Annotated in this window: 58 protein-coding genes and 2 pseudogenes (1 of these 60 running past the window's edge); 30 read left to right on the top strand and 30 right to left on the bottom strand. The window is 61.2% G+C overall.

All coding sequences use genetic code 11. From position 1 onward, the window contains the following. On the bottom strand, positions 1-1,282 hold the 5' portion of the coding sequence (locus QM600_RS02845) for an MFS transporter (protein ID WP_283259968.1). It extends 743 nt beyond the left edge of the window; 1,282 of the gene's 2,025 nt are visible here — the first part of the coding sequence; it begins with the start codon at positions 1,280-1,282; its stop codon lies beyond the left edge, outside the window. 175 nt (positions 1,283-1,457) lie between these two features. On the opposite strand from QM600_RS02845, the gene QM600_RS02840 reads away from it, so the two are divergent. The 3 genes from QM600_RS02840 to QM600_RS02830 all read left to right on the top strand — a co-directional run bounded on the left by QM600_RS02840 (position 1,458) and on the right by QM600_RS02830 (position 2,752). Further along, the gene (locus QM600_RS02840) at positions 1,458-1,646 is read left to right on the top strand and encodes a DUF1918 domain-containing protein (RefSeq protein ID WP_094273627.1); all 189 of its coding nucleotides are present in this window, start codon (positions 1,458-1,460) and stop codon (positions 1,644-1,646) included. 94 nt (positions 1,647-1,740) lie between these two features. Continuing rightward, positions 1,741-2,340 carry a TetR/AcrR family transcriptional regulator gene (locus QM600_RS02835; protein ID WP_502942850.1) on the top strand — a complete coding sequence of 200 codons (600 nt, stop codon included), beginning with the start codon at positions 1,741-1,743 and terminating at the stop codon, positions 2,338-2,340. A gap of 55 nt (positions 2,341-2,395) precedes the next feature. Then, positions 2,396-2,752: a PLD nuclease N-terminal domain-containing protein gene (locus tag QM600_RS02830; protein ID WP_283259966.1), complete on the top strand. Its 357-nt coding sequence runs from the start codon at positions 2,396-2,398 to the stop codon at positions 2,750-2,752. A 1-nt stretch (position 2,753) separates the two neighbouring features. Here the strand turns inward: QM600_RS02830 and QM600_RS02825 are convergent. Beyond that, a pseudogene (locus QM600_RS02825) lies at positions 2,754-3,160 on the bottom strand (LysR substrate-binding domain-containing protein); the annotation flags it as partial. Between QM600_RS02825 and QM600_RS02820 the strand changes: the two are divergent. Continuing rightward, positions 3,156-3,437, top strand: a pseudogene (locus QM600_RS02820) (EamA family transporter); the annotation flags it as partial. The pseudogenes QM600_RS02825 and QM600_RS02820 sit on opposite strands and share 5 nt — an antisense overlap. A gap of 45 nt (positions 3,438-3,482) precedes the next feature. On the opposite strand, the gene QM600_RS02815 reads toward QM600_RS02820, so the two are convergent. From QM600_RS02815 to QM600_RS02790, 6 genes are all read right to left on the bottom strand, one after another. Then, entirely contained in the window at positions 3,483-4,742 is a 1,260-nt protein-coding gene (locus tag QM600_RS02815; RefSeq protein ID WP_283259965.1) for an RCC1 domain-containing protein, read from the bottom strand. A gap of 207 nt (positions 4,743-4,949) precedes the next feature. Beyond that, positions 4,950-5,873: an NADP-dependent oxidoreductase gene (locus QM600_RS02810; RefSeq protein ID WP_283259964.1), complete on the bottom strand. Its 924-nt coding sequence runs from the start codon at positions 5,871-5,873 to the stop codon at positions 4,950-4,952. A 105-nt stretch (positions 5,874-5,978) separates the two neighbouring features. Beyond that, the gene (locus QM600_RS02805; protein WP_502942849.1) at positions 5,979-6,842 is read right to left on the bottom strand and encodes a DUF1206 domain-containing protein; all 864 of its coding nucleotides are present in this window, start codon (positions 6,840-6,842) and stop codon (positions 5,979-5,981) included. Continuing rightward, a complete protein-coding gene (locus QM600_RS02800) occupies positions 6,835-8,088 on the bottom strand; it encodes a fatty acid desaturase family protein (RefSeq protein WP_283259963.1) in 1,254 nt (417 codons plus the stop codon). The genes QM600_RS02805 and QM600_RS02800 overlap by 8 nt, the downstream gene beginning before the upstream one ends. Positions 8,089-8,154: 66 nt before the next feature. Beyond that, positions 8,155-8,310 carry a DUF6131 family protein gene (locus QM600_RS02795; protein ID WP_283259962.1) on the bottom strand — a complete coding sequence of 52 codons (156 nt, stop codon included), beginning with the start codon at positions 8,308-8,310 and terminating at the stop codon, positions 8,155-8,157. Positions 8,311-8,384: 74 nt separating this feature from the next. Further along, positions 8,385-8,558, bottom strand: coding sequence for a CsbD family protein (locus QM600_RS02790; RefSeq protein ID WP_283259961.1), 174 nt, complete (start codon positions 8,556-8,558; stop codon positions 8,385-8,387). A 271-nt stretch (positions 8,559-8,829) separates the two neighbouring features. On the opposite strand from QM600_RS02790, the gene QM600_RS02785 reads away from it, so the two are divergent. Together QM600_RS02785 and QM600_RS02780 are read left to right on the top strand one after the other, a co-directional pair. After that, positions 8,830-9,576 carry a TetR/AcrR family transcriptional regulator C-terminal domain-containing protein gene (locus tag QM600_RS02785; protein ID WP_283259960.1) on the top strand — a complete coding sequence of 249 codons (747 nt, stop codon included), beginning with the start codon at positions 8,830-8,832 and terminating at the stop codon, positions 9,574-9,576. A 620-nt stretch (positions 9,577-10,196) separates the two neighbouring features. After that, a complete protein-coding gene (locus QM600_RS02780) occupies positions 10,197-10,826 on the top strand; it encodes a hypothetical protein (RefSeq protein ID WP_283259959.1) in 630 nt (209 codons plus the stop codon). Positions 10,827-11,247: 421 nt separating this feature from the next. Here the strand turns inward: QM600_RS02780 and QM600_RS02775 are convergent, their stop codons facing one another. The 4 genes from QM600_RS02775 to QM600_RS02760 form a co-directional block, all read right to left on the bottom strand. Beyond that, positions 11,248-12,060: a mycofactocin-coupled SDR family oxidoreductase gene (locus tag QM600_RS02775; RefSeq protein ID WP_283259958.1), complete on the bottom strand. Its 813-nt coding sequence runs from the start codon at positions 12,058-12,060 to the stop codon at positions 11,248-11,250. 97 nt (positions 12,061-12,157) lie between these two features. Then, entirely contained in the window at positions 12,158-14,506 is a 2,349-nt protein-coding gene (treY, locus tag QM600_RS02770) for a malto-oligosyltrehalose synthase (protein WP_283259957.1), read from the bottom strand. 10 nt (positions 14,507-14,516) lie between these two features. Next, positions 14,517-16,772, bottom strand: a complete 2,256-nt coding sequence (gene glgX / locus QM600_RS02765; RefSeq protein ID WP_283259956.1) for a glycogen debranching protein GlgX — start codon at positions 16,770-16,772, stop codon at positions 14,517-14,519. A gap of 9 nt (positions 16,773-16,781) precedes the next feature. Beyond that, positions 16,782-18,089: an adenosylmethionine--8-amino-7-oxononanoate transaminase gene (locus tag QM600_RS02760; RefSeq protein WP_283259955.1), complete on the bottom strand. Its 1,308-nt coding sequence runs from the start codon at positions 18,087-18,089 to the stop codon at positions 16,782-16,784. 38 nt (positions 18,090-18,127) lie between these two features. Here QM600_RS02760 and QM600_RS02755 point away from each other — a divergent pair, with 38 nt between their 5' ends. Further along, positions 18,128-19,273 (top strand): 8-amino-7-oxononanoate synthase, encoded by a 1,146-nt coding sequence (locus QM600_RS02755; RefSeq protein WP_283259954.1) that lies wholly within the window; start codon positions 18,128-18,130, stop codon positions 19,271-19,273. After that, positions 19,270-19,971: a dethiobiotin synthase gene (gene bioD / locus QM600_RS02750; protein ID WP_283259953.1), complete on the top strand. Its 702-nt coding sequence runs from the start codon at positions 19,270-19,272 to the stop codon at positions 19,969-19,971. Before QM600_RS02755 ends, bioD begins: the two co-directional genes overlap by 4 nt. A gap of 24 nt (positions 19,972-19,995) precedes the next feature. Here bioD and QM600_RS02745 read toward each other — a convergent pair whose 3' ends face one another. The 7 genes from QM600_RS02745 to QM600_RS02715 all read right to left on the bottom strand — a co-directional run bounded on the left by QM600_RS02745 (position 19,996) and on the right by QM600_RS02715 (position 26,810). Then, entirely contained in the window at positions 19,996-21,378 is a 1,383-nt protein-coding gene (locus tag QM600_RS02745) for a tripartite tricarboxylate transporter permease (protein ID WP_283259952.1), read from the bottom strand. Then, positions 21,375-21,857 (bottom strand): hypothetical protein, encoded by a 483-nt coding sequence (locus tag QM600_RS02740; RefSeq protein ID WP_283259951.1) that lies wholly within the window; start codon positions 21,855-21,857, stop codon positions 21,375-21,377. The genes QM600_RS02745 and QM600_RS02740 overlap by 4 nt, the downstream gene beginning before the upstream one ends. A gap of 43 nt (positions 21,858-21,900) precedes the next feature. Then, a complete protein-coding gene (locus tag QM600_RS02735) occupies positions 21,901-22,872 on the bottom strand; it encodes a hydroxymethylglutaryl-CoA lyase (RefSeq protein WP_283259950.1) in 972 nt (323 codons plus the stop codon). A 6-nt stretch (positions 22,873-22,878) separates the two neighbouring features. Further along, positions 22,879-24,162 (bottom strand): hydroxymethylglutaryl-CoA reductase, degradative, encoded by a 1,284-nt coding sequence (locus QM600_RS02730; RefSeq protein WP_283259949.1) that lies wholly within the window; start codon positions 24,160-24,162, stop codon positions 22,879-22,881. A 105-nt stretch (positions 24,163-24,267) separates the two neighbouring features. Beyond that, complete coding sequence (locus QM600_RS02725) at positions 24,268-26,199, bottom strand: helix-turn-helix domain-containing protein (protein WP_283259948.1); 1,932 nt, start codon at positions 26,197-26,199, stop codon at positions 24,268-24,270. A gap of 10 nt (positions 26,200-26,209) precedes the next feature. Continuing rightward, a complete protein-coding gene (locus QM600_RS02720) occupies positions 26,210-26,578 on the bottom strand; it encodes a tail fiber domain-containing protein (RefSeq protein WP_283259947.1) in 369 nt (122 codons plus the stop codon). A 103-nt stretch (positions 26,579-26,681) separates the two neighbouring features. Further along, positions 26,682-26,810, bottom strand: a complete 129-nt coding sequence (locus tag QM600_RS02715; protein WP_283259946.1) for a hypothetical protein — start codon at positions 26,808-26,810, stop codon at positions 26,682-26,684. 269 nt (positions 26,811-27,079) lie between these two features. Between QM600_RS02715 and QM600_RS02710 the strand changes: the two genes are divergently transcribed. Further along, the gene (locus QM600_RS02710; protein WP_283259945.1) at positions 27,080-27,238 is read left to right on the top strand and encodes a hypothetical protein; all 159 of its coding nucleotides are present in this window, start codon (positions 27,080-27,082) and stop codon (positions 27,236-27,238) included. 6 nt (positions 27,239-27,244) lie between these two features. Here the strand turns inward: QM600_RS02710 and QM600_RS02705 are convergent, their stop codons facing one another. The 3 genes from QM600_RS02705 to QM600_RS02695 form a co-directional block, all read right to left on the bottom strand. Then, positions 27,245-27,619 carry a VOC family protein gene (locus QM600_RS02705; protein WP_283260086.1) on the bottom strand — a complete coding sequence of 125 codons (375 nt, stop codon included), beginning with the start codon at positions 27,617-27,619 and terminating at the stop codon, positions 27,245-27,247. Further along, positions 27,619-28,029, bottom strand: a complete 411-nt coding sequence (locus QM600_RS02700; protein WP_283259944.1) for a VOC family protein — start codon at positions 28,027-28,029, stop codon at positions 27,619-27,621. The genes QM600_RS02705 and QM600_RS02700 overlap by 1 nt, the downstream gene beginning before the upstream one ends. Before the next feature lie 193 nt (positions 28,030-28,222). Beyond that, the gene (locus QM600_RS02695; protein ID WP_283259943.1) at positions 28,223-28,861 is read right to left on the bottom strand and encodes a TetR/AcrR family transcriptional regulator C-terminal domain-containing protein; all 639 of its coding nucleotides are present in this window, start codon (positions 28,859-28,861) and stop codon (positions 28,223-28,225) included. Positions 28,862-28,986: 125 nt separating this feature from the next. Between QM600_RS02695 and bioB the strand changes: the two genes are divergently transcribed. Continuing rightward, the gene (gene bioB / locus QM600_RS02690; RefSeq protein ID WP_283259942.1) at positions 28,987-30,000 is read left to right on the top strand and encodes a biotin synthase BioB; all 1,014 of its coding nucleotides are present in this window, start codon (positions 28,987-28,989) and stop codon (positions 29,998-30,000) included. Next, positions 29,997-30,221 (top strand): biotin synthase auxiliary protein BsaP, encoded by a 225-nt coding sequence (gene bsaP / locus QM600_RS02685; protein WP_094273603.1) that lies wholly within the window; start codon positions 29,997-29,999, stop codon positions 30,219-30,221. The genes bioB and bsaP overlap by 4 nt, the downstream gene beginning before the upstream one ends. A 27-nt stretch (positions 30,222-30,248) precedes the next feature. Here the strand turns inward: bsaP and QM600_RS02680 are convergent, their stop codons facing one another. After that, a complete protein-coding gene (locus QM600_RS02680; RefSeq protein WP_283259941.1) occupies positions 30,249-31,409 on the bottom strand; it encodes a TDT family transporter in 1,161 nt (386 codons plus the stop codon). Positions 31,410-31,529: 120 nt separating this feature from the next. On the opposite strand from QM600_RS02680, the gene QM600_RS02675 reads away from it, so the two are divergent. From QM600_RS02675 to QM600_RS02665, 3 genes are all read left to right on the top strand, one after another. Next, positions 31,530-32,099, top strand: coding sequence for a DUF2567 domain-containing protein (locus QM600_RS02675; protein ID WP_283259940.1), 570 nt, complete (start codon positions 31,530-31,532; stop codon positions 32,097-32,099). 61 nt (positions 32,100-32,160) lie between these two features. After that, positions 32,161-33,534, top strand: coding sequence for a DUF2252 domain-containing protein (locus QM600_RS02670; RefSeq protein ID WP_502942847.1), 1,374 nt, complete (start codon positions 32,161-32,163; stop codon positions 33,532-33,534). A 107-nt stretch (positions 33,535-33,641) separates the two neighbouring features. After that, positions 33,642-33,974, top strand: a complete 333-nt coding sequence (locus QM600_RS02665) for an SDR family NAD(P)-dependent oxidoreductase (protein ID WP_283259939.1) — start codon at positions 33,642-33,644, stop codon at positions 33,972-33,974. A 9-nt stretch (positions 33,975-33,983) separates the two neighbouring features. On the opposite strand, the gene QM600_RS02660 is transcribed toward QM600_RS02665, so the two are convergent. Next, positions 33,984-34,712: an NUDIX hydrolase gene (locus tag QM600_RS02660; protein ID WP_283259938.1), complete on the bottom strand. Its 729-nt coding sequence runs from the start codon at positions 34,710-34,712 to the stop codon at positions 33,984-33,986. Positions 34,713-34,814: 102 nt separating this feature from the next. Here QM600_RS02660 and nadA point away from each other — a divergent pair, with 102 nt between their 5' ends. The 3 genes from nadA to nadC are packed head-to-tail and all read left to right on the top strand — an operon-like array spanning position 34,815 to position 38,292. Further along, complete coding sequence (gene nadA, locus QM600_RS02655) at positions 34,815-35,852, top strand: quinolinate synthase NadA (protein ID WP_094275083.1); 1,038 nt, start codon at positions 34,815-34,817, stop codon at positions 35,850-35,852. Continuing rightward, positions 35,849-37,423 carry an L-aspartate oxidase gene (locus tag QM600_RS02650; RefSeq protein ID WP_283259937.1) on the top strand — a complete coding sequence of 525 codons (1,575 nt, stop codon included), beginning with the start codon at positions 35,849-35,851 and terminating at the stop codon, positions 37,421-37,423. Before nadA ends, QM600_RS02650 begins: the two co-directional genes overlap by 4 nt. Then, positions 37,420-38,292 carry a carboxylating nicotinate-nucleotide diphosphorylase gene (gene nadC / locus QM600_RS02645; protein ID WP_283259935.1) on the top strand — a complete coding sequence of 291 codons (873 nt, stop codon included), beginning with the start codon at positions 37,420-37,422 and terminating at the stop codon, positions 38,290-38,292. Before QM600_RS02650 ends, nadC begins: the two co-directional genes overlap by 4 nt. A gap of 9 nt (positions 38,293-38,301) precedes the next feature. Here nadC and QM600_RS02640 read toward each other — a convergent pair whose 3' ends face one another. Next, complete coding sequence (locus tag QM600_RS02640) at positions 38,302-39,198, bottom strand: LysR family transcriptional regulator (RefSeq protein ID WP_283259934.1); 897 nt, start codon at positions 39,196-39,198, stop codon at positions 38,302-38,304. Positions 39,199-39,269: 71 nt separating this feature from the next. Here QM600_RS02640 and QM600_RS02635 point away from each other — a divergent pair, with 71 nt between their 5' ends. Together QM600_RS02635 and QM600_RS02630 are read left to right on the top strand one after the other, a co-directional pair. Further along, positions 39,270-40,178, top strand: coding sequence for a dihydrodipicolinate synthase family protein (locus QM600_RS02635; protein ID WP_283259933.1), 909 nt, complete (start codon positions 39,270-39,272; stop codon positions 40,176-40,178). A gap of 205 nt (positions 40,179-40,383) precedes the next feature. Continuing rightward, entirely contained in the window at positions 40,384-40,926 is a 543-nt protein-coding gene (locus QM600_RS02630) for a hypothetical protein (RefSeq protein WP_283259932.1), read from the top strand. A gap of 388 nt (positions 40,927-41,314) precedes the next feature. Here the strand turns inward: QM600_RS02630 and QM600_RS02625 are convergent, their stop codons facing one another. After that, complete coding sequence (locus QM600_RS02625) at positions 41,315-41,953, bottom strand: PAS and ANTAR domain-containing protein (protein ID WP_283259931.1); 639 nt, start codon at positions 41,951-41,953, stop codon at positions 41,315-41,317. Positions 41,954-42,559: 606 nt separating this feature from the next. Between QM600_RS02625 and QM600_RS02620 the strand changes: the two genes are divergently transcribed. Next, positions 42,560-43,672, top strand: coding sequence for an alpha/beta fold hydrolase (locus QM600_RS02620; protein WP_283259930.1), 1,113 nt, complete (start codon positions 42,560-42,562; stop codon positions 43,670-43,672). A 62-nt stretch (positions 43,673-43,734) separates the two neighbouring features. Here QM600_RS02620 and QM600_RS02615 read toward each other — a convergent pair whose 3' ends face one another. Continuing rightward, entirely contained in the window at positions 43,735-44,391 is a 657-nt protein-coding gene (locus QM600_RS02615) for a GNAT family N-acetyltransferase (protein WP_283259929.1), read from the bottom strand. Positions 44,392-44,538: 147 nt separating this feature from the next. On the opposite strand from QM600_RS02615, the gene QM600_RS02610 reads away from it, so the two are divergent. The 5 genes from QM600_RS02610 (at position 44,539) to QM600_RS02590 (ending at position 50,798) form a co-directional block, all read left to right on the top strand. Further along, positions 44,539-45,912 (top strand): MFS transporter, encoded by a 1,374-nt coding sequence (locus tag QM600_RS02610; protein WP_283259928.1) that lies wholly within the window; start codon positions 44,539-44,541, stop codon positions 45,910-45,912. Then, the gene (locus tag QM600_RS02605) at positions 45,899-47,395 is read left to right on the top strand and encodes a pyridoxal phosphate-dependent decarboxylase family protein (RefSeq protein WP_283259927.1); all 1,497 of its coding nucleotides are present in this window, start codon (positions 45,899-45,901) and stop codon (positions 47,393-47,395) included. The genes QM600_RS02610 and QM600_RS02605 overlap by 14 nt, the downstream gene beginning before the upstream one ends. Before the next feature lie 96 nt (positions 47,396-47,491). Further along, positions 47,492-48,781 (top strand): class I SAM-dependent methyltransferase, encoded by a 1,290-nt coding sequence (locus tag QM600_RS02600; protein WP_283259926.1) that lies wholly within the window; start codon positions 47,492-47,494, stop codon positions 48,779-48,781. 64 nt (positions 48,782-48,845) lie between these two features. After that, positions 48,846-50,075, top strand: a complete 1,230-nt coding sequence (locus tag QM600_RS02595; protein ID WP_502942856.1) for a lipase family protein — start codon at positions 48,846-48,848, stop codon at positions 50,073-50,075. Between the two features lie 51 nt (positions 50,076-50,126). Continuing rightward, positions 50,127-50,798 (top strand): DUF1345 domain-containing protein, encoded by a 672-nt coding sequence (locus QM600_RS02590; RefSeq protein ID WP_283259924.1) that lies wholly within the window; start codon positions 50,127-50,129, stop codon positions 50,796-50,798. A 7-nt stretch (positions 50,799-50,805) separates the two neighbouring features. On the opposite strand, the gene QM600_RS02585 is transcribed toward QM600_RS02590, so the two are convergent. Continuing rightward, positions 50,806-51,435 carry a LysE family transporter gene (locus QM600_RS02585; RefSeq protein ID WP_283259923.1) on the bottom strand — a complete coding sequence of 210 codons (630 nt, stop codon included), beginning with the start codon at positions 51,433-51,435 and terminating at the stop codon, positions 50,806-50,808. Positions 51,436-51,541: 106 nt separating this feature from the next. Here QM600_RS02585 and QM600_RS02580 point away from each other — a divergent pair, with 106 nt between their 5' ends. Then, on the top strand, positions 51,542-52,198 hold the full coding sequence (locus tag QM600_RS02580; protein WP_283259922.1) for a nitroreductase family protein: 657 nt from the start codon (positions 51,542-51,544) through the stop codon (positions 52,196-52,198). Continuing rightward, on the top strand, positions 52,192-52,746 hold the full coding sequence (locus QM600_RS02575) for a dihydrofolate reductase family protein (protein ID WP_283259921.1): 555 nt from the start codon (positions 52,192-52,194) through the stop codon (positions 52,744-52,746). Before QM600_RS02580 ends, QM600_RS02575 begins: the two co-directional genes overlap by 7 nt. Positions 52,747-52,761: 15 nt before the next feature. On the opposite strand, the gene QM600_RS02570 is transcribed toward QM600_RS02575, so the two are convergent. Continuing rightward, positions 52,762-54,168 carry a WS/DGAT/MGAT family O-acyltransferase gene (locus tag QM600_RS02570; RefSeq protein ID WP_283259920.1) on the bottom strand — a complete coding sequence of 469 codons (1,407 nt, stop codon included), beginning with the start codon at positions 54,166-54,168 and terminating at the stop codon, positions 52,762-52,764. A 253-nt stretch (positions 54,169-54,421) separates the two neighbouring features. After that, positions 54,422-54,649, bottom strand: a complete 228-nt coding sequence (locus QM600_RS02565) for a hypothetical protein (RefSeq protein ID WP_283259919.1) — start codon at positions 54,647-54,649, stop codon at positions 54,422-54,424. A 204-nt stretch (positions 54,650-54,853) separates the two neighbouring features. Here QM600_RS02565 and QM600_RS02560 point away from each other — a divergent pair, with 204 nt between their 5' ends. The 3 genes from QM600_RS02560 to QM600_RS02550 all read left to right on the top strand — a co-directional run. Beyond that, the gene (locus tag QM600_RS02560) at positions 54,854-55,255 is read left to right on the top strand and encodes an ArsR/SmtB family transcription factor (RefSeq protein WP_283259918.1); all 402 of its coding nucleotides are present in this window, start codon (positions 54,854-54,856) and stop codon (positions 55,253-55,255) included. Beyond that, a complete protein-coding gene (gene arsB / locus QM600_RS02555) occupies positions 55,252-56,346 on the top strand; it encodes an ACR3 family arsenite efflux transporter (protein ID WP_283259917.1) in 1,095 nt (364 codons plus the stop codon). Before QM600_RS02560 ends, arsB begins: the two co-directional genes overlap by 4 nt. Before the next feature lie 91 nt (positions 56,347-56,437). Continuing rightward, the coding region (locus tag QM600_RS02550) for an arsenate-mycothiol transferase ArsC (RefSeq protein WP_283259916.1) at positions 56,438-56,837 on the top strand (400 nt) is incomplete at its 3' end.

The following is a 56,837-nucleotide window of genomic DNA, read 5'->3' as shown; positions in this document are numbered from 1 at the left end:
CCACGGCGCTGGACATGGAAGTGCCGACCGAGCGCAGCAGTGAGTTGAGTCCGTTGGCGGACGCGGTTTCGGTGATCGGCACAGACCGCATGATCAGCATCGGCATTGCCGAATATGCGATGGCGGTACCGATACTCACGACGGCAGCACTGATCACGATCAACGGAATCGAACCAGTGAGGAAAACGCGGGCGACATATGCGAGGGCGAGGACTGCGCCGCCGACCATCAGCGTGATCTTCGTGCCGAACCCTTTGGTGATCTTGGCGGAGACGGGTGCAAAGAAGACCATCGCGAGGCCCGCGGGGATCATGCACAGACCGGCTGCCATGACGCCGAGTTCGAACCCGTAGCCGGAGATCTTGGGCATCTGCAACTGCTGCGTCGTCGAAAGGTTGTTGGCGTACATCGAGAATCCGACCAGAGCGGAGGCAAGGTTGGTCAGGAGGACCGGCCGTTTTGCCGATGTTCGTAGATCGACCATGGGTTGGGTCACGCGAAGTTCGTACGGGAACCACACTGCCAGTACCGCGAATCCGAGGCCGAACATCAGGATTGTCGGCTCACTGGTCCAACCCCAGCGCGCACCTTTGGAGATCGCCAGAAGGAGGGCGGTCAGGGCAATGGAGAGCAGGATGGCACCCAGGAAATCGAATTTCCCGCGGGTTCGGACACTCGATTCCGGGATGACGAGGGCGACTGCGACTATCAGAAGTGCACCGACCGCGGCCGAGAGCCAGAAGATCGCTTCCCAGCCGAACTGTTCGAAGATGAAGCCGGACAGTGGTAGTCCCAGGGCGCTACCGATTCCGAGGGTCGCACTCATCAAGGCGGTTGCCGACGCGACCTTTTCCTTGGGCAGTTCGTCGCGCATGATGCTGATGCCGACCGGGATCATCGAGATCGCGAACCCTTGTAATCCGCGTCCGATCAGGAGCGTGACAAACGTGCCGCCGACGGCGGCGATCAGTGATCCGATGATGATCATCGTCATTGAGATCAACATCATTCGGCGTTTGCCGAACATGTCCGCGAGTCGCGACACGATCGGTGTTGCCACGGCGCTGGTCAACAGCGTCACGGTTACGAGCCACGACGCATTGTCCGAACTGACTCCGAGAATTTTCGGAAAGTCGGGGAGCAGCGGAATCACCATCGTCTGCTGCAGCGCAACGACTGTTCCGGACAGGCAGAGAATGGCGGTAATCAGTCGACTGGAACGGCGGGTGGCCGGGGCGAGCGGAGCGACAGGGGGTGTCGACGGTGCCGAGTGCAGAGCCAAGGGGCGTGCCTTCCCTCCAGTGCGGTGAATGATTGTTCACCATCAAGTGAACCACTGTTCACCACTTGGGCGCCACATCTGGGTGGTGTGGATTCAGTCACCGCGAGGTCTGCGGGTTATGAGGCGCCTCGGTGGGGAACACGCAAGGAGAGTGTTCGCTCGAGGGAGGAAATTCATGCATGCCCAGGTAGGTGATCGTCTACATGTGCAAGGTCGGGTTGTCGGTCAGGCCGAGACGTCGGCCGAAGTGATCGAAGTGCACGGGGAGAACGGTGCTCCGCCGTATCTTGTGCGTTACGACGACGGCCATGAAGTATTGGTGTTTCCGGGCAGTGACGGTTGGATAGATCATCCGAAGAAATAGCTGCTGAACTGCAAGTTTCTTTCTTTGCGTTAAGACTGTATTGAATACAGATAGAGTGCTCCGCGTGAGCGAGAAACGGCACTACAGTTCGCAAGTGAGGATCGATGCGGCCCGTCGAACGCGTGAGTTGATCCGTGACGCCGGTGCTGCACTCTTTGTCGAGAAGGGCTATGTCGGGGCGACAGCCAAAGACATTGCCTCGGTCGCGGGAGTTGCACCGCGAACGGTGTTCACCGCGTATCCGGGTGGCAAGCTCGAGATTTTCGAAGCGGCGTTGGCGCATGCGCTCGACGCGGACTTGGATACATCGGATTCGGGTGTGCGTGCGATCGCGTCGGATCCCGATGACGTTCGCAGGCTGGTTTCGCAGATCGTCGAACAAGGCATCGGACTGCTCGAGCGTGCAGGCACATTGATGATGGTGGCGGTGGAATCGTCGGGGGCCGATGCAGAAATGCGTCGACTAGCTCTCGAGACATCCGAGCAGTCGTCGGTCAATGCGATGTCGATTGCCGAAGGGCTTGCGGAACACGGGTTGATCCGTCGTGACATCTCGGTGGAGAAGGCGGCCGGAGTGCTCGCGGCACTGGTCTCGCCGCAACTGCATCAGCAACTTCGCAGCACCAGTGGGTGGGGTATCGACGACTATCGAAGTTGGCTCGAGTTCAATATTCGCGCCAATCTTATGTACTAATTGGTTTGTTCTCGTTAGCATGACGAGAGTTTTCGAACCCAGGAGGAAAAGAAGCGTGCCTTACGCATTATTCGGATTGATCACGATGTTGCTGTGGATCTTCTGCATCGTGGACGCCATCACTCGCGATGATGCGCACATCCAGCACTTGCCCAAAGTTGTATGGATTCTGGTGATTATCTTCCTCCCCACATTGGGTTCGGTTCTGTGGCTGATCGTCGGGCGCGGCCACAACGCGCCGGCTGGATACGTCGGGCCAACCGGATACAGCGAATACGAGCGTCCCGGACGGGCATTGGCACAGGATCGGGCTGCCGACGAAGAGTTTTTGCGCCAGTGCCGTGAGAGAGCTGAATCTCAGCGTCGGATCGGCAAGCAGCAGCGCCTCGACGGCGAAGCCGGCGGCGCCTGATTCAGCGGTACTTCATCAGTCCATCGAGCACGAGCCGAAGCGGTGGCCACGACGATCGTCCGCGTCGCGTCACGGCATAAGCCGTGAGGATGACTGGAGGGTCAGCGAGAGGCATGATCCGTACGCCCGGGCGGGTTTTGCGTTCGGCGGGCATGAGTCCAACGCCGTATCGGTCGAGGATCAGTAGCTCGACCAGATCGAGACTGTCGATCTGATGAGTGATCCGGGGTGTGAACCACGCAAGTGATGCAAGAGTGCGGACGGCTCGCTCGTCGGCCGTGTTTCGTGAGTTCACTATCCACGGCCTCTCGGCATACGAGCCGAGGTTGACGTGTGGCACCGTCGCATTATCTGGAATTCCCAGACCCAGGGCGTCGACCACAGGGGGATCGCCTCCAGCAGCGGACTCGCGATCCTGTTACCCGTCGTTCCCTTTGCCTTGGAAATGGTTTCGCTGCGAAGGCTCTCGGCAGCTGCGTTCGGGACCCTGATGAGTCTGGAACCCGCTTTCGTACAGTTGATCGGTTTTGTCCTGCTGCACCAGGTGCCGAGCCTCTTGGCGGTGGCCGGAATTGGGTGCGTAGTCGTGGCCGGTGTCGGCGCGGTGCGTGGGGGTGGACGGAAGGAGGCTGTTATCCGTATCGAACCGCCCGCGCCAGAGCGAACGTACCTCTCGTCGCCTTAGATAGAACGAAAGGCGCGTTCGCTCAGCGGCGACTCGCGCTCGCTGTCAGGATCCGAAAATCGGGCCGAGGAAATCGAGAGACCCGGTCGACGGCGGGGCGGCTTCGGTAACCTCCATCGTCACCGGTAAGGGATCGGAATCGCCCACGCTGTTGGAGGCGATCACGGTGAAGGTGAATGTTCCTGTCTTGGTCGGGGTTCCGGACAATACTCCGGCTTCGGTGAGTATCAGTCCGTCAGGCAATGTCCCGGTGGAGGTGACAGTGAAGGCGGGGTATCCGGTCACGGTGAAGGCGTAGTTGTAAGGCTGGTCGATCGCACCGGCCGGCGGTGTCCCGGCGAGGGTGGGAGCTGACAGCGGATTCAGTGCGAGAGAATGCCCGCCGCCAGCGGAGATGGCGGTGTAGCCAACACCGGCCGCTGCCTGCCCGATGTTGTTGAGTCCCCAGGTGGTGATCTGGCCGTCGGAGCTCAGGGCGGCGGAATACCAGGTACCGGCAGAGATAGCGGTGTAGCCGCCGTCAGTGGGTGCGCCCATACGCTGCCCCATGCTCGCATCTCCCCAGATGGTGATGTGGCCGTCGGCGGTTAGTGCGAGGGAATGGTTGCCGCCGGCGGAGATGGCGGTGTATCCGCCGTCGGCTGGCATTCCATCGGCCTGCCTGTAATCGTTGTTGCCCCAGGTTTTGATGTGGCCGTCGGCGGTGAGTGCGAGGGAATGGTTGCCGCCGGCGGAGATGGCGGTGTATCCGTCGTCGGTGGGTGCGCCGGTGGTCTGCGCGCCCAGGTTGCCCCAGGTTTTGATGTGGCCGTCGGCGGTCAGCGCGAGAGAATGGTCTTGACCGGCGGAGATGGCGGTGTATCCGCTGTCGGTCGGGATGCCGTCGGCCTGCCCCCAGCTGGTGGCTCCCCAGGTCTTGATGTGGCCGTCGTTAGTCAGCGCGAGTGAATGGCTGCTGCCGGCGGAGATGGCGGTGTATCCGCCGTCGGTCGGGGTGTTGTTGGCCTGCCCGCGGGTGGTGTCTCCCCAGGTCTTGATGTGGCCGTCGTTAGTCAGCGCGAGTGAATGTTTGCCGCCCGCGGAGACTGCGGTGAAATCGCCGGAGGGTCCGGTGGCTTGCCCGGAGTCGTTATATCCCCAACCTGTGACGTGCCCGGCGGGTGATACCGGCACCCCGTCCGCCGCCGCGGCGGCAGTACCGATCGCACCACCTAGAGTCATCGTGAGTGCGAGCGCAGCGGTGCCGAATGTCGCAGCGGTGCGGGACCGTCGCTGGTGTGGGCGTAGCCGATCGAGAACAGTCACAGGTGTGTAGCCTTCCGGTTCTTCGCGCCCCGTTCTGGGGTGCATAGCGATCGCGTGAGGCAACCACCGAAGTGGAATATATCGGACATTTAGGCTGTGTGGAGTAGTTCGGCGTGGCCGTTTATGGCCATTATTTGATGTTAATCATGATGGCCACAAGTGCCCCCCTTTGTAACGAGGGGCCTCGTCGTGCGCTAGCGCGAGTACCTACGGAATTAGGATGAATTTTCCGGCTGGGTGCGAATTCTGTAATTCGGTATGTGCCTCCGCGGCATCGCAAAGAGGAAAAGTCTTGGCTATCTTCACATTCAACCGTCCGGATCCGGCAAGCTGGGCCAGTTCGGCCCGCGCATTCAGGCGCGCCTGCGCGCTCTCCGGAGTTCCTCCGCCGACGGAGAGGAAGCCATCTTCCTGTGCGCGTCCGAATGCCACGATCGTGACGATACGAGATTTGTCCGCCACCAGCGCCAGGGAGGCGTCGACGGCTTCGTCCGTGCCCGCGGTATCGAAAGCTGCATCGATAGAACCCAATTCGCGAACTCGCCCTTCGAGTCCGTCGCCGTAGAGGACCGGCGTCGCGCCCAGAGAGCGGACGTACTCCTGATTGGCGGGTCCGGCTGTTCCGATCACGGTGGCACCGCGGGCTACCGCAAGTTGAACCGCTAGTGCTCCGACACCACCGGATGCGCCATGGATCAGGACGGTGTCGCCGGAGCTGACCCGGATCGTGTCGAGTGCGTCGACGGCGGTGCCGCCCACCAGGAGGAGGCCAGCGGCCTGTTCCCAGCTGATCGAGGCCGGTTTCGGTGTGAGTGATGTGGCCGGGACAACTACCTGTTCGGAGTACAGGCCATTCCCGGGGCTGACGATTACCTCGTCGCCGACGAAAACAGTGGTGACGTCAGCACCGATCGCCGAGACGATTCCAGCGGCCTCACCGCCGAGGTGGATGGGCAACTTACTCGGGTCGGTGCCGAATGCGCCGCTGTAAAGCTTGTAGTCGAAAGGATTGACGCCGATTGCTTTGACGTCGACCAGTACTTCCCCTTGCCCGGGCGACGGAACCTCCACGTCGATCAGCTTCAGAATTTCGGGCGTTCCGTATGTCTGCGCTACAACAGTTTTGGTCATGTGTCGTACAACCGGCTCGGAGGGAACCGATATTCCCTTCAATCGATCATCTGCCGGTAGGAACGAGCAAGCTCGGCTGGTTGTGGGTTGCCCGATAGTGTCCAGCTACATCTTGGTGTATAGGGCCATCGCGAAACTGTAGAGGCCGTAGGTGATGATGCCGAGGCCGGCAACGGCGAGGAGCGCGACCCCGTAAGGCTGCGCGCCAAGGGTTTTGAATGCGCCGTCGAGTCCAGTCGCCTTGTTCGGTTCCGATTGACTGACGGCCAGGATTAGCAGCACCCCGACAGCCGCGATGGCCAGTCCCTTCGCGATGTATCCGACGGTGCCCAGCCACTGCACGAGACGGCCGGTGGTGCCCTCTAGGTCTTCGAGGAAATTCTGGCTGACACCCTTGTAGACGTGGTAACCGCCGATCGCGACGATGATCAGCGCGCCGGCAACTAGTGCGGCCGTGCCGACGCCGGATTGCATCAGACGCGTGGTGATCCCTGCGCTCTGTCCGCCACTGGACTTTCCGCTGCCGCGCGCGAATCCGAATGTTGAGAAGGCGAACGCGAAGTAGACCACAGCCAGGGCGAAGGCTTTGACCCGATCGATTACTTCGGCGGTCGTGCTGTCGGCGTCGGGAGTCGAGGAGCTGCCGAGCGCAGCTTCAGCGAGCCGCCAAAGCCCCATGATCGTGAACGCGACCGTACCCACCCACAGCGCAATGGCACCGCCCGGCTTGCCGGCCAATTCCGCCAGGGCACCGGATTGGTCGGCGGTGCTGCCCCCTCCGCCGAGGGCGAGGCGGATGGCGATATAGCCGATGATCAGGTGGACGATTCCGCTCACGACGAAGCCTGCGCGTGCGAAGTGTTCGAAGACGCTGTTCTGAGCCACCCGTCCCGCGGTGGACGACGAGTTGTCGTACGAGTCCGATGAAGAATTCGCAGTGGACGGGCGGGGTGGGTCGGTGTCAGGCACGGCGATCGGACCGTTCGAGGGATGAATTCGTCCGCCTGCGGGCGCGACGGTCGATGGACATCCGTTGCAGCGCGGTTCGGAGCCCAACCCGAGGGTCCGGAATTGCTCTTGTCGACGTTGGGAAGGCGGTCCGAAATTTCAGTTCGGAAGCAGTCTCCGGAGCATCGTCCGAAGTCGAACTGAGAAACCTGTCAGGCAGTGACAGTTTGTGAATGGTACGAAGTACCAGAAGATATTGCCGTGTAAGGGAACCGGTGGTGTAGGGCAGATCGTATTTTTCGCACAATGCGCGCACCTGGATGGAGATCTCCGCGTAGCGGTTGCTGGGGAGATCTGGAAAAAGGTGATGTTCGATCTGGTAGCAGAGGTTGCCGCTCAGGAATGCCATCACTCTTCCGGCACGGAAGTTGGCTGTGCCGAGCATTTGTCGCAAGTACCATTCCGCCCGAGTCTCGTTCTCGAGTTCTGCGAGGGTGAACTTCTCGGCGCCGTCGGGGAAATGCCCGCAGAAGATCACCACATAAGCCCAGACGTTCCGAAGCACATTCGCGGTCAGATTCGCGGCCAGAGTTCGCCGCCAGCGACGTCCACTGAGAGCGGGAAAGAAAAGGTAATCCTTACCCACCTGGCGGGCGATCTTGCCAATCAATGCTCGCGTGTGGTCGGTTTTCGCGGCATCCGCACGGTCCCGTTCGGAATACAGGCTATGCAGGGCGATTCCCCATTCGAACGTGGCCGCCAGCAACAGATTTCGCAGCGGTTGCAGTAGATTTTCGGGCCGCCACGGCTGGTCTCGGGTGATGCGAATGACGCCGTAGCCCAAGTCCTCGTCCATCCCGACGACGTTGCTGAACACGTGGTGACGATAGTTGTGGGAGTAGCGCCATTGCGAAGAGAGTCCGACCATGTCCCACTCCCAGGCGCCGGAGTGAATTTCGGGGTCGTTCATCCAGTCCCATTGGCCATGGGAGACATTGTGGCCGATCTCCATGTTCTCCACGCTCTTGGCAACACCGAGAGTTGCTGTCCCGATTACCCACGCGGGCTTGGTTGTGGTGCCGTGGATCATCAGTCGCGAAACGATATCGAGCACTCGCTGGAAGGCGATGGTTCGGTAGATGTATGAGGCATCCGCTTCGCCGAGCGATTCGGTTACCGATCGGCGGATGCTGTTCAGTTCGTCGCTCAGCGACTCGACGTCTGCCGCGGAAAGGTGTGCGTATTCTTTGATGTCGGAAATCGCCATAAGTGTTTTCCTGCAGTGGTTCCCGCGACCGCGGACGTCATGACGTGGTCGAATGATGGAAGGTGGTCAGTAGTAATGGCGTCGGCCGCCCACCGCATGGCCCATCGACCCCATGATCTCCATCACCGCTCCGACGAGGATCAGTGCGATCCCGACGTATAACAGGATGGGGACGCTGATTATCACGCCCACGATGGCGAGAATGATGCCGAGAATAATCATGATGACTACCTGATTTCAGGGTAGGTCGGATGCGTGGCGCTTTGTACGGCGCATTCGGATATCGGTTGTGGGATCTAATGTTTGAAGGCGTCCTTGACCTTCGTGCCGGACTGTTTGAGGTTGCCCTTTGCCTGATCGACACGTCCCTCGGCCTCTAGTCTGCGATTTCCGGTTGCCCGGCCGACGACCTTCTTCACCGAACCCTTGGCAGCCTCGGCTGAATGTGCGATCTTCTTACCCGTATTCATGGTGGGAATCTTCTTCCGCTGGTGTTGGCAGGCTCAGCCCGACTATGTTGGTCGGACTCAGCTCCGACACGGCTAGCGCTCCGATAGCGATGCTGTAAAACAACGTCCGATGACGCCGACAGCAATCGGGGCGATCAGTCCGAAGAGGATGATCATGATGGCCTCTCAGGGCCTACGTGCACTATCCAGTGAACGCCGAGTTTCCTTAGGTGTCAACGGTGTATATCTACACTTTCGGCCTACAGTGATAGGTAGCCGAAAGGAGACCGCGATGGCTGAGTCATCCACACATCGCAGCGCCGGTCCCGTCGGCAGCGACTCAGACGGCATCGGCTCAGACGGTGGCGCGCTCACCAGAGAGCACATCCTTGCCTCGGCGCTCGAAATACTCGATCGTGATGGCATCGAGGGACTTTCGATGCGGCGCCTCGGAAAGGCCCTCGGGCGGGATCCGATGACGTTGTACCGTCATGCGCCCAACAAAGCAGCGCTCCTCGACGGGGTCGCGGAGAGGGTCATCGACCAGCTTGTCGTCGAAACGTGCACCGACGACGGCGACTGGATAACTCAGCTGCGCTCGATTGCCCGGGGGTTTCGCCGGTTGGCGCTCGCACATCCTCACGTAGTTCCACTATTGCTCACGCGGCCGCTAGCGACCCCTCTGGGGCTGCGGCCGCTCGGGACCCTGCGCCCGCTCGAAGACATCCTGAGTCTGCTCAGCCGAGCAGGCTTCGCCCCCCGCGACGGGTTGAGCATTTACCGGGCCTTGTTCGGTTTCCTTTACGGACATGTCCTCGAAGAGCTGCAAGAACGCGTCGAACGACCCGACGAATCAGATCACTTGCTTCGGCTGGGTCTGCATCGGCTTCCGATCAGGGAATTCCCGATGGTGCGCGGCCTCGCGCCGGTTCTGGCCTCCTACGACGGAGCCGCTGAACTCGAACGGGGCTTGGATATCCTCTTTTCCGGCTTGACCGCCACACTGACCTTCCGTGACAGGCTCCCAGATAGCGATTAGGTGATTACGGCACGGTTTTACTGGTCCAGCGCTTTCTCGCGGCACCGGTGTATTCACCGTGCGGCGCGGTTTGCCCCGCGCCGCAAGGGAATTTGCATCCCGATCGGCAGAGAGTGCCACCCCCGAGCGCCTCGTACACCGCCGCGCCGGCTTCTCGCCGACGGCTCCGGCTACTGGATCCCGCTGACCGCCCACGCCGGTGATCGACAAAAACGGACTACTGGTGTCCGCGGGTCGGCCGCGTCTGCAGCTCCGGTGCGGGATCGTTGACCGAACGCTATCCACAGCGCGCCAACAACTGTCCGTCTCGGATGCGTATGCGCGGCTGCAAGGCCCGGAACGGTCGAGCGACAAACAACGCGCATGTGAGTCTTCCGATGCCCCGTCTTAGGTTCTTCGAACGAACGGGCTGTCGAACTTTGCAACGACAGCTGTTTGGCGACATCTTCGGCGGCTTGTTGTGCTGCGGGCGCCTCGATAGGGCACCCGGTGCCCGACAGCTGCCCGGACAATTCGCGCACAGCTCCGTTTTCATCATTGCTTCGTCTCGGTCCTGTGGAGGAGTGTGAGAGAGGGGGATTGACCCGTCGGCGCCGTCGAGGCGCCGCCCGAGGAGAAGGGTGTCGATCGTGTATGCACGCTCTACCACCATTGATGCGCAGCCGTCGTTCATCGACGTAGGGATCAAGCACATGCGCGATACCGTGATGCCCGCGCTCGCTGGCATCGACGGCTGCGCCGGACTGTCCCTGCTGGTCGACCGCAGTTCCGGCCGGTGCATCGCCACCAGTTCCTGGACGGACGAGGATTTCCTTCGCGCGAGCGAAGGCCCAGTGCTGCAGCTCCGTGCCGGCATGGCTGAGGTCTTCCATGGCACTGCCGCGGTTGCGCGGTGGGACATCGCCGTCCTGCGCCGCGATCATCGATCACGCCGCGGTGCTTGCGTGAGGGTCGCGTGGCTTCAGGTCGAGCCGGGCCATCTGGAGCGCGCCGTCGACGTGTACAAGATGGCCTCCCTGCCCGCGATGGAAGAGCTCGAGGGGTTCTGCAGTGCCAGCCTGCTGGTCGATCCTGCTGCCGGTCGCGCCGTGTCGTCGGTGACCTTCGACAGCGCCGCTGCGATGAATGGCAATCGAGAGGAGTCCGAGACCATCAGAACTTCGGGAATCCGTGAGTCCGGTGCGCGATTGCTCGAGTTAGGTGAGTTCGAGCTGGCGATCGCTCATCTGCACGTACCTGAGATGGCTTGACAACGATCGTCATCGGGTATGGGGTCGCTCGCTTCGGTGAAGACGGAGTCGACGAACGCCGAGCCGACCCGGCTCGACCGAGCCGACCCGGCTCGACCGGGGCGCGGGCGAGCACTAATTTCCGTCGTCAGGGAGACACTGAGCGACCTCGCGTAGCACTGTGATTCTCGGAATTATTCAGCACCTTTTTCCCCGAATTATGTGGCACGGAGAACACGACGAATTCTGTCGAGCATGCACGCGATGGATTAGTGACAGCATTGTCACATCAACGTGAATGTTCGGTTGCCGGTCCCGATCCCACGATAGCGACCTTGAGTCTGTCACTTGGGGTTGCCAGTGGTAGCTGAGAGGCGGTGAGTGTCCGAATTCCCGTGCGGTTCGCCCTGCGCCGCACGGGAATTCGGACACTCCGAGGCGATCAGCGGATCAGGGTTCCGAGGTCCAGTGGCATTGCGATGCCCGTGATGTGGTGTGCCTCGTCGGATCCGAGGAATGCGACAGCGGCGGCGATATCCTCGGGCTGGCTGACGGGATCGGGCAGTGTTTGCATGAAGATCGGGCCGAGGGTGTGCGCGTGGGCAGCGATGAGGGGCTGCATATCGGTCATCTGCATGCCGGTCGCAACACCGTGTGGGTGGATGGTGTTGACCCGAATGTTGTACTGACCCAACTCCGACGCCATGGTCTTGGCAAGTCCGGTGATGCCGTGCTTGCTGGCAACGTAGTGGCCGAGGAAGGGGAGTCCGCGCAGGCCGGCAACGGAACTGGTGAAGATGATCGAGCCGCCCGTGCCCTGTTTGATGAGGTGCGGGATTGCGGCTTTGGCGGTGTAGAAGACGCCGGTCAGGTTGACGTCCAACGTTTCCTGCCACTGCTCGGGCGTGATTTCCCACGACATGTTGGCAGAACAGATTCCGGCGTTGGCCACGACGACGTCGAGTCGGCCGAGTTCGGCAATACCGGCATCGAGCGCGGCGGAGAGTGCCGAGAAGTCACGAACGTCGGTCTTGGTGGCGATGATCCGACGATCGAGTGCCTTGACCAGTTCGACAGTCTCGGCGAGGTCGTCTTCGGTGGCACCGGCATAGGCGGTGGAATCGAACTGGATGCAGGCGTCGACGGCGATGATGTCGGCACCTTCCTGCGCGAGGCGAATTGCTTCGGCGCGGCCCTGGCCGCGAGCCGCTCCTGTGATGAATGCGACCTTGCCGGCGTAGCGATTTGATGACATCTCTGTACAACCTCCGAAATGACGAATGGACTTGTCCTGAAAAGTTAGCGCGACGAACGACGCTAAGGAGGAGCTTTGTCCGTTCAGCGGAATTACATTACGAATCGGTTCTGACCAACAGTGCCGTCGGACCGCCGGCAAGGATGGTCAGCATCCGATTCGACGTGACTGGGCGCCCGGTCAGAATGTCTGTCCAGTCACCGTCCGGAAGATTCAGCGTTGTGTCTCCCCAGCCGTGATCGGCTAGAACCATCGAGTGGCGTGTGGCCACCGCGATGACGGTCGGGTCAGCTCCCGCCGGACCCCGAGAAAATCCGATGACGTGGCCGGATCCGGCACCCGACGCGAGAATCGGCCGGTAGGTTCCGCCGATAAACCAGTCGGGGTTCTCACGCCTGAGCTGCAACGCTGTTCGGACGAGACGCAACTTCGCAGCGCCGGTGGCGTCGACGGGAGTCGCAGGACTATCGAGCAACGACTTCCGGATGTCGAAGTCGACCAGTCGGCGATTGTCGGGGTCGACAAGGGAGTCCTCCCACAGTTCCGTGCCCTGGTAGATATCGGGTATTCCGGGACCACAGATCTGAAGGAGCTTCTGGCCCAACGAGTCCGACCATGCATGACGTGCGATACGCAACACCAGTTCCGAAATCGACTTTCCGACCGAGCCGTCGATGGCGTCGTCGATCCAACGGTGAACGGCAGTCTCGAACGTCGAATCAGGCGAGTTCCAGGAGGTCCGCAATGCGGCTTCGCGGATCGCCTTTTGCGCGTAGGCGTGAACACGTGAACGGAAATCGGGTGTTGGTGCACCCACAGGCCAGACCCCGACGAGGTTCTGCCACAAGAACAATCCCGTCAATGCGTCAGGACTGGGGGCCGCCTCTTCCCAATCCCGAAGCAGCCGAGACCACAGCGTCGGCATCTGGGACAGCACACTGATGCGCGCGCGAACGTCTTCTCCGCGTTTGGTGTCGTGAGTGGAGAGGGTGGTCATGGTTTTGGGCCACAGGCGTGCGCGATCAGCGTTGGCGAGATGGAATTCGGCAACCGAGACAGCGAACGCGGCGGGATTGCCGCCAACTTCTTGTCGGGAGATCAAACGCGCAGTCCGATAGAACAATCGATCTTCGACAGACTTGGCCATCACGGCGCCGCAGACCTGTTGGAAGCGGATGGTAGCCTCACCGCCGCTGGAAAGCGCTTGTGTCAGAGCATTGAACGGCACCTCGTAGCCGGGCGCGAGCTCGTGAATCTCACCGAAAATATGAGCCGCCAGGCCGGCGAGCGGACTGTAGTCGGAGCGATACACAGGCATTCGGGCGACGGCTACGACGACGGCATCATTCAACTCCTTGTCGCTGCACAGGCCTCCGGTTTCGAGTTGGATCGCACGCACTAGTCGGCGGATCTCGGGCGCAAGCTCACCTCGTGCCGTCTCCCGTTTCAACTGCCGCTCCGTGTGATGGAGCCACGCACGATCGCCGTCGTTGCCGGTCAGCGCCGCCGACAGTTCGGAAAATTCGTGTTCGGCACCAGGATTGACAAAAACGCCGCCGAGTTGATTCAAAGCGTCGTAGCCGGTGGTGCCGTCGACGGGGAGTAGTGGATCGAGAGGTTCGGTGTGCCCGAGAATCTTCTCGATCACGATCCATTGGTCAGGGCCGATAAGTTCACGTAGTTGTACGAGATAGCTTGCGGGATCGGTCAGTCCGTCGGGATGGTCGATCCGAACTCCGTCGATCAATCCCTCGTCGACCCAGGATTTCAGTTCGCGATGGCACAGTTCGAAAACACGAGGGTCTTCCTGGCGAAGTGCAGCCAGTTCATTGACCGTGAAGAACCTCCGGTAGGTACTGATTCCGGTGTTCCACGGGACCAAGCGGTACGACTGTCGCTCGTGAACCTCGCTAGGCGAAACCGATTCGGTTCCCGGCGCGATCGGGAACCGGTGTTCGTAGAATGCGAGAAGCGGTGCGCCGTTGCTGTGGTCGATCTGAAGGGCCTCGAGATCTGAAGGTTTCCCCAGCATCGGGAGTGCGAGTTTCCCGTCAGCGCCGTTGCCGCGGTCCCAGTCGATGTCGAAGAAATCTGCGTACTCCGAAGACCTTCCGTGCGTGAGAACATCCCACCACCAAGCATTTTCCTGTGGCTTGGCGACGCCGACATGATTGGGTACCAGATCGACGATTAACCCCATGCCGCGCTCGTGGATGCGACGAGCGAGTTCAACCAACGCATCTCGGCCGCCGAGCCCTTCGGAAACCGTCGTCGGATCGGTGACGTCGTAACCATGCGTTGATCCGGAGGTCGCAGTCAGGATCGGGGACAGATAGAGGTGCGAGACACCCAGTTCGTCAAGGTAATCGACCAACTTCGCAGCATCACGGAGGGTGAAGGCGTCGGGCCGCAACTGCAGTCGGTATGTGCTGGTGATCGGCGCCATTGTGTTCTCCTCAGTCTGTCCGGCGAAGGACCATCAATGCGCGGGCTTTGACGTCGAGAATCGATCCAGCGTTGATCACGACACCACTCTCGCCGGTCGGCGCCGAGGTATCAAGGACCACAGTCCATTCCGATGCGTAGTCCGAGTTCGGAGTCGAGAACTCCATAGGCTCGTAATGCGCGTTGAAGCACAAAAGAAATGAGTCTCCGGTGATTCGTTCGCCGCGATAGTTGGGTTCGGGGATTGCCTCGCCATTGAGGAAGACGGCCAACGATTTTCCGAAACCGCTGTCCCAGTCGGCCGGCGTCATTTCTTCGCCGGCCGGAGTGAGCCAGGCGATGTCGCGACTCTGATCACCGCTCCGGATAGGTTGTCCTTCGAAGAAGCGTCGACGCCGGAACACGGGGTTCTTTGCGCGTAATGCGATGGCGCGCTTGGTGAACTCGATAAGATCGGCATTGGTCTCCGCGAGCGACCAGTCCATCCACGACAACTCGGAGTCCTGGCAGTAGACATTGTTATTGCCTTGTTGGGTGCGCCCCATCTCGTCGCCGTGCGCGAGCATCGGAGTTCCCTGGCTCAGCATCAGAGTGGCAAGGATGTTGCGGCTCTGGCGGCCGCGCAGTTCGAGGATTTCGGGGTCGTCCGTCGGGCCTTCGACGCCGCAGTTCCAGGATCGGTTATGAGATTCGCCGTCGTTGTTGTTCTCTCCATTGGCCTCGTTGTGCTTGTCGTTGTACGAGACAAGATCGTGGAGCGTGAACCCGTCGTGGGCGATCACGAAGTTGATGCTTGCACCCGGCCGTCGGCCGGTCGCTTCGTAGAGGTCGGAAGATCCGGTGAGGCGTGAGGCGAATTCGCCGAGCGTCGCCGGTTCTCCTCGCCAGTAGTCGCGGACGGTGTCGCGGTACTTGCCGTTCCACTCGGTCCACAGTCCGGGGAAGTTGCCGACCTGGTAGCCGCCTTCGCCGACGTCCCAGGGTTCGGCGATCAGTTTGACCTGGCTTACGATCGGATCTTGTTGCACCAGATCGAAGAACGCGGACAGGCGATCGACGTCGTGCAGTTCTCGGGCGAGAGTCGACGCGAGGTCGAAGCGGAATCCGTCGACATGCATTTCGGTGACCCAGTACCGCAGTGAGTCCATGATCAGCTGCAGGGTGTGCGGATGGCGGGCGTTGAGGCTGTTGCCGGTGCCCGTGTAGTCCATATAGTGGGCCTTGTCGCCGTCGACGAGCCGGTAGTAGGCGGCATTGTCGATGCCGCGAAAACTGATGGTGGGGCCCAGATGGTTGCCCTCGGCGGTGTGGTTGTAGACCACGTCGAGGATGACTTCGATTCCGGCCTGATGGAAGCTGCGCACCATTGCCTTGAATTCAGATACTGCTGCATCGGGTTTCACAGCCGACGAATAGTCGGTGTGCGGGGCCAGAAAGCCGAAGGTGTTGTAACCCCAGTAGTTTCGCAGTCCCCGATCGCGAAGGACCTGATCGTGCATGAACTGATGGACTGGCATCAGTTCGATTGCGGTGATTCCGAGGTTGGTCAGATGCTCGATGATCACCGGATGTGCAAGTCCGGCATACGTTCCTCGAAGTTCTTCCGGGACACCGGGGTGGGTGGCCGTCATGCCTTTGACGTGCGCTTCGTAAATGACGGTCTCGTGGTACGGGCGCCCGGGCGAGCGATCCGACGCCCAGTCGAAGAACGGGTTGATGACCACCGTCGACATTGTGTGACCGAGTGAATCATGTTGAGGGAACGAGATTGTCACAGGTTCGTCTACCAGTGCATCCGAGTCGTCGTCGCTGGGAGGGTCGATAGGAACCTCGGAGTCTTCAGCCTCGTCGCCGGGTTCTGGCTCCGGCTCCGGCTCCGGTTCCGCAACAGCCTCGACGTCGTACGAAAACAGCGACCGATCTCCGTCGAAGTCTCCGGCAAATGCCTTGCCGTAGGGATCGAGCAACAATTTGCTGGGATCACAGCGGTGACCGGCAGCGGGATCGTATGGCCCGTGAACCCGATAGCCGTATCGCTGGCCGGGGGATACGGACGGTAGGTACGCGTGCCAGACGTACCCGTCCACTTCGTAGAGGCGGATTCGGGTTTCGGTTCCGTCCTTGGCGATCAAGCACAGTTCGACGGCATCCGCGACCTCGGAGAACAGTGAAAAGTTGGTTCCCGCACCGTCGTAAGTTGCACCGAGGGGATACGCGCTGCCGGGCCACACGGCAAGGGGAGTGAGTTCGGTCGGCGGGTGCTCCATGACCGAACCCTATCGCCCGACGAGAGAGCGTTCCTGTTGACTACGCGCTACCTCGAGCATTCCGGCTGTGATCTGTTCCACCTCCGCTCCGGAACAGAGGTACGGCGGCATTGTGTAGACGACGTTGCGGAAAGGGCGCAGCCAGACTCCGGAGCGGACGGCGGCGTCGGTGGCGGTCTGCATGTTTACCGGGTGATCCAGTTCGATCACTCCGATTCCGCCCAGCACTCGAACGTCCACGACGCCGGGGATCGAGATGGCTTCGGCCAATCCGTGAGTGAGTCTGCGCTTCAGATTTCGCACGTCACGTCGCCAGTCCATTGCCAGCACGAGTTCGGTTGATGCGACGGCTATTGCACAGGCCAGTGGATTACCCATGAATGTCGGTCCGTGCATCAGTCCGCCGCCGTCACCGGCTGTGATGATTTCGGCCATCTCGGTGGTGCACAGAGTGGCGGCCAAACTCATGTATCCACCGGTCAGGGCTTTTCCGACGCACATGACGTCGGGACTGACGCCGGCGTGATCGGCAGCGAAAAGTTCGCCAGTTCGGCCGAATCCGGTTGCGATTTCGTCGAACACGAGCAAGACGTCGTAGTTGTCGCAGAGTGTCCTGAGGTCGACGAGATACTCCGGGTCGTGGAATCGCATGCCGCCGGCTCCCTGCACCACCGGTTCGATGATGACCGCCGCGAGTTCGTCGTGGTGCGCGGCCAGCAGCGTTTCGAGATGCCGGACGTACTCGGGCCGGTAGTCGGTCGGGGGAGCGTCGGCAAAGATCTGTGCCCGGAGGACGTCGGTCCAGAGTGAGTGCATGCCGCCGTCGGGATCGCACACGCTCATCGGGGTGAAGGTATCGCCGTGGTAACCGCCGCGCCAGGTCATCAGCCGATTCTTCGACGGTTTTCCGAGACTGCGCCAGTACTGCAGGCACATCTTGACCGCGACTTCGACGGCCACGGAGCCGGAATCGGAGAGGAAGACCTTGTCGAGTCCGTCGGGGGTGATCTCGACGAGTAATTGCGCCAATCTGGCCGCTGGTTCATGGGTGAGACCGCCGAACATGACGTGGCTCATCTTGCTCAGTTGTCTTGTCGCGGCGGCGTCGAGTACAGGATTGCGGTACCCGTGAATTGCGGCCCACCACGAACTCATGCCGTCGACGAGTTGACGGCCGTCGGCCAGCGTCAGCGTTGCTCCCTGGGCGCTGTCGACGACGAGCGGCCGGGTAGTGGCAGGAAATGCCCCGTACGGATGCCAGAGGTGCTCGGCGTCCATGGCGGAGACGGTTGTCGAGTCCAGTCCGATTGTGTGCACCGGTGCACCTTAGCTAGTGGCTTGAACGGTGTTCAAGTATGGTCGGAAAAATGAACACGTCGTTGGACTGGCTCACCGCCGTCGAATCGGATCGCCGAGCGGCCGGGTTGCGCCGCGAACTCCGGCCGCGGTCAGCGGACGCTCCGCTGATCGACCTCGCCTCCAATGATTACTTGGGTCTTGTCCGTCATCCCGACGTGGTCGCGGGTGCGATCGCGTCGCTGCAACGCTGGGGCGCCGGTGCTACCGGTTCACGCCTGGTCACCGGAACCACCACCGAACACGAATTGCTCGAACTCGAGCTCGCAGAGTTTGTCGGAGCCGACGCCGGGCTGGTTTTCTCTTCCGGGTACACCGCGAATCTCGGTGCTGTAACGGCACTTTCAGGTCCCGGATCACTGATAATCTCCGACGCCGGATCGCACGCCTCGCTCGTCGACGCCTGCCGGTTGTCCCGCGCCCGTGTCGTTGTGGCACCGCATTCCGATGTGGACTTTCTTGCGGAGCAATTGAGAACCAGAACCGAGGAGCGTGCGCTCGTAGTCACGGACTCCGTGTTCAGTGCGGACGGTGACCTGGCGCCGTTGCGGGAGATGCACGAGGTCGCGCGCGAATATGGCGCCCTTCTGCTCGTCGACGAGGCACATGGGGTTGGGGTACGCGGAAATGGTGGCCGCGGGTTGGTGCACGAGGTCGGATTGGCGGGCGAACCGGACGTCGTGGTGACGGCAACATTGTCGAAATCCCTCGCCAGTCAGGGCGGGGTTGTGTTGGGATACCAGAAGATTCGCGCCCATCTGATCGACGCCGCCCGAACCTTCATCTTCGATACCGGACTGGCGCCCGCAGCAGTGGGAGCGGCCCGGGCAGCGCTGGCAATTCTCCGCCGGGAGCCGACGCGAGCCCGCGACGTGTTGGATCGGGCGTCGGAACTGGCAACGATCGCCGGCGTCGGAAAGCCTGAATCTGCTGTTGTGTCAGTGGTTCTCGGTGACCCCCAGCGGGCGTACGATGCGGCCGATGAATGTCGACGGTTGGGTCTGCATGTCGGCTGCTTCCGTCCACCGTCCGTCCCCGCGGGGACGTCGCGACTGCGTCTGACGGCTCGGGCAACTATCTCCGAAGCAGAGATGGCTGTGATCAGCAGTGTGCTCGGTGAGGTCTTGGAAGGCGCGCGCGTATGAGCATTCTGATCGTGACGGGCACATCGACTGATGTCGGAAAGACTGTGGTGACAGCGGCATTGGCGTCGGCTGCCTTGCAGTCCGGTAAGTCGGTCGCCGTGCTCAAGCCCGCGCAAACCGGGGTCGAACCCGGTGGGGCCGGGGATCTGGCCGAGATCGATCGACTGACCGGCGGCGGGGCGAGCTTGGTCGAACTAGCGCGGTATCCGGATCCGCTAGCCCCCGATACCGCGGCGCGGCGCAGCGGTCTGCCGATGCTCACATTCGACGAGGTAGTGGACAAGGCCCGAGAGTTGGATGCTGCACACGATCTGACACTGGTCGAAGGAGCCGGTGGCGTGCTGGTCCGCCTCGGCCTCGGCGGATTCACCATTCGCGACGTTGCAGCGGAGTTGGAGGCACCGGCGGTTCTGGTGGTCGCATCTGGCTTGGGCACTCTCAACCACAGCGCTCTGAGCGTCGAAGCGCTGGCAAGTGGGGGTGTTCGGTGTGCCGGGTTGGTCATCGGTTCCTGGCCTGGGGATCCAGACTTGGCGGAGCGGTGTAATCGAGACGACCTCGTGTCGGTCACCGGCGTGCCGTTGCTGGGATCGATGCCCGCCGGGATCGGCGGCGAGAATTCCGAGGAATTTGCGCGTCGGGCGTCCGAAGAATTCGGTGCCGTACGCATAGAGACGTGCGGGCCACTGCTGAAATAGCAGTGGCCCGCACGTTTGTTCGCGTCAGAACAGGTTGATCAAGGCGGGGACGCTGAACAGGGCCACGTAGTAACCCATGAACAGAACTCCGCCGTGAATCTTGAACAGACGTCCCAGCAGGCCGCCGACCAGTCCGACGGTCACGGTGATCAGGAGGCCGAGGATGCCGCCTTCCCAGATGCTGATGACGACGACGAGGCCGGTGAAGACCGCGATGACGGCCTCGTGGCTGATGTGCTTGACCACGGCTGAGGCAGCTCGGTACGCGTAGTTCATCGCGAAGGGGTAGGCGATGACGGTGGCGGTGATGACGGCGAGCAGGCCGTAGAGCAGAAACTCCCACTGCGTCAGGTACGTGGAGAGGTTATTGATGACTCCGGTTTCCTGATTGGTCTCGAAGACCGGCGGTGCGTTGAACAGGGGAGCTGCCGGTCCGGCGGCAAGTGGGCTCAGCGGCAGACCGAAGGCGACCAGCGGAATGAGGGTTTCTGCGATGTAGGTGGATTCCGTGGTGCCGTTCTTGGCCGAGACCATGGTGGTGAGTCGGTGGTAGCCGTTCTTGATGCGAGCACCGACCAGTTCACCCATCAGGACCGTCATGGCGACGGGGCTGAAGACGAAGGTTGCACTGGAGACGGTCGCTGCGGCGGCCGTGTAGGCGGTCTGCTTCTTGTCGAGGACCTTGAGCGGGTTGGGGAAGTAACCCTTCCAGCCCTTGATGTCCGGAGCGAGCGCGACGGTCTTGGGCTCGCTGCGTTCCATTTCTTTACGGCTGGAGGGGCCGAGGGTCAGAGCGAGATCAGCAATCAGAGGTCCGACGGCGATGGCGAGGAAGTAGCTGATGTTCAGCGATACGTCGTAGCTCTTCGTGAGTGCACGAACACCGAGAATCAGGACGACGAAGGGAATGAGTGCGACGACGCCGGCCCAGCGGCCGGGGGATGCGTAGGCGATACCTATCGCCGCGACCAGAAACAGCCACGGTGCTATCGACTGCACGGTATCTGCGAAGGGCGCCAGAATAGTTGCGAACAGCACAGCGACCGGCACTGCTACGAATGCGGAGACGACCGCGCCGGAGATCGCCTTGCGGAGCGCGATGTGCGGGATACCGAGCGACCGCATCATCTGGGCTTCGGGCAGCAGCGGAATCGCCATGGTGTCACCGGGAATGCCGAGGAGCATCGTCGGGACAGCGTGGGTCATGTGCTTGGCGATGGCACCGGAGAGGAAGAACGTGAAGACGGCCGCCGGGGGAGCGCCGAGGAGAATCACGAGCAGGGTCAGCGGTGCAATGGTGGCAGTTTCATCGGTGCCGGAGATCAGACCGATGAACGTGAAGGCGACTGCGCCGATGATGCCGAAGAGAACGGCGATCAGGATTTCGTTGGTGAGGACGGAACTCATGAGGTCTTGCCCTCCTTCTGCGAAGCGGCGGCTTCGGCAGCAGCAAAGTGCTCGTAGAGTCCGAGTTCGCGAAGCTCCTTCTGGCTCTGCTCGGGGATGTCGGCGAGAGTGCCCAGACCCTGGCGTTGTTCGCTCATCATCGTGATGACACCGTCGATGGACTCCACGTCCGCTGCGGCCAGAGCAACGATGCGCTTGGGCTTGATGAAGATGCCGCAGACGATTCCGGCAACGAGGCATGCGGCGATCCCGACGAGCAGGCTGTAAGCCTGGGCGAGCGATGCTTCGCTGACCACACGCTCGAAGAACGCTTGTGCGGCGAGCAGGGCGGATGCGCCGATGACGCTACCGACGACGACGGCGATCGCGAGGTGGCGGCCGTTGACGGTGTCACCCCAGACTTCGAGGTACGTCTCTTGTGCGGTCGCGCCGTCGTCTGGCGGTGTGGTCGGCGTCGTTGCCGACTGTGGTTCTGCCATGGGTGTTTCTCCAGTATCGAGCGGGGTGCAGAAGAAGTATGGGTCAGGTGCGCTGGGCGGCGCGGAGAGCATTGACTACGCGCGACGGACTCGTGTGGCCGATGTGTTCGGCCATCCAGGTGCTGGCGTCGGTCAGTGCGTCGAGATCGATGCCCGTGTTGATGCCGAGGCCGTGCAGCATCCACACCAGATCTTCCGTCGCCAGATTCCCGGTCGCACCCTTGGCGTAGGGACAACGTCCCAGACCGCCTGCAGCGCTGTCGAACTCGGTCACTCCGACTGTCAGGGAGGTGTACACATTCGACAGTGCTTGCCCGTAGGTGTCGTGGAAGTGCATCGCAATCATCTCGGTTCCGATTCCTCGTTCGCGGATCGCGCCGAGCAGAGCGAGGACGTGTCCAGGGGTTGCGACGCCGATGGTGTCGCCGAGGGAGAGTGACGTGGCGCCGCTGTCGACGAGGGCTTTCGCGATGTCCGCGACGCGCTCGACGCTGACTGCGCCTTCCCAAGGGTCGCCGAAGCACATCGAAATGTAGCCACGGACGGGAAGTTCCAGTGCCCGAGCAGATTCGGTGACCTCGGTAGCCGCGGCGAGGGCGCCGTCAACAGTGTTGTTGAGATTGCGCTTGGCAAATTCCTCGGTGGCGCTTACGAAGACGGCCACCTCGGTGGCGCCGGCGGCGAGTGCCCGCTCTAAGCCGGTGAGGTTCGGCACGAGTACTACGGTGCGCACCGAATCCGGCAGATTCAACCGGCCCATCAAGTCGGCGGCATCTGCGAGTTGCGGGATCCACCGCGGTGAGACGAAGCTGGTCAGCTCCACCGTGCGCAGTCCGGCTGCGACCAGACGCTCGATGAATTCGACTTTGGTCTCGGTCGGAATCACTTTCGTTTCGGCTTGCAGTCCGTCACGCGGTCCGACTTCGTACACACGCACCGAGGTGGGGAGCCCCGGGGTCGGCACCCGATGGGGTGCCGGCTTCCAGACGGGCGAGCCCGCAACTGTTTCAGTCATGGCAGATCAGTTTTCCGTGCGAATCTCGGCGAGAACCGTTTCGGCATGTTCGACGCGAATGCTCTTGTCCGCGATGAGACGGGCGACAACAGCATCGATCTCGTGCTTTTCGGCGCCTGCGGAGGCAGCGATGTTGCGGGCGTGCAGGCCCATGTGTCCGCGCTGGACACCCTCGCTGGCGAGAACGCGGACGGCGGCAAGGTTCTGGGCCAGTCCGACGGCGAGGATGATGCCGGCCAATTCGTCGGCACTCTCGACTCCGAGCATCTTGATCGCTGCCTGAGCTGCGGGGTGAACCTTGGTGGCGCCCCCGACGAGGCCGACCGGCATCGGGAGTTCGAGGGTGCCGACGATGTTGCCGTCGGCGTTCTTCTCGAAGTGGGACAGCGAGGAGTAGATGCCGTCGGCGTTGACTGCGTGCGAGTGGCATCCGGCTTCGACTGCGCGCGTGTCGTTTCCGGTGGCGAGCACAACAGCGCTGATGCCGTTCATGATGCCCTTGTTGTGTGTGGCGGCGCGGTACGGATCAAGTTCGGCCATACGTGCGGCGTGGATGAGATTGTCCACGACGTCGGGGCCACCGATCAGTTCGGCGTCGAAGACTGCGCGTACGCGGGTCAGTCGAAGATCGGCCTTGTTGGTGAGGATGCGCAGTACGACGTGTCCGCCACCGATTTCGGCGACGCGGTCGGCGATGGCTTCAGCCATCGTGTTGACGGCGTTGGCGCCCATGGCATCTCGTACATCCACATGTAGGTGGAGAACGACGTAAGTGGCTTCGGGGGAGGAAACGATGCGGACGGAGATGTCCTTGACTCCGCCGCCGACACTGACGAGCTTCGGATCCTGCTCGTTGGCAAGAGCCATGATCTCGTCGCGAGCCTCGAGCAACCGGATTCGTGCCGCTGCCGGATCGACGACGTCGACCAGCTGAATCTGTGCCTGCATGATCGGCGCGGTGCTCGAGACGTGGAAACCGCCGAGGCCGCGGGCGATGCGCGCTGCGTTGCTTGCTGCTGCGACAACCGAGGCTTCTTCGGTAGCGAGGGGGATCAGGTAGTCGCGACCGTTGATCGTGAAGTTGGTGGCCACGCCAACTGGGATGCCGATGACTCCGAGGACATTCTCGACCATGCGGTCGGCCTGGTCGATGCCGAGTCCGCCGTCGTCGTACACCGCGATGTCTGCGTCGGTCAGGTCGGTCTGACGGACTACCTCGGCGCGGCGTGCGGCGACGTCGTAGGACCTGAAGTTAGCGATGCGGCTGTTGATTGCCCGGCTGTTGGCCACGGGGGTCATCCTCCTGAAGTGGGTTTGTGCTCCGCTTCACAGTAGGAAAGTCAATGCGTGTTGGACCATGTGCCAATGACACATGAATTGAATCAAATCATAGGACTAGCCACCATTCGACTTGTCTGAGATGTCGTTCTGGCGAAGTTCTTGCAGCCTCACGGCCATAGAAACTCGGAAGAAGGTTTCCTCGTCACGCCACGAGTCGCCGAGAAGTGTTCGGATGCGTTCGAGGCGCTGCACGACGGTGTTGGGGTGGTAGTTGAGGGCGCGGGCCGCCTTGGTCGGGCTGCCTTCGTTGTGTACCAGCGCACGCAGCGTTGCCGTCAGATCCGTTTCGCGCTCGCGGTCGTAGTCGAGTACCGGGCCGATCACGGCGTCGATGAAATCGTGAAGTGATTCGGGATGATCGCCGAAGAGAACCGTGTAGGGCAGATATGACGCCGTAGTGACCGCGCCGTCCGTAGTTCCCAGCGCGACGAGGAGTCGGGCAGTCCATAGTGCCGACGTGAAGCGCTGGGGGAGGTGCTCGGGAAGGTCGGCGAGAGCTGGCGCGATCACGACAGCACGGGGACCGACTGATCCCGCGATCTGACGGTGAACGATTGTCGCCGCTGCCGCCGGATTGCCCGACGCGGACACCACTGCGATCAGTCCCGCATGTTCGGCGGCAATAGCTCCGCTGGGCAAATTCTGTTGCACTGCACGGAGAGTGGAGGGGCGCAGCTCAGGCGGGACCGAGACGACGAGGACGGTATCGAGATCGGCGAGAGTCACGCCGTGGTTGCGTGTACGGCGGCCCAGATCGCGGCGCCGTTCGGGCGCGGAACTCAGAAGGTCGGCAACCAACTCGTCTCGGGCATGTCGGTCGGCCGCTGCGGCCGCTGTGTGTTGAAGGACGAGAATGGCGGTGACCTGGGCTGCACGCTCGACGGTGCGCTGTTCTACTGGACCGATAGGCCCTTCAGAGCGATCTAGCAGTATGGCGCCCAGAAATAATTCGCCGGCGGTGATGGCACTGACCAGTTCGATGGTGGCGTTGTCGCCCCGGACAAACGAGCAGCGTCCGCTTTGTCGGCTCGCGTCTACTGCATCCGACACAGCCTTCGTCAGTGTGAGGGGAGTGGTCGTGATCTGGTCACTCGACGAAGTGACGAGGGCGCGCAGTTCTGCGTCGATGATGGTGGTGCGGCGTTCGAGTGCGTTGCTCAATGTCCGGGCCACTTGTGAGTATCCGCCGCCGCGTAGCACTGCGTGAATCAGATCTTGGTGGACGATATTGGATTTGTCGCGGGCCGCAACGTGCTCGCGCAGTTCGTCCAGTGCCCGGCCGGTCTCGGCGGCAGATTCTTCAGCCCGGTCCAAAGCGCGGGCCGTCTGCAGGACGACGGAAGCGTGGTCTGCCAGTGCCGAGAGCAGTGCGATCTGATCTGCGGTGAAGCGGCGCTCACGTCGATCGGCAGCAAACAGAACACCGAGAATCTGGCCGTCCGACAGCATCGGGACGCCGAGAATCGAGACCAGCCCCTCGGCAACGATGGCTGCGTCGACGGCGTCGTCGTGCCGCGACGCGGTGTAGTCGCTGTAGTTCTGCACCCACTGCGCCGAACGTGATTCTGCAATGGCACTTACCAGCCCGGCTCCGGCGGGAACTTGGAGCTCACGCAATTCGGGAGAGACAGCGCCGGCGGTCTTACGCACATTGAGATCACGCGTGACGACATCGAACTCGGAAAGATAGGTCACGTCGGTGCCCATCATTTCATGGGCGCGGTTCACCAAGCGTTGCAGAAGGCTGTCGACATCGCGGACTTGGGCTAGCTCGCGCGCACTGGAATAGAGGACCGCGAGCTCGTTTTCACGTCGGCGTAGTCGCAAGATTTCCGAGCGGCTACCACGGATTCGCGTCATTATTTCCGCGATATCTGCTGTGTCAACCCCTAATTCGATCAAAATCTGTTCTGCACGCTCGTCTCCGACGCTGTCGGTGGTGACGTCGAACAATGCCGCAATGTCGAGTGGTTCGGCGTCGGTCACATCAAATAAACTACAGCGTCGGCTCGCCGGCGGTCCGTGTTCTGGTTCCGGACCTGTCCGATTGGGTGATTTCCCTTGGTAGTGAAGGGCTTTCGGTCCTCGGTAGCTGGTCGTTCAGTCGGGCCACCTCCGCCTCTAGTGCGACTAGGCGTCGTTGCAGCGCTTGAATGCTTGCCATGCAGACACCGTTGGCGTCGATGACAGCGATCTGCTTGTTGTTCGAACCCAATCCGAAGGTGGCCGCGAAGTCTTGGGCCATCGGTCCGAGATGGCGGATCGATTCGTGATCGAAACCGTAAGTCCACGTACTGATGTGCAGGGCGCAGAGTCTGTCCAGAACGTCCTGGGCGCTCGTCGGTACTGGCGTCTCGGATTTCACACCACGGTGAACTCCGACGTGCGAGTGCAACCACCGCCCGGGGTGTCGGATACCAGCGCGGATACGAGTTCTGCGAGTTCGATTGTCAGCGGCTTCGGCGCGCTCAGGCGCTGAGTTCACGTTTCTGGGTCTTGATTGTCGAGTCGCTGATCAGGATTCCGATTCCCGCACCCAGTAGGCCGATACCGACGCCGATTGCGGCGCCACCGAGGCCTAGAGCGATTCCTAACATGATTCCTCCAAGAAGCTCATGGTTATCTGTTTGACGCGGGCAAACGGCGGTCGTGGGGCCAGGTTTCGCGCACATTCAACCCACTCTTCGATCACCTATTACGCTCCTCCGGCGGACGGTGGATGACAACCCGTGGAGACCGTATTTTTCGGCAAACGCCCGGCATGCAAGACTGGTTCATGAACCGCTGAGTCATCCGTGCCGGATAGGCGCTGTTTCGACAGCAATAGGGTGAAAATCGCGGCGGGTGAAAATCACAAGGGTGGCAGATGTACGAATCGAATTTGTTCTCCGACTCCAGTGCAACGGAGTCGGCCGAGATCGAGAAGACAGCAGAGGAATTGGCGTCCGAACGCACAGCGTCTGTTGTGGAACGTTCAAACGAAGACACCGCTGAACAGCGCCAGTCGCAACTGTTCAGCGGCTAACTGCGGTCAGGATTCTTTCAGGACAGAGATCACGTTGCCGGCGGGATCAGTGAACCAGGCAATATCTGGTCCGTTACCTCGCATGACGCCGTTCTCTTCCTGAGGGAATCCGTCGTATTTACTGAACTCCACTCCACGAGCGGTTAGTTTGTCGACCGCTCCGTCGATATCGTCCACGAGGAAATTCAGGATCGTGTACGTCGCGGGTTCGTGATTCGGCTTTGGGTAGACGAGTATCTCGGTCCCACCCGCGAGATGAAGTCGAATGATGCCCATTTCCTCATCGGTGACTTTCAGTCCGAGAGTTTCGCTGTAGAACTTCTTCGCGGCAGCAATGTCGTCGACCGAGAATCCGCTGATGGCTTTGGTTGCTCCGAGCATCATGCGCCGCCCTCGGTCATCGCGGATTCCATCTCGGCACGCGCTGTTTCACTGAACTCGATGATCTGAATGTAATTGCCGTCGGGGTCGATTGCGGTGGCGAACCAACTTCCGTTGCGCTCTTCGAGCGGCGCAAACCAGGTTCCACCGAGTTCGTCAACGCGCTTCGCCACCGAGCGTGCGTCGTCGGTTTCGACGTTCAGGAACATTCGGCCGGGTTGGGGATTGGTGTCGCCGATGTCGTCGCGCTTGTCGATCATCATGTAGAAACCGTTGAAGTCGAGAACGTCGTAGCCAGGTTCGCCGGGAGTTCGATCGACTTTCGGTGCGAAGGCGCGGGCGTACCAGTCGCGCAGTCGGTCAGGGTTGGTGCTGGAAAGCAAGATGCTTCCGATGCTGGATCCGGACACGGTTCCTCCTACGAGCAGTCTTTTCGGCGAAAGGGTGTTTCGCCTCTGATCTATAGACTGCCCAGAACCGCGAAAGTAATCGGTCTAGATGTGTGTACGTGTTCGTGGTTGCACAGAACTCGCCTTCAGGTGGCGGGATGCGGCGCCGCACGCACGGTTGTGTGCATTGAGGCGCGCTGCATCCTGATCTATCTCAGGAAGTGTGGAGCGCAGAGTGCGGGCTCGCGAGGCGGGCGCGAATCCCGTCGATGAACAGGTCCAGTCCGAACTGGAAGCGCACTGTGGGATCGCCGGCGAGAAGATTCTCGTCGGATTCGCCGCCGATAACCTCGGGTGAGTCGGGGGAGATGGGCGCCCTTGTCAGGGCTCCGAGTTCCTCCATCTGGGCGCGAGACTGCTCGTCGACGGTGTGGCCGAGGACGTAGTACAGCAAGGCATAGGCGGCTAATTCGGCGTGCTCGCGTGACAGTCCGTAATCGGTGCCCGCTGCGACGAAGTGTTCACGAACCTTGCTGCTGGTCATACGTGATGCGAAGGTCGCGCTGACCAACTCTGCACCGTCGCGGTGCGCCAGCAGTGCGGCCCGAAGTCTGTGTGCCAGTTCGGAATACGCCTCGTCCCAGCGGTCGGTATCGCTGGGTGTGTCGAGGCCTTCGAGGATCTTGTCGACGACTGCGCCGAGCAGAGTCTGCTTGTTGGGGAAGTGCCAGTACAGCGCGCCGGGTTGAACCCCGAGTGACGTTGCGAGTCTGCGCATCGTGAGGTCGGCCAATCCGAACTCGTCGAGTATCGCCATGGCGCCGTCCAGAACGTCGCCGCGTCGCAACTGCACTTGTTTTCCCTCGTTCCGTGTGGGCGTGGATCGATCCTGCCTTTGACAGTATTCCACCACGTCTCTAACGTGAACACCGTTCAACTTGTACGGTGTTCAATTTTGCTTAATCGAAGGAGTCTCCTGTGACCTCGGCATCCGTGACCGTCGACATTCTCGACCAAGCCCGCGAGCAAGTCCTCGAACGCGGCGAAGGACTGAGCGAAAGCCAGGTGCTCGACGTACTCCGGCTGGGCGACGACATGCTCGAAGGTCTCCTGGCTCTTGCCCACGATGTGCGTATGAAATGGTGTGGACCGGAGGTCGAGGTCGAAGGCATCATCAGTCTCAAGACCGGCGGCTGCCCCGAAGACTGCCACTTCTGCTCTCAGTCGGGGTTGTTTCAGTCGCCCGTCCGCGCAGCTTGGCTCGACATCCCCAGCCTCGTGGAAGCAGCCAAGCAGACGGCAAAGTCGGGAGCTACCGAGTTCTGCATTGTCGCCGCGGTCCGTGGGCCCGACGAGAAGCTGCTCGCACAGGTATCGGCCGGTATCGAGGCCATCCGCAACGAGGTCGACATCCAGATCGCCTGCTCACTGGGCATGTTGACGCAGGAACAGGTCGACCAGCTCGCTGCGATGGGTGTGCATCGCTACAACCACAACCTGGAAACCTCGAAGTCCCATTTCCCCAACGTCGTGACTACTCACACGTGGGAGGAGCGGTGGGACACTCTGCGGATGGTCCGCGCAGCAGGCATGGAAGTGTGCTGCGGTGGAATCCTCGGAATGGGCGAAACATTGGAGCAGCGAGCAGAATTCGCTGCCAATTTGGCTGAACTCGAGCCCGACGAGGTGCCGCTCAACTTTCTCAATCCGCGTCCGGGCACGCCGTTCGGTGATCTGGAAGTACTGCCCGCCAGTGAGGCGCTCAAGTCTATTGCGGCATTCCGACTTGCCTTGCCGCGCACCATCTTGCGCTTCGCCGGCGGCCGCGAGATCACGCTCGGTGATCTGGGGGCGAAGCAGGGAATTCTCGGCGGAATCAACGCCGTGATCGTGGGCAACTACCTCACTACGCTCGGCCGTCCGGCAGAAAGCGACCTCGATCTGTTGATCGATTTGCAAATGCCGATCAAAGCACTCAACGACACACTGTGAGTGAGTCATTGACCGAGGAGCGGTACAACCCGTTCACGGGGCGCCGGATCGTCGACGGTGTTGACGATCCGACGCCGGCAGCTGCATCGATGGGGCTCGAGCCGCCACGATTCTGTGAACACTGCGGCCGACGCATGATCGTTCAGATCAGTCCCGATGGTTGGTGGGCCAAGTGCTCACGTCACGGAGTGACCGACTCGATCGACGCGAAACTCCGTTAGCGGGTTGCCGACTCTCTGCACATGAGATCAGCTCGGTTTGTCGCTGGGGAATTTACGGGCTTTGATCGGACCTGCCGATGGCGGTGGCAGGAACAGATTTCCGCGAAGGCTGCCGCGAACCGTGCGGACTGCGACCAGGCACCATGTTCCCAGCAGGCCGATGAAGGCGAGCGCGGCGGCATAGCGAAACGCCGGGAGTTCTGTGTGCAACGCCAATTGGGTTGTGCCGGTGACGAAGGTGCCAACCGGAAAGGTCAAACTCCACCAGGTCAGAGCGAACGGCATTCCGCTGCGTGCGGTGCGCACGGTGAGTGCTGTGGCCAATCCGATCCACAACACCGCGAAACCCCAGACCGGCACCCCGTAGAGGATCGCGAAAATCCCCATCCCCGAGGCCAATTGCGGTGAAACTGCGAGATGGGCATTGGCGCCGAGCAGGCCGACGGCGGTGATCGATTGACCGAGTGGTCCCAACACGATCCACAGCGTCGGGACTCGGGCGGTGCCGGAGGTGCCGAAATGCGCCAGACGACTCCACACCATGGTGATGATGATGAACGACGCGAACAGAGATAGCCCGAACATGGCGTAACATCCGTAGAGCATGGTCGTCCGACCGGTCCCCGGAGCCATATGAGGGATGAGTAGTGCGCCGGTCGCGGCGGAGACCATCGGCGGTACGACGGGCATCAGCCACCCGCCGAAGGCAGCGTCCGATTCCACCTTGTGTTGGGTGAACATCAGGTACGGAATCGTCATGGCGGTGAAGAGTCCGCCGACCGTTCCGAGTGTCCACAGCGTCCAATCGAGGTTGACTGCGGCGCGTTCCCCGATGAGAGAACTTCCGATGAGTAGTGCTCCGGCCCCAACTGTCAGGAATGCCATGGGTGCGGCGCCGTAGAAGTGCGCCATCTGCGGGTTGTAGGCATGGCTGCGGGCCACGGTCGGATTGCGCACCCAGTGTGCGGCCACTGCAACGACCACGACCACGAGCAGCATCGCCGCTAACGCCCACACCACCTGCGCAAACACTTGTTGGCCTGGAATCTGCACCGGAAGTGTTGCGGCCGCAGTGGCCACAATTCCGGTACCCATCACGGATGCAAACCAATTGGGGCCGATGTTCCCGAAGATTTGACCTCGCGATTGCAAGGAGGACAGTAACCAAGGCTGACGGGTTGCAACCACGATCGCTCCTTGCTTGGTGCGCCGATTGGTGCCGGTATCGGATCCTCAGTCAGCGTAGCCGCGTCGGTACCAGATCGAGGGGCAAATCTCGGCGCCGCCGAGAAGGTACCGTCACACAGTGTGATCTCTCTTCGGCAGACTCGACTGCGCACCGCACTCCTGATCGCGGCGACGACCGTTGGCGTCAGTGGACTGTTCGGTGTGTTGTGGGCATTCCTGGCTCCGGCCGAACACCTGTTGGTGGTTTCCGAAGGCCGCGGAGTTGCGTTGACTGGAGAAAGCGTTCATCAGTTTGACGCTGTCGCCATCTTCTTCTGGCTTGCGCTGATCGTCGGAGTGCTCTCGGCGGTAGCGGCCTGGCTCGCTCGGTTGAGTCGCGGGCCGTACGCGCTCGGCGGGTTGATAATCGGTTCGGCACTCGGCACTGCCTTGATGGCTGCGGTGGGAGTCGTCGTCGCAAAGTTGCGATTCCCGGCCGTCGACAATCCGCCGGTGGGGGACATCATCGCTCTTGCCCCAGGAATCGGAACACTTCTGGTGCTGATAGTCCAACCGTTTGCGGCATGCATCGTGACGTTGGTTCTTGCTGTACTCAGTCCGTACGACGATCTCGGTGTGGGCGACCATTCTGATGAGCCCGAGTCCGAGGATGCCGGGCAATCCGAACCGACGGCGCCTGCCTTGCAGTGAGTTGTGTTCTCTGAGGCGGTCTGTCGACAGCGTGAACACCGAGTCTGGTCCATAATCAGCCGTGCACATATTCGAACCAGACATCGCGCGCCCGCGCACCACCGTCGTTGCCCCCGAAGCTCAGCGGTCCGGCAAATCAGCTCGCAAAATTGTGGCCCGTTCACAATTGGCGCTCTGGGACGAATCTGAACGGGGCCACGATTCTTTGGCAACGATATTGGCGCAGAACGCTATTCGTGCCCAAGATCTGCTGCCGATTCGACACGGCAGGATGGCTGCTTCACCGTGGACGTACTTTCGGGGTGCGGCCGCCGTGATGGCGGCCGACCTCGGATCAGCGCCCAATACAGGCATTGGAGTGCAGTTGTGTGGAGATGCCCATGTGCTCAATTTCGGCCTGTGGGCAACGCCTGAACGCAACTTGTCCTTCGATCTTCGCGACTTCGACGAAACCCTTCCCGGTCCGTTCGAGTGGGACGTGAAGCGGCTCGCCGCAAGCATTGTCGTGCTGGCGCGTGAGAACGGAGTCTCGGAGGAACGTGCAGACGCGGCGACAGTCACGGCAGTGTCGGCCTACCGAGACAAGATGCACGATTATGCGTCGACACCCGAAATCGATATCTGGTACGACCGCATCGACGTCGGCCGGCTGCTGGAGTACTTCGCGCCGGACACTGCTCGACGTGCCGAAAAGATCATCGAAACGAAGGCGCAGCGTCGGACGAGTCGAGGTGCGTCGCGCAAGCTCACCGAAACGGTCGACGGCCGGCGTCGTATCCGTGAGGACCCGCCGTTTCGCACGCACGTCGGAAATACTCAGGTTGAACTCGTCACCGAGGTGGTTGCCGGGTACAGCACGTCGGTACCGGACCATATCTGGAGCTTGCTCTCGCGATACCAGGCGTCGGACGTGGTGCGTCAGGTAGTGGGAGTCGGAAGCGTGGGAATGCGTGTCTATCTGGCGCTTCTCGAAGAACATCGAACCGGAGACCCGTTCTTTCTGCAGATCAAGCAGGCCGGCTCCTCAGTCTACGAGAGTTGTGTCGAGCCGAGTCGGTATTCCAATCATGGCGAGCGAGTCGTGCAGGGGCAGCGCATGATTCAAAGTGCAACCGACATGTTCGTAGGGTGGACGACGGTGGGCGACATGGATTTCTACGTTCGACAGTTCCGCGACATGAAGGTAATTCCCGACGGAGCCACAATCGGGCCGTATCTGGCCGAATTCGCCAGCGCCTGCGGCGAAGTACTGGCTCGCGCTCACGCACGCAGCGGCGACGCAAACGCCATCTCGGAATATTTGGGAAGATCTGACAAAGCGGTGTTGGCTTTGTCGACGTTTGCGCGTCGGTATGCGGACCAGAACGAGCGCGACCATGCTCAACTGGTCGCAGCAATTGCGAATGGATCCGTGCCCAGCGCCCCGGGATGGTGACGCCGTCGCAGAATTCCCCAGAGTTCTCACAGAACCGCCACAACGGCAGCACAAGATTGCGGACTTACATAGGAGTCAAGTAATTCGATTCCTTCAGGAGGTCCACAATGAATACTCGCGAATTCGACCGCAGTCGCGGCGTAGTGCTGGTAACTGACATCAGCCGTGATCACGGGGCACGTGTTGCGTCCGAATTTCTGGAGGCAGGATGGAACGTTGCAGTCACGGCTCGCACGGTGGCCGAATTGGTTCGGATCATGGCGGGCAAGCCGGCGAACCGCCTTTTTGCCATCGTGGCGGACCCTGCTGATCACTTGCAGGCCGATCGAATTCTCGACCGAGTGACGACGCGATTCGGCGCCATCAACAGGGTCATCGATCCGGCAGGCTTGGTCAGTGCGGTGTGGATGCAGGGTGAGGTATTCGAAGCTGTTGCGTGAGCGTGCTGTTCAGCTTGGTGGGCGCAGCGCGGCAAACTCGTCCGTCACCCGCAATGTGGAGTCGGTGAAGCGATACAGCGCGGGCGGGCGGCCACCGGCCTTCCCGGACGGTGCAGTGTTTCCGGTCGCTGTCAGAACGCCGCGACGGCCGAGGACGCGTTGAAGATTGGTTGCATCGACCTGGTAACCGAGTGCCGCGCAATAGATTTCGCGCAAGGTAGACATTGCGAATTCTTCCGGGGCGAGCCCGAAAGCGATGTTGGTGTACGAGAGTTTGGCAGCCAGTCGATTGCGGGCGTGACGCACGACGGTGCCGTGATCGAACGACATCTCCGGAAGGTTCGATACCGGGTGCCACGCAGTATCCGGCGGAAGTTGCGGGTCCGCGCTCAGAGGGACCAGTCCCAGGAAGGTCGACGCGATACGGCGAGTGCCCGGCACTCGCGCCGGATCGCTGAAGACGGAGAGTTGTTCGAGGTGTGCCACCTTGCGAAGGTCGACCTTCTCGGCGAGGAGCCTGCGGGCTGAGGTAGTGAGGTCTTCGTCGTCGCGCAAGGTGCCGCCGGGGAGTGACCAGGTGCCCTTCTGGGGATCGAGGGCGCGCTGCCAGAGCAGCACGGCCAGTTCTTCGCGCTCGCCGGTGCAGTGACTGCCGTCACCTGCGGTGATGCCGGTAGGGAAGGCGCGAACCTGGAACACCGCTGCAAGCACTTCGTGGGTGGTGTTACTATGAGGCACGTTTTCGATCCTAAGTCGAAAACCTCGAATACGGAAATCCGGGCCAGCCCGTTCGGATTTGAACTGGGCACTACGCCCGGGTTCACGGTGAAGGAGAACGCCATGACGACCACGACGTTATGGGAGGGATCGACCTCGCAGATTCATGACGGCCCCGGTGGATACACAGGAGTCGAAGCGACCCCGGAATGGGCCGCAGAGGTCAAACGTCTGGCTCGCGAACGCGGCGCCACCATTTTGGCGCACAACTACCAGTTGCCTGCCATTCAAGACGTCGCCGATCATGTCGGTGACTCACTTGCGCTCTCGCGTATTGCAGCCGAGGCTCCCGAAGACACGATCGTGTTCTGCGGCGTCCACTTCATGGCCGAGACCGCCAAGATCCTGTCGCCGTCCAAGACGGTGCTGATCCCGGACGAGCGCGCAGGTTGCTCGTTGGCTGATTCCATCAACGCGGAGCAGCTTCGCGAATGGAAAGCTGACAACCCGAATGCCCTTGTGGTGTCTTACGTGAACACCACGGCAGAGGTCAAAGGCCTGACCGACATCTGCTGCACATCATCCAATGCGGTCGACGTGGTCAATTCCATCGACGCTGACCGCGAGGTGCTGTTCCTGCCGGATCAGTTCCTCGGTGCACACGTCAAGCGCGTGACCGGCCGGACCAACATGCAGATCTGGGCCGGTGAATGCCACGTCCACGCCGGCATCAACGGTGACGAGCTGACGGCCAAGTCCAAGGCTCACCCCGACGCAGAACTCTATGTGCACCCCGAATGTGGTTGTGCCACTTCGGCTCTGTACCTGGCCGGCGAAGGTGCAGTTCCGGCCGACAAGGTCAAGATCCTCTCCACCGGTGGCATGCTGGACGCCGCACGCACCACCAAGAGCAAGCAGGTGCTGGTCGCGACCGAAATCGGCATGTTGCATCAGCTCCGTAAGGCGGCGCCGGGCGTCGACTTCCAGGCCGTGAACGACCGCGCGTCGTGCCCGTACATGAAGATGATCACGCCCGCGGCGTTGCTGCGGTGTCTGCTCGAAGGCAAGGACGAAGTCCATGTCGACCTCGAAATGGCCAAGCGTGCACAGAAATCGGTACAGCGGATGATCGAGATCGGCAATCCGGGCGGCGGCGAGTGACGAGCCCTGCCGGGCGTTTCGCCTGGGAGGCTCACGCCGATCTGGTCGTCGTGGGCGGCGGTGTCGCGGGGCTTACCGCCGCGCGGACAGCGTCCCTGCGAGGACTGAAAGTTTTGACCGTCAGCAAGGGTGGCCCGACGGATACGTCCACTCAATACGCGCAGGGCGGCATTGCCGTCGTCGGAGATCTGAGCACCGATTCGGTGGACTCTCACGTTGCCGATACGTGCGAAGCGGGCGTCGGACTCTGTGACGAAGCAGCGGTGTATTCCGTGGTCGAAGCAGGGCACGAAGCCGTCGCAGCTCTGGCCGCACTCGGCGCTGTGTTCGATCGTGGCCGAGACGGCGAGGTGTCACGCACCCGTGAGGGTGGGCACAGCACTCGACGCATCATTCATGCCGGTGGTGACGCCACCGGAGCGGAAGTTCAGCGGGCTCTCAACGCCGCAGGCCTGCCGGTACTGTTCGGTGCTGCTGCCGTTCAGGTGGTGACGAATCGCCGTGGCGTGTGCGGGCTGATCGTCTCGTCGCCCGAAGGGCTCGGCGTAATTCACACGCCGGCGGTTCTGCTCGCGACGGGCGGCCTCGGCCAGTTGTATGCGTGCAGTACTAACCCACCCGGTGCTACCGCCGACGGTATCGCCTTGGCGCTCGAGGCCGGCGCGGCAATATCCGACCTTGAATTCGTTCAGTTCCACCCGACGGTTCTGTTCACACCCGGCGGCCTCGGTCGACGGCCGTTGATCAGTGAGGCCGTGCGGGGAGAGGGTGCGATTCTTGTTGACACCAATGGTGATTCGGTAACCGCTGGTGTTCACCTGCTCGGTGATCTGGCGCCCCGTGATGTGGTTTCCCGCGCCATCGCGGCGCGATTGCGTGACCTAGGCGCCGATCATGTGTACCTGGATGCGCGAAAGCTCGAGGGGTTCGCGGCTAGGTTCCCGACCATTACGGCATCGTGCCTCGAAGCCGGTATCGACCCACGGACGCAACTGATTCCGGTGGCGCCGGCAGCGCATTATTCTTGTGGTGGCGTCGCAACCGACGTGCATGGGCGCACCGGCGTTCCGGGCCTCTATGCGGCGGGCGAAGTTGCGCGTACCGGATTGCACGGAGCTAATCGCCTTGCATCCAACAGCCTTCTCGAAGGACTGGTTGTGGGGGAGCGCGCCGGAATAGCGGCCGCGGAGCGCCGTGAGGTTCACGCTGAAGTAGTCAACGTGGCGCGTCGGCCCCTGCCGATTCTGCCTCGCGAGAAGGTGCAGTCGATCATGACTGCGCACGCCTCCGTAGTCCGCGACGGGGTGGGACTCGAAGTGGCGCGCACATCGCTCGCAGCGGCCGATAAGACTGTTGCAGTTACTGTTCCGGAACTCGAAGACGTAGCACTGACCTTGACTGCTACCGCTTTGGTGGACGTTGCCATAGCCCGCACCGAGAGTCGTGGCTGCCATACACGCACCGACCATCCCGAGACCGACTCGAATCAGCGTCGTAGTACCCGAATCAAACTGGGTAGAGACGGCGCACTCGATATGCTCGACACATTTTTGACAGGAGTTCATCGATGACCGCGCAGAAACCGTTGCCCGCCGCCCTCGACCGCGACGAGGTACTCACTTTGATCCGGCTCGCGCTGGAAGAGGACCTGCGGTACGGACCGGACATCACGTCGGTCGCGACAGTTCCCGCGGACGCTGTTGCGAAGGCCACGGTTGGTGCTCGGTCCGCCGGCACCATCGCCGGTATCGACGTCGGATTGCTGGTGCTCGAAGAGGTGATCGGTGCCGGTAACTACGAGGTGCTCGATCGTGTCGCGGACGGAACACGCGTTGAAGCAGGACAGTCGGTGCTCTCCGTGATGGCACCGACTCTGGGTCTACTGACCGCTGAGCGCACGATGCTCAATCTGGTGTGCCATCTCTCCGGAATTGCCACTGCGACGTCCCAGTGGGTCGACGCCGTTGCCGGCACGCACGCGAAGGTTCGGGACAGCCGAAAGACGTTGCCGGGGTTGCGAAGCCTTCAGAAGTATGCCGTTACCGCCGGAGGTGGGGTCAATCACCGGATGGGTCTGGGAGATGCGGCGCTGATCAAGGACAACCACGTTGCTGCCGCAGGTTCCGTAGTCGCGGCGCTACGGGCCGTACGTGCACTCGCGCCGAATATCGAGTGCGAGGTCGAGGTAGATACCCTCACCCAACTGGACGAGGTACTCGCCGAGAACGTCGAACTCATTCTGCTGGACAATTTTCCGCTGTGGCAGACCCAGATTGCAGTGCAGCGACGCAACACCGTGTCGCCGAACACCAAGCTCGAGTCTTCGGGCGGTCTGACCATCGATGTTGCGGGCGAATACGCCGGCACCGGCGTCGATTACCTCGCAGTCGGTGCATTGACCCACTCAGTGGCGGTGCTCGATCTCGGTTTGGACATGTAGGTCCGGTCGTTAGCGCTCGGCGTCCAGCAGTTCCGGAACCGCCGAGCGGAGAGCACCTGTCACAGTCGCAACCGCTGGGTGCGCATCCGACCCTGCCCGGTGCGCGATCATTGTTCGTCGCCGAATCGGCATCGGCGTCAGGTGTACTCCTGTAGGCGGATGAATTGCGCCCAGTTCCGGAACAAGCGAAACACCTTGTCCCGCAGCGACGAGAGCAAGAACCGTGGCGAACTCGTCGATGTGATGTCTCACTTTCGGTGTGAACCCTGCGGCCTGGCATGCCCGAATCGTCATTGCGTGACAAGCGGTTCCGGGGATTGCAGTGATCCAGGGGAGTTCGACGCAATCAGTGAGTGTGCGGACGGTTGTCAGCGGATCAGCCGACGCCAGGTACACCGATTCGCTGCACAGCGGAAGCGTTGTCAGGCCGGGTTCGGTGGGCCGCGGAACGAAGTCGTAGTCGTGGATCAATGCCAAGTCCAAGTTTCCGGCGCGAAGGGCATCGGCTACATCTGCCGGATCGATCTCCGACACCATCGGTTCCAGTCCCGGATGCTCCTGGGCCAGCGCGACCAACGCCGGGGGGAGGATCGCGCGCGCGGCCGTCGGAAATGTTCCGATTCGCAGCGGTCCAGCCAAGCCGCGCCGGGCGTCGACTAATTCACCCGATGCCTGTTCCAAGCGTGCCAGGATGGCTTCGGCATGCCGGGCAAGATTCGCGCCGGCAGGAGTCAGCCTGACCCGACGGCCCGTCCGCTCCAGCAACGGCACTCCGGCCTCGCGTTCCAAGACTGCAAGCTGCTGGGATACTGCCGATGGGCTGAACGAGAGTGCCTGGGCGACAGCAACGATGGTCCCGCGCATAGCCAATTCGCGGAGAAGGCGTAGTCGCCTGACGTCGAGCATCATCTGAGCTTACGCTCGGCGTCGGAAATGCGAACTAGACCTACAAGGTCGGTTCGGCAAAGCTGGATCTTATGACTTCCCACCTCGCCTTGGACGGAATCCACGTACCGCTGATCACTCCATTCGGCACCAACGGACAGGTAGCAACCGACGCGCTCGAGCAACTCGCACACCAGGTGCTCGAAGATGGCGCGATCGGGCTGGTTGCGCTCGGGACCACCGCTGAGACTGCGACCCTGACTCAGCAGGAACGACGCGACATCGTCGATATCTGCGCCGGTGTCTGCCGCGCTCGCGGTGCGTCGTTGATTGTCGGGGCCGGTAACAACGACACGACGGGGAGTGTCGGTGTACTGGAGGAGTTGGCTCGATGGCCGGAGGTCAGTGCGGCCCTGGTGCCGGTTCCCTACTTCACCAGGCCGTCAAATGCCGGTGTAGTGGCGCACTTTACGCATCTGCAGGAGATGAGCCCGGTGCCGCTGATCGTCTACCACGTCCCGTATCGAACGGCCTGTGATCTGGATGCCGCCACTCTGACGGCGTTGGGGCGGTTGCCCGGCGTCGTCGCGGTGAAGTACGCCGCCGGTGGTATTGATGCGCCCGCTGTCGAACTTTGCGCCGATCTCCCTGCTGGTTTCGTCGTTTTGGCGGGTGACGATCTGTTTCTGGTCCCCATGCTTGCGCTGGGTTCTACCGGCGGAATTTTGGCATCGGCGCATGTGGCGACCAGTGACTTCGTAGATTTGGTTAATGCTTGGGAGAGTGGAGATTTGGACCGTGCACGTGCACTCGGCCAGGTCTTGTCGAGGCTGTCCGGCGCATTATTCGCTGAACCGAATCCAACGGTGATCAAGGGTGTGTTGCATGCGCTCGGCAGGATTCCGACGCCGAATGTCCGCTTGCCCTTACTGCCCGCCTCGCGAGTGTCGGTCGATGCTGCATTCGAGATTTACCGTGAGTATTCGGAGACGTTGCTGTAGGGCAATCCAATCCCGGGTGCCAGCCAATTTCACGTTTGCAGCCGGTGGCATGTCGATCGTCTACTACTCGAGTGGGTGCGGCGACTCCTCATCGCAACGTCGTAGTGAATAATCGAAACTGTAACGAATTGTGCTGTGACTCCGGATATGTAAGGTGCAGAGGATATTTGGGTTCTTGCGATTTCGGAGAAGAAGAGGAGCGATCATGACCAACCAGCTGGCGCGCCGAATCGGCGCCGCGACACTCGCCGTTGTCGGGATGGGTACCGCGGTAGCAGTTGGAGGAGGCTCGGTCGCGAGTGCTGATCCCACGCCGCCAACGTCGACAACAATGACGTGCTCGAGCGCGAATCCTCTCTTCTGGGCGCCGTCGTTCACTTGGACGGTCAATGCTGCGTCGGGAGAGTCGCTCCCTCCGGGTGGGTCCGCGCTGGAACCGTCGATCCTGCTCAGCGGGGGAAATGAACTGCGTGGGCCGCCCGCCGGTCTCCTTCCGAGCTTCGGAGTCAATTGGTACGGCACGCGAGTGATAGTAGACTGGCACAATGCGACGACTGGAGCTTCGGGTCGAAGCGTCAGCGATGAGGCGGCCTGGCAGCAAAAGCCTGGAATCCCAATCAACCGAACCTGGGCAGGAACCGGAACCGTCTCGTTCACTGTCACGGTAGAGACCGGTGCGGGGTGGAGGTTTGTCAATCCGCAGAACGCAGTCTGCCAGGGAACGATCACGGTAGCGCCCGGGCGATAATTCGGGAACGTCCGATTGACGGCGTTGTGTGGGTGGGATCTTGGCTTTGTGTTCTCGAGATTTCGGCGCACACAGGGGTTTCCGGCAAATCGATCATCTCGGGATTGCTTGGTGGAGTGGAATATTCAGGTATATGGTTCGCGTAGCGAGGACAACAATTGTCCTCTGTCTGACTGCTGACAACGGTCGGACATTCCGTGATGAGGAAGGCCCAACAATGTTCGATGTGTCCGCTGTGATCAGATCATTCTTTTACATCGTTTTCGAAAGTGCCTCATTGAGCTATCGGCTCAATGCGGGCTCGGTAACCGGAAGTGCGACTGGCAGTTCGGCAGGCAGCCTAGACGGTTCTTAGACTTGACCGCCTTTGTCGGTCGGCGCAGTTGACTCAGTGGTGGAGCAGTATCTGATCGAACCGGTTTCGCAGCACCGTCGATACATGAAAATTTCCGCGTACCCGAGTGATCAACTGCTCAGCCACGGATTTCAGTTTGGTGTTCGTCTCCTGTGATCGCCAGACAAGGATGTCGAAAGCGCGATCGGCCGGGATCTCGTAGACGACCATCAGCATTCCTTTGGCTTGTTCGATGACGCTACGTGAGACGGTGATTTCATTGACCATTTCGTCGACGGATTCCTTCACCGTGGGGCCGACTGACTCCGTGATATCGATGTAGAAACCGGAACTGCCTACGACGTCACCGGATTCGTCGACGATTCTATCGCCGACCACGACCACCGATCGAGTTGCTCCAGTGGTGTCGATGATGCGGTGTCGACTGCTGAACGGGCCACCTGATGTACGGATCGCATGCAATGTCTGCGTGACGTGGCGGAGGTCATCGGGGTGTTTGTGCGAGAGCAACAGTTTTGTCGTCGGAACGATCTGTCCAGGTGCATAACCGTGAATCCGTGCAACTGCGTCTGACCACTCCCATCTGTCGCCGATTCGGTGATAGAGAAAACCTCCGACGCGGTGGGGAGCACCTGACTCGGATGTCGGACCAAGCTCAGTCTCAATCGCCACTCCGCGCCTCTCGTTCTCGACCCGTGCCCGCACATGGACGTATCTGTTGACTAGTTATATCGGATAATTCGGCGTTGAGACGGGTAGTTCTGTGAATCGTGAACGGTCGGTGGGTATCGTTACCACTGCGTTGTGGATGCTGGCGATGTGCGGGAAGTGCAGTCCCAAGTTCGCAACGGTGGCTGTGAGACCCGATCAACTGAACTGGAGGATGAACCGATCGATCTCCTGCGAGACCATCTTTGTGAACGCGGTGAAGTCGTTCGACCATCGTTGTATGTCCAAGCTGCTCATGGGATCGCTCCTTACGGTGATTTAACCGAGATGTGGTACCCGAACGGTCGTGAATACTCGCTGCGGTGTTACGTCCGCGGGGCGACCCGGTGGGAGTGATTCGACTGGCTCAATCGCCATGGCAGAGGCTCGAGCAGGAGGCTGAAGGCAGCTGATCGACTGTGTCATCGCTGCAGGGTGTCGGATTCGCGAGACTGGCAAACAGTGACTTTGGCAGTTCCGATTTCAGCGAACAAGCGCGCGCAAGATCTATTTACTACGCATTGTAGTAAAACCCCTCGCGGTGCGAGCGGCGTCGGTTAGGTTGGCCCCATGGGGACACTGGAGAGGCCTGATCCGTCTACCGTCGACGTGGAATCAGGAGTGCAGGCCGACGACGATCGACCGAGTGGGGCAGCGAATTCGACGCTTCCGAAGCCGCGGCGCAGGCTATTTCGTGTAGTGCGATGGATTTTCGTCGGGTTGGTCTCGGTAGTCGTTGTTGCCGTTGCAATTTCAGCGGCGGTTCATTGGTGGCAGACGCCGCGCGACAAGCAGGCCGTCGAGCAGTTGATCGGCCCCGAGCATCGGTATGTGGACGTGGACGGGCACCGGATGAGCGTCGCAGTCCAGGGGTCGGGGCCGCGAACCATCGTCCTGATGCCCGGCCTAGGCACGCCGGAACCGATCCTCGGCTTCGCCCCGCTGGCTCGGCGCCTGGCCGAGCAGAACACGGTCGTCACCGTCGAGCCTTTCGGGCTGGGCCTGAGCGACGGCACCGACGCCCCCCGAACCAGCGAGGCGATCGTCGACGAGACCCGGACCGCGCTCCGGGAGTTGGGACTCGGCGGTCCCTATGTCCTGATGCCCCATTCGATTTCGGGTCTGTACGCGATGTGGTGGGTCACCCACCACCCGGAAGAAGTCGCAGCAGTGGTGGGTCTGGACGACGAGCGCTACACCTCCGACGGCGCCCAGGGCTCCCCGGACTGGCCGAGTTGGATGGCCGGCGTCAACGCTGTCGGCGGCACCCGAGACCTGATCGCCCTGGACAAGAGCACCGACTACCTGGGATTGGTGGCCGACTACCGGGACAGTCTGGGCGACGCGTCCCAGTACACCTCGGAGCAGCAGGACCTATACCTACGCGCGTACTCGTGGGTGTTGAACCCGACCCTGCTGGACGAAATGGCCCGCGGGGCGGAAAACGTGCGAGGCGCCGAGGGTGCCGTGTTCCCGCCGACGCTACCGACGCTGTCGATCCTCGCCTCCTCCTCCCTCGCGGTGGAACCGGAATGGGAACCCTCGCACCGCGCCGCGATCAGCAACCCGGCGATCCAGCAGGTCACTATTATGGTCGGCCACCACTACCTGTTCCATGCCCACGCGGCGGCGATTGCCGAGACGACACAGCAATTCCTCGACGAGTATGTCCAGACTCAATGACGATAGGTGAGATCACGTTCGAACAGGACCTGGTCTCACGGAGGGAACACGCGGGATCATTCTCACAGAATCTCGAGCATGGATCGAAAGGATTCGGAACCATTTACGACGACGGGTTCGATAGGGCGCACAAAATCCGAGGGATCGAGGGTGAGGAATTGCTGCACCGTCATCCGGCCTGAATCGGTCAACCGATCCATACTTCCCGCATCTCGGTAGCCGATTTTCCGGGACACGGTGAGCGATGCAGGATTGTCCGCAAAGGAGGTCGAGGTGATTCGCGTGGCACCCAGGTAGTCGAAAGCGAACGCGCACATCGTTTGCCTGGCGAGAGTGCCGAGACCACGTGCCTGAAATTCCTGCCCGATCCACGAGCCGGTTTCGCCGGTACGAGTCTCCGGAAAGTTACTGGTAGAGAGTCCTTGGCAGCCCACTATCCTGCCGTCGAGCCGAATGACGGTTTCGAAAGTCCATGCTGTGGGAGTCATCGACCCGCGAATCGACCAGTGGTACTGCATGAATCGTCGAGATACTTCGTCAGGCGTCCCGTTGGTCCACGGCACGACGAATGGCATCTGGCCCGCCGGATGGATGCCGGCTCGAATCAGTGCGTCGAGTTCGGGTAAGTCCTCGTCTTTCACCGATTCAAGGCTGAGCGGTCCGCATGAAATCGTGACACCGTGCGGCGGCCAGATCGGCGCCAAAGGCTGGATTGTCATCTCGAGGACCTTCGGTTGTGTGCGCGGGATCGTCGGTGTGCTCGTGCCGTCCAAGTTTTACATGCGGTCGGAGAAGAATATGCGGACTTAGCGTCTTCGAGATTCTTTTTGCTTCGAGACTGGAGTCGGGCACATAGTGTGTGGACGGTGACCACAGAGAAGCCCGTGCAGAGCGGTGAGCACCGAGTCGACGGACGGCTGTCGAAGGGCGTTGTTGCTGCCTATGCCGCCGGAAGCATCGGGACCGGAGGATTTGGTGTACTTCCGGGGTTGGTACTGGCGTACTACCTCACCGATACTCTCGGTGTGGCGGCCGGATTGGCGTCGTTGGTGGTGATTGTTCCGAAGATCGCGGACGTCTTGATAGATCCGTTGATCGGAACCGTCAGTGATCGAAGTTCGCATCGAACCGGTACCCGCGTGCCATTGATGCTGGTCGGGTCGTTTGCCCTTCCGCTGCTGTTCATCCTTACCTTTGCGGCACCGGTATCCGGCGGGCCCGGCGTCGGAGCCGCCTGGGTGCTGGTGTTCTTTCTTCTGGCGGCAAGCGCCTACAGCCTTTTTCAGGTGCCGTATATTGCGCTAGCCACCGAATTGACCGGTGATTATCACGAGCGCACCCGCCTGATCTCCGTTCGAATAGCCGTGCTGGCCTTGGCAATTCTGTTGATCGGCGGAGGTGGCCCGGCGTTGCGCAACGTAGCGGGCGGCGGAGCTGCGGGTTATCTGGTGATGGCTGTGGGTGTATCCGCAGTGATGTGCTGCGCGATGCTCTGGGCTGTGTACGGCGCCGCCCGTCGCACCGTGACTCGTGCCGACGCTCCGGTGGGTTCGCTTCTTTCGCAATACCGCGATGGGTTCGACGCAATTCGCAGCACTCGATCGTTCCGATTGCTCGTGATCGTTTTTGTTCTCCAAGCTCTCGCGACGGCGGTGATGTTGGCTGGGGCTCAGTATCTCGCTACCTATGTGATGGGAAACGAAGATGCCATCACCGGATTGTTTGCGGCCTTGGTCGGACCGGCACTGCTCATCATGCCGCTGTGGTATCGCTACTCGCGTCGCCACGGCAAACTTCGCGGCTACGTTTTGTCGTCGATCATCTTTGTTGTCGCGACACTGTTTTTGGCCTGTGCAGCGTTCGGCAGCGGAGTCTGGATCTATGGCGCAGTCGGGTTGGCCGGCGTCGGGTACGCCGGTATGCAGGTTTTCCCGTTGGCAATGCTTCCCGAGGCGATCGAGGACGACGCCCGGATCGGCGGACGTCAGCGAGGCGGTTCGTTGAGCGGAATCTGGACTGCCGCAGAAACGGCAGGCCTCGCGCTCGGGCCGGCGGTGTTCTTACTTTTTCTTGCGTCGACGGGCTTTGTGTCCTCGCAGGCCGGAAAGGCCGTGGACCAACCGGATTCGGCGATCACCGGGATCGCACTGGGCTTCTCGGTTGCGCCGGCTGTTCTGGTGATGATCAGCCTTGCCGTATTGCGCGCCTACAACACACAGGAGAACGATGACCGCCACTGAAACAACATCCATCGAGCGTCGGTCTGCCGAAGTGCTCGAGAGACTTCGTAGCCTCCGTGAAGACGACGCTCCCACCCACGGCGGTCGGGTCCTGTCGTATGTCTACGACAGCGGATTGGCTGCATTGGATCAGCTAGCCACCGATGCGGCCCGACTTGTGCAACCTGTCAACGGCCTTGATCCCACGGTGTTCCCGTCGACTGCAGTGATGGAACGCGAACTCGTCGGCTTCGTTCGTGGATTCCTCCATGGCGACGACGAGGTGGTCGGCAACGTCACCAGCGGTGGAACTGAAAGTTGCATTCTGGCAGTCAAAGCGGCTCGCGACCGTCGCGGTCTTCCGCCAGGGCAGGGCTCGCTGGTTCTTCCAACCACAGCTCACGCTGCGTTTCACAAAGCGGCGCATCTGCTCGGTCTGACGCTCGTGGTGGTACCCGTCGATCCTGCATCCGGCCGCGTCGCCGCTGCGGACATAGCGGATGCACTTCGCGAGGACACCGTACTGATCGTGGCCTCGGCACCGAGCTATCCGTTTGCAGCCCTCGACCCGATCATCGAGATTGCGGAAGTAGCTCGTGCACGATCAATTCCATTGCATGTTGACGCCTGCATCGGGGGATTGGCGTTGCCCTGGTGGGGTGAACTGCCCGCCTGGGATTTCCGAGTTCCCGGCGTTACGAGTATCTCCGCGGACCTCCATAAGTACGGATACTCACCGAAAGGTGCCTCGGTGATCCTGTACCGAGGACGAGATCTCCACCGTAAGCAGTACTTCGGTCTCACTTCGTGGCCGGGCTATCCCGTGGTCAACCCAACGTTGATGGGTTCCAAATCCGTTGCGGCGCTTGCCGGTGCCTGGGCAATTTCTCAGGTGCTCGGGGAGTCGGGATACGCAGGGTTGGTCCAGCAGGCAAAGCGGGCGACGGACTCCTTGGTGGCGGTAGTTGGCAGCATCGAAGGGTTGCGCGTAGTCGGAACACCAGTCGGCCCGCTGTTTGCCGTAGCCACTGACGAGTCGGTTCCGGTAGATCGGCGAGTGGATCCGCACCGCTGGGTTACAGCAGTCGGCACTCGAGGCTTTGTGCTGCAAGGGCAACCGGCGTCGACGCAACCCGATGGCACGGCGCTTCCCCGAACGACGCACCTGACCATTACCCCGGTCACAGAAAGTGTTCTCGATGAGCTGTCGAGTGCGTTGAAGCTGGGCGCCGACGAGGTTCGGGGACTGCCCGCAGCGGGTCCGCCGCCGGCATTGGCCGAACTTGCAGCTGCATTCGACCGCGGCGACGTAAGCGTCGACGATGTTCTTGCACTGCCGAGTGAGGCCGTTGCGGTAGCTCTCGCGTCGGCGGGGCTGGATCCGAAGGGCTCGGGGGACTCGCCGCTGGATATGGCGGCGGTCCTTGCTGCTGTCGAAAGCTTGCCGCGAGAGGTGACGACGCGTCTGCTGGTGGAATTCCTGGCGGGGCTCGTAGAACCGTGAGCGAAAGCTAAAACCGGACATACCGCGCGAAATTCTCCACGTTCGGGCGTAGGTTTTGAGTCAAGTGCTGACAGACTTTCTCAGGAGGGTTGGTTCGTGACTGGAGCTGCAACCAAGATTTTGACGGTGTTCGAGGAACTGGTGGGCACGAAACTGCCCATTCGTGTGCGTTGTTGGGACGGGTCGCAGGCCGGTCCGCCCGACGCGGCAGCTCGGGTCCATTTCCGTAACCGGCGTGCGTTGCGGAGAGTGCTCTATTCGCCTGACGAACTTGGTTTGGCGAGGGCGTATGTGTCTGGCGACTTGGACATCGACGGAGATATTTTTGCGCTGCTCGACGTGCCGGATCTGGTCTCGCAGATTGGTGAGCACAGAATTTCGGAGATGTCAGCGGGCGCAGTCCTGCGATCCGGTGCCACCTTGGTCAGCTTGGGCGCGTTGGGGTTGCCGCCGAAACCTCCGTCCATCGAGATGCGGCGCAAGCGAGGTCGGCGGCACAGTCGATCTCGTGACTCGGAGACAGTCTCGCATCACTACGACGTCGGAAACGCTTTCTACGAACTGTTTTTGGGTTCGAGCATGGTGTATTCATGCGGGTATTGGCCCACCGAGACTCAGACGCTCGAGGATGCCCAACGCGGAAAGCTTGACCTCATCTGCCGCAAACTGGGATTGAAGCCAGGGATGCGAGTGCTCGATGTCGGCTGCGGTTGGGGTTCGATGGCGCTGCATGCGGCGCAGAACTACGGCGTGGATGTGGTCGGGGTATCGCTCAGTCGCGAACAGGTGGAGTACGCGAAAGGGCGGGTATCCGATGCGGGACTGACGGATCGGATCGAAATCCGGGTGCAGGATTACCGCGACGTCGACGACGGGCAGTACGACGCGATTTCGAGTATCGGTATGTCGGAGCACGTCGGTTTGGCGAATCTGCCGATCTACACCGCCAAGTTGTACGGCTTGCTGAAACCTGAGGGTCGTTTGCTCAATCACGCGATTGCCTCGGTGAAATCATTGCCGGACAAGGTTGTTGACGGACGCAGCTTCATCGACCGGTACATCTTTCCCGACGGTGAGATCCTTCCGTTGAGTAAAACTGTTGACGCACTGGAACGTTCAGGATTCGAGACTCGGGACAGTGAGGCGCTTCGCGAGCATTATGCACTGACGCTGCGTGCGTGGGTGGCGAACCTTCGGGAGAACTGGGACGCCGCTGTCGCGGAGGTGGGTGCTCCACGTGTTCGTACCTGGCTGCTGTATCTCGCGGCCAGTGCTCTCGGCTTCCAGGAAGCCCATCGCCTCACGATTCACCAAGTGCTGGCCGTCAAGCCAGGCGCCCGGGGCGCCAGTGGGATGCCGAAGTCTAGGGAGGGATGGAGCCGATGACGTGGCATCTGACTGACGTGACGAGCGCACCATGAGAAGAGGATGGGCATTCGTCGTCGCGAGTATGGCGCTGTTGGTGGCGGTGCCACTTACCGCGCCGGCTCAGGCTTCGCCGAACGAGAACTTCTACAACGCAGACGCCGACGACGTGAGCACTCCCGGTTCGGTGATTCGGACGCAGCCACTTCCGCTCGCCGGCGCGCTCGCCGGTATCCCCGGAGTTGGTACGCGCGTGCTGTATTCGAGTACCGATACTCATGGCGCCGAGGTTGCAGTATCGGGCTCCTATCTCGAACCGGCTGCCAACTGGGCTGGGCCCGGTCCACGGCCGACGGTGGTGATCGGTCCCGGAACTCAAGGCCAAGGCGACCAGTGCGCGCCGTCGAAGATGTTTCCCACCGCAGGTCAATGGGACCCGGCGACAGGAAGTTTCGGCGTCAACTACGAGGCGGCTTTTGCTTTTGCCTTCTTGTCGCAGGGCATCCGGGTCTTTGTCACGGACTACATCGGACTCGGCACTCCGGGTGTACACACGTACGTGAATCGAAGTGAAGAAGCACACGCCATGCTCGACGGCGCCCGGGCAGCACTCGAGATCGCGCACGCGAACCCGAATGATCCGATCGCGCTGTGGGGTCATTCGCAAGGCGGGGGAGCTACTGCAGCGGCAACGGAACTCGCACCCGAATATGCGGCGGATCTGAATCTGGTGGCCAGTTATGCGAGTGCGCCCCCGGCGGATTTGGCGAGCGTTCTCCGGCACATCGACGGCACCGGTTTGATGGCCGCGATCGGATACACGATCAACGGTGTGGTGGACCGGTATCCGGAAGCGCGAGCGGCCATTGAATCGAGGTTGAACGACTACGGTCGATCGGTTTTGGCCGACGTGTCGGGGCAATGCCTGATCGATTCGAGAAGCAAATACGGGAAGCAGTCGACGGCGTCGTGGACGGTTGATGGTCGCCCCTTGGCCGACGTAGTCGAGTCGGTGCCCGAGATCTTGCAAGTCATCGAGGAACAACGCATCGGACGACGTACCCCGGCGTCGCCGATTCTGGTGAACGGCGCGATCAACGACGATTTCATTCCGTATGAGCAGACGCGTCAGCTCGTCGCCGACTGGTGCTCGCGTGGTGCGTCGGCAACGTTGTTCACGGATACCCTGCCTGCGGTGAATCAGGGGAGCGGAAACAACCATCTGGCGCCTGCCGTGGCCGACTTCGGGATCGGGATGGCGTACGTGCTCGATCGGTTCCACGGTAAGCCCGTAGTCGGTGCCTGCAATCTATGACTCTGCGCGCCGATCCGCACTTGTCGCGCATTGCGGTGGTTGACTGAAGCCGTGAATGGACGTTCGGAAGGTCTACCAGTCGTTCCCGTACCCCGGAGCGCGTTGGGGGCGGGGCCCGCTCTGCGGGTGGTGACAGGATTGATTCTGGGCGTCATTGCCGGGATCGTGGTGGCGTTGGTGGGGCACGCACGCTTTTCGTTCCTGATCGGTTGGGACGTTGCAGCCACGGTCTTTACCGTCTGGACGTGGATTCTGGTCTGGCCCTTCGATGCAACGTTGACGGCAAGCCATTCGACCCGCGAAGAACCGGCTCGCAACGTCGCTCACCTTCTGATTCTCGCAGCGGCCGTGGCCAGCCTGGTGGGCATTGCGTTCCTCCTGCTCGCATCCCCGGACGGTCGTCAGTATCAGCTGGTGGCAGCATCGATTGCCGTTGTCAGCGTGGTCATTTCATGGTTGGCCGTCCACACTCTCTTCGCGCTGGGGTATGCGCGTCTGTACTACAGCGGTCCGGACGGCGGCATCGACTTCAATCAGGAGGAGCCCCCCCGTTACAGCGATTTTGCCTATGTCGCGTACACAGTCGGTATGAGCTTCGCGATCTCGGATACCAACTTGAAGTCGTCGGACATGCGCGCGATGGCTCTTGGCCACGCATTGTTGTCCTACCTCTTCGGATCGGTGATCGTGGCGTCCGTCGTCAACCTGATTGCCGGACTCTGAGGCGGTTTCAGGCCACCGCGCGGCCGATATTCGAGAGGAAACCGGCCGCACCGAAGAACAGCCCGGCAAAAACACGGTTGGTGGTCTTCTGCTGTTTCGGTGACCTCATGAGCCGCAAGACGCGTGCTGCGAGTCCGGTGTATCCCGTCATCACAACTACGTCGACAATGCACATCGTCGCTGCAATGATCAGGTACTGGGGGAGGAGCGGCCTGCCCGGATCAAGGAACTGAGGCAAGACCGCGAGCATGAAAACTACCGCTTTGGGATTGCTGGCGTTGACCAGGAAACCTCGAAGCATCATCATCGGTCCGGAACTGGCCGCAGCTGATTCGTCGGTGGTTACTTCGGTGGGTGCAGACCGCCATTGGCGGATACCCAAGTACACCAGATATGCGACGCCGAACCACTTGATCATCGAGAAGGCGACGGTCGAGTTGGCAAGAATTGCGCCGACGCCGGCTGCAACGATTCCGATCTGAAGGAGTAGGCCGAGTTGCAGTCCGAGAATATTCCAGTAGCCGCGGCGTAGGCCGACGGCAAGACCCGACGACATCGAGGCGATCGCACCGGCGCCCGGGGACAAGCTGATGACCCAGCTCGCGCCGAAGAATGCCAACCATATATGCCAACTCATTACGTGTTTCCTTCTGGTTCGCGATCATCCGACGGGGAGTGCGCCGGGTCGGAAAGGGAGTCTAGATGCTGTTCCGCGTGGCACCGATCGGTGCCATGATCGAGCGATGAATGAATTCCCGGTTCTGGACCTGACTCCCGACGAATTACTGACGACGACGCGAACAGTACGTAAGCGACTGGACCTCACGCGGCCGGTTCCGTTGGACCTGATCAAGGAATGCCTCGAAGTTGCGCTGCAGGCCCCGTCGGGATCGAATCGGCAAGGGTGGCAATGGGTAGTGGTCACCGACCCGGATCTGCGCTCCGCGGTCGGGAAAATCTACAAAGAGGTAACCGACGAATATCTGCTGTCGCAAGGTTCGGCGGCGAAGCTGTTCGGCGACAATCCTGATCGGGCTTCGGTGCAGCAACGCGTCGGAACCAGCGTCGAGTGGCTCGGTGACCATATGGGTGATGTTCCGGTGCTCCTGATTCCGTGCATCAAGGCCGGCAAGACACTGCCCGCCGGAAACCAGGCAGGTTTGTGGGGATCTCTGCTTCCTGCCGTGTGGAGTTATGCGTTGGCGGCGCGAGCCCGCGGTCTGGGAACCGCGTGGACGACATTGCATCTGCAGCGTGAAGCTGAGGTAGCGGAACTTTTGGGCATCCCGGAAGGCGTCCATCAGGGTGCTTTGATCCCGACGGCCTACTTCACCGGAGAGACGTTCAAACCGGCGGCTCGTGAACCGATCGACAACATCTTGCACGTAGACCGATGGTGAACCTCCACTATGCGGCGATCGCTTCGCTCGACGGTTATGTTGCCGACAATAACGGGAACTTTGACTGGGCGATGCCGGATACCGAGGTGCACGCGTTCGTCAACGACCTCGAACGGGACGTGGGTACCTACCTGTACGGGCGCAGGATGTACGAGACGATGGCCGGGTGGGAATCGATGGACGGACTGGAATCATCCCCAGTTGCAGATGATTTCGGTCGGATTTGGCGCGGCGCCGACAAAGTTGTGTACTCCACGACGTTGCCCGAGCCCACGACTCCGCGGACGCGGCTCGAGCGGACATTTGATCCCGACGCTGTTCGCGCAATAAAGATGTCAGCCGCGCAGGACATTTCGATCGGTGGTTCGACTCTTGCCGCACAAGCGATTGCCGCCGGACTGGTTGACGAGTGCCATCTGTTCTTGTGCCCGATCAGCGTCGGTGGGGGATTGAGAGCACTCCCCGCCAATGTGCGACTGGATCTGCATCTACTCGCGGAGAAGACATTTGACGGTGGAGTGATCTACGTGCGTTATCGGCTCGGCTAGGTGATTCCCGGGAAGCTACAGGCCGATTGCAGCTTCGAGGTGGCCGAGTTCGGTGTCGAGGTGGTCGAGTAGGGAATTGAGGTCCGGGACCGCTTGCCGGCAGCTGGTCAGCCCGAAGACGATGTTGTCGTCGTTGCTGGTGCATGTGATGTTGAGTGCCTGCCCCGTCGTCGGGATCGACAACGGGTAGAGGGTGTCCAATCGGAAACCGTTCCAGTACAACGGCATACTCGGCCCGGCAATATTGGAGATGACGATATTGAACGGCGGTCGTTGTGGGCCCCGGCGGCCGAGGAACATTTCCACTCCGAGAGGGGCGACGCCGAGGGCACTCATCGCAAGAACCTGCACGGGGCTCATCGAGCGGAGCGCGGCCTTTCCGTCGTTCATACTGGTACGTACGGTTTCGAGGCGGTGTGCGGGCTCGGGAAGGTGGGTTGCCAGATTGCACATGAGCACCCCTATCCGATTGCCGGTGGTGTCGGTGTCGTTCTCGGGCGCGCGCAGCGAGACGGGAACCATCGCGATCATGGGTGTAGTCGGCAACGCGTCGCGGTCGTGCAGGTAGCCGCGGAGAGCGCCGGCGCACAGTGTCAGGACGATGTCGTTGATGGTGGCGTCGGAGTGCTTGGCCAGCAAGCGAATCCGTTCGAGGGGAAAGGTGCGGGCGGCGATGTGGCGGGTTCCGCCGATCGGGACGTTGAACACGGTGTGAGGTGCGCTGAGTGAGACAGCTCCGCCTTTGCCCCGCAACGCTCGGTCAATGGTGCCCACCGTTGCGGGTATCAGTCCGGCCGCCTCGCCGACTGCTGCCCGAGTGGCTCCCCATAAGGTCCCGGTCGATGTCGATGTCGATGTCGAATTGGAGTTATCCGGAGTTGGTACTGCGGTCACTGGACGCGGAACTTGCCAGGGCGCAGGCATATTCCGGCGGTTGGGGTCGCCGCTCATGCTCTCGCGGAGTAGCTTCATCGCGCTTGCCCCGTCGGAAAGTGCATGATGGATCTTGGTGTAGAAGGCATATCGGCCGTCGGAAAGTCCTTCGATCAGGTGCATTTCCCACAACGGTCGACTGCGGTCGAGCAACGTGCCGTGCAATCTTGACACCAACGTGGTCAGTTCCGTCATTCCCCCCGGAGACGGGAGGGCATCTCGACGTACGTGGTGTTCCAGATCGATGTCGTCGTCGGCGAGGTTCTCCCATCCCCACTGGCCGAGCGAAGTGATGGAACGACGGGCACGTTTGCGGAAGACCGGGGTAAGCCGACCCCCTGTCAACGCGGTATCGAACATCGAGCGCATGTCTGCCGCAGAGTCTCCGTCGGGTGGGGTGAAGATCGCTAGCCCGCCGACGTGCATCGGATGTTCGCGGGATTCGCCGAGCAGAAACAGTGAGTCGGTGGGTGCCATCGGTAACAGCATGCTGGTCCTTCGCTGTTTGTGAAGTCGGTGCTGGTTGCCGTGCCCGTTCTTCTGGAGCTGGTAATCGAGTGGGTGCGACACACCCGCAACGGTGCCTTTTATATGGCTTACGTCACAGTGTGGCGACTCGTGACCCAGTTTTACATCACCGTGAAAGTCGCGCCATTTGGTCAAATGTTCACTTGGTCAGGGGGTTTATGGGGATGGCAGGTCCGATCCTGTGGGCTTGAACTAAACCCGCCAGGCAGGTGATTTAACTCACTTTTGCCCCGTCACTGCGGTGCACGCCGGGTAGGACGAGACGGTAGCTGTACCCCGCTGGCGAGAACGAGATGAGGCTGTCGTAGTCGTGCGGCCAGGGGGCGACAGGTTCGCTACCGGCTTCGATGATCGCGGTGTCGAGTCCTCGGCGCCGCAGATGATGCGCCCCGGCCAAGTCGGACTGACCGCCACCGACGACGATTGCGTCATGGTGCGTCATGGTGCGTTATGAGAAGTTCTTTTCGGTCAGGAGGTGATCGGAGTTGTTGTGCGGGTTGTGCTGGTTGTGCTGATGGCAGGGATGCTGGCGGCGCTGATCACGGAGCCGATGATGGCCTAGCAAGGAGCAGTGTCGCATCGATGCGCGCAGACAGATGCTCTCCTGTTGGTTGCAAGCTACTTCGACATCTGTCAATATCGAAGTATGTCGAATCAAGATGTGGTGGAGACTGGCGCCTGCTGTTCGCCGCTGGTACGTGAACCGTTGACCGAGGACTGGGCCGGCGATCTGGCCCGTATGTTCAAGGCGCTCGGCGATCCCGTGCGTCTGCGCCTGCTCAGTCTGGTCGCCAGTCATGCAGGCGGAGAGGCCTGCGTCTGCGACATCTCCGACTCCTTCGACCTGTCCCAGCCGACAATCTCACATCACCTCAAAGTGCTGCGCCAAGCGGGACTCCTTGACTGCGAACGACGCGGAACCTGGGTGTATTACTGGGTGATTCCCGCTGCGCTGCGGCAACTCTCCGCAGTGCTTTTGGTCGAGGGTTCCACCGTGAACGCTGCTGACGTGTGCTCCGCTGAGGCAAGCGCGGAGGTCACCGCATGAGCAACGCCGCAACCACCGAACACCCTGCAGTCGTCGGAAAGCTCTCCACCCTGGACCGCTACCTGGCGGTGTGGATCGGCGTTGCCATGGTCGCCGGCCTGCTACTCGGACGATGGATCCCGGGTGTGAACACCGCCCTGGACAAGGTGCAGATCGACGGCATCTCGTTGCCGATCGCTCTCGGACTGCTGATCATGATGTACCCGGTCCTGGCGAAGGTCCGCTACGACCGACTCGACACCGTCACCGGAGACAAGAAACTTCTCGCCGGATCACTGGTTCTCAACTGGGTTGTCGGACCCGCGTTGATGTTTGCGTTGGCCTGGCTGTTCCTGCCCGACCTACCCGAGTATCGAACCGGCCTGATCATCGTCGGCCTTGCCCGCTGCATCGCCATGGTCATCATCTGGAACGACCTGGCCTGCGGAGACCGCGAAGCCGCTGCCGTTCTGGTCGCCATCAACTCGGTATTTCAGGTCATCATGTTCGCTGTTCTGGGCTGGTTCTACCTCTCGATTCTGCCCGGGTGGCTCGGCCTCGAACAAACCACCATCGACACGTCCCCGTGGCAGATCGCAAAATCCGTCCTGATCTTCCTCGGCATCCCGTTGCTGGCAGGATTCCTGTCCCGATTCTTCGGTGAACGCGCCAAAGGCCGTGATTGGTACGACAATACGTTCATTCCGAAGATCAGCCCCGGGGCTCTGTACGGACTGCTGTTCACGATCGTCGTGCTCTTCTCGATGCAGGGTGAGCAGATTACCTCGCAGCCGTGGGACGTCGTCCGCATCGCACTGCCGTTGTTGGTGTACTTCGCACTCATGTGGGGAGGCGGCTACCTCCTCGGCGCTGCAATCGGATTGGGCTACGAGCGCACCACGACCCTCGCATTCACCGCCGCCGGCAACAACTTCGAACTCGCCATCGCAGTCGCCATCGCCACCTACGGCGCCACCTCCGGACAGGCGCTCGCCGGAGTGGTCGGCCCGCTCATCGAAGTGCCGGTTCTGGTCGGCCTGGTTTATGTCTCCCTCGCGCTACGTAAACGCTTTGCCGTCAAAGAGGTTTCGCCCGCACCCACCGGTACGTAAGTCATCTACGTCACGGAGTCGCGGTGGATGAGCGCCGCGCTCATCCATCTTTCGCGCGCCACACCCCCGACAACCTCAGAAAGGAATCTCGATGAGCAAACCATCAGTGCTGTTCGTGTGCGTCAAGAACGGCGGAAAATCCCAGATGGCCGCCGGCCTCATGCGCAAAGCCGTTGGCGACCAGGTGAACGTGTATTCCGCCGGCACCGCACCCGGCGGCATGGTCAACGCTCTCGCCGCCGACACACTCCTCGAGGTCGGCGTGGACATCACCGGACAAACCCCAACGTTGATCGATCCGCAACTCGTGCGCGATGTCGACCTCGTCGTCACCTTGGGCAGCGAAGCGAAGGTCGAATCCACCGCGGGCACCGACTTCGAGAACTGGGACACCGACGAGCCGTCCGAGCGCGGCATCGACGGGATCGAACGGATGCGCCTGGTCCGCGACGACATCGCTGCCCGTGTCGACACCTTGGCCGCCCGCCTGA

The sequence above is a fragment of the Rhodococcus sp. IEGM 1379 genome (genome assembly GCF_030056815.1).
Lineage (GTDB): Bacteria > Actinomycetota > Actinomycetes > Mycobacteriales > Mycobacteriaceae > Rhodococcus_F.
Note: the sequence above shows the minus strand (reverse complement) of the source record. Positions and strands in the feature narration are given on the sequence as shown.

Bases quoted from the DNA above. Each gene is read 5' to 3' on its own strand.
- QM600_RS02840 (WP_094273627.1), top strand. From the start codon at position 1,458: ATGCATGCCCAGGTAGGTGATCGTCTACATGTGCAAGGTCGGGTTGTC.
- QM600_RS02810 (WP_283259964.1), bottom strand. From the start codon at position 5,873: ATGACCAAAACTGTTGTAGCGCAGACATACGGAACGCCCGAAATTCTG.
- QM600_RS02800 (WP_283259963.1), bottom strand. From the start codon at position 8,088: ATGGCGATTTCCGACATCAAAGAATACGCACACCTTTCCGCGGCAGAC.
- QM600_RS02795 (WP_283259962.1), bottom strand. From the start codon at position 8,310: ATGATTATTCTCGGCATCATTCTCGCCATCGTGGGCGTGATAATCAGC.
- QM600_RS02790 (WP_283259961.1), bottom strand. From the start codon at position 8,558: ATGAATACGGGTAAGAAGATCGCACATTCAGCCGAGGCTGCCAAGGGT.
- QM600_RS02785 (WP_283259960.1), top strand. From the start codon at position 8,830: ATGGCTGAGTCATCCACACATCGCAGCGCCGGTCCCGTCGGCAGCGAC.
- QM600_RS02775 (WP_283259958.1), bottom strand. From the start codon at position 12,060: ATGTCATCAAATCGCTACGCCGGCAAGGTCGCATTCATCACAGGAGCG.
- treY (WP_283259957.1), bottom strand. From the start codon at position 14,506: ATGGCGCCGATCACCAGCACATACCGACTGCAGTTGCGGCCCGACGCC.
- glgX (WP_283259956.1), bottom strand. From the start codon at position 16,772: ATGGAGCACCCGCCGACCGAACTCACTCCCCTTGCCGTGTGGCCCGGC.
- QM600_RS02755 (WP_283259954.1), top strand. From the start codon at position 18,128: ATGGTCGGAAAAATGAACACGTCGTTGGACTGGCTCACCGCCGTCGAA.
- bioD (WP_283259953.1), top strand. From the start codon at position 19,270: ATGAGCATTCTGATCGTGACGGGCACATCGACTGATGTCGGAAAGACT.
- QM600_RS02745 (WP_283259952.1), bottom strand. From the start codon at position 21,378: ATGAGTTCCGTCCTCACCAACGAAATCCTGATCGCCGTTCTCTTCGGC.
- QM600_RS02740 (WP_283259951.1), bottom strand. From the start codon at position 21,857: ATGGCAGAACCACAGTCGGCAACGACGCCGACCACACCGCCAGACGAC.
- QM600_RS02735 (WP_283259950.1), bottom strand. From the start codon at position 22,872: ATGACTGAAACAGTTGCGGGCTCGCCCGTCTGGAAGCCGGCACCCCAT.
- QM600_RS02715 (WP_283259946.1), bottom strand. From the start codon at position 26,810: ATGTTAGGAATCGCTCTAGGCCTCGGTGGCGCCGCAATCGGCGTCGGT.
- QM600_RS02710 (WP_283259945.1), top strand. From the start codon at position 27,080: ATGTACGAATCGAATTTGTTCTCCGACTCCAGTGCAACGGAGTCGGCC.
- QM600_RS02705 (WP_283260086.1), bottom strand. From the start codon at position 27,619: ATGCTCGGAGCAACCAAAGCCATCAGCGGATTCTCGGTCGACGACATT.
- QM600_RS02665 (WP_283259939.1), top strand. From the start codon at position 33,642: ATGAATACTCGCGAATTCGACCGCAGTCGCGGCGTAGTGCTGGTAACT.
- nadA (WP_094275083.1), top strand. From the start codon at position 34,815: ATGACGACCACGACGTTATGGGAGGGATCGACCTCGCAGATTCATGAC.
- nadC (WP_283259935.1), top strand. From the start codon at position 37,420: ATGACCGCGCAGAAACCGTTGCCCGCCGCCCTCGACCGCGACGAGGTA.
- QM600_RS02640 (WP_283259934.1), bottom strand. From the start codon at position 39,198: ATGCTCGACGTCAGGCGACTACGCCTTCTCCGCGAATTGGCTATGCGC.
- QM600_RS02635 (WP_283259933.1), top strand. From the start codon at position 39,270: ATGACTTCCCACCTCGCCTTGGACGGAATCCACGTACCGCTGATCACT.
- QM600_RS02630 (WP_283259932.1), top strand. From the start codon at position 40,384: ATGACCAACCAGCTGGCGCGCCGAATCGGCGCCGCGACACTCGCCGTT.
- QM600_RS02620 (WP_283259930.1), top strand. From the start codon at position 42,560: ATGGGGACACTGGAGAGGCCTGATCCGTCTACCGTCGACGTGGAATCA.
- QM600_RS02615 (WP_283259929.1), bottom strand. From the start codon at position 44,391: ATGACAATCCAGCCTTTGGCGCCGATCTGGCCGCCGCACGGTGTCACG.
- QM600_RS02605 (WP_283259927.1), top strand. From the start codon at position 45,899: ATGACCGCCACTGAAACAACATCCATCGAGCGTCGGTCTGCCGAAGTG.
- QM600_RS02595 (WP_502942856.1), top strand. From the start codon at position 48,846: ATGGCGCTGTTGGTGGCGGTGCCACTTACCGCGCCGGCTCAGGCTTCG.
- QM600_RS02585 (WP_283259923.1), bottom strand. From the start codon at position 51,435: ATGAGTTGGCATATATGGTTGGCATTCTTCGGCGCGAGCTGGGTCATC.
- QM600_RS02580 (WP_283259922.1), top strand. From the start codon at position 51,542: ATGAATGAATTCCCGGTTCTGGACCTGACTCCCGACGAATTACTGACG.
- QM600_RS02575 (WP_283259921.1), top strand. From the start codon at position 52,192: ATGGTGAACCTCCACTATGCGGCGATCGCTTCGCTCGACGGTTATGTT.
- QM600_RS02570 (WP_283259920.1), bottom strand. From the start codon at position 54,168: ATGCTGTTACCGATGGCACCCACCGACTCACTGTTTCTGCTCGGCGAA.
- QM600_RS02565 (WP_283259919.1), bottom strand. From the start codon at position 54,649: ATGACGCACCATGACGCAATCGTCGTCGGTGGCGGTCAGTCCGACTTG.
- QM600_RS02560 (WP_283259918.1), top strand. From the start codon at position 54,854: ATGTCGAATCAAGATGTGGTGGAGACTGGCGCCTGCTGTTCGCCGCTG.
- arsB (WP_283259917.1), top strand. From the start codon at position 55,252: ATGAGCAACGCCGCAACCACCGAACACCCTGCAGTCGTCGGAAAGCTC.